This window comes from Streptomyces sp. NPDC017520, assembly GCF_044329855.1.
Lineage (GTDB): Bacteria > Actinomycetota > Actinomycetes > Streptomycetales > Streptomycetaceae > Streptomyces.
Window position 1 is genome coordinate 607,836 of sequence record NZ_JBIRKB010000001.1, and the last position, 57,081, is coordinate 664,916.

The following is a 57,081-nucleotide window of genomic DNA, read 5'->3' on the forward strand; positions in this document are numbered from 1 at the left end:
CGGGGGGCGGGGCCCCCCCCGGGGGGGGGGGCGCGGGGGCGGGGGGGGGGGGCGCGGGGGGGGGGGGGGGGGGCCGGCCCCCCCCCGCGGGGGGGCGCCACGGCGGTCACGCCCGCTCAGGCGGCGTCCTCGGCGGGCCGGGGCCAGGCGGCCTCCCGCAGGAGGCGGAGGCCGTTGAGGCCGACGATGACGGTGGAGCCCTCGTGCCCGGCGACGCCGAGCGGCAGGGGAAGGGTGCCGATCAGGTCCCAGGCGACCAGGGCGGCGATGAAGGTACCGGCGATGGCCAGGTTCTGGACGACCAGGCGGCGGGCGGCCCGGGAGAGGGCCACGACGGCGGGGACGGCGGCGAGTTCGTCGCGGACGACGACGGCGTCGGCGGTCTCCAGGGCCAGGTCGGATCCGGCCCCGCCCATCGCGATGCCGGTGTGCGCGGCGGCCAGCGCGGGCGCGTCGTTGACCCCGTCGCCGACGACCAGCACCCGCAGACCCTCGGCCTCCCACGCCCGCACGGCGGCGACCTTGTCCTGGGGGAGCAGCCCGGCACGGACGTCGCTGATCCCGACCTCGGCGGCCAGCCGGCGGGCGGCGCGTTCGTTGTCCCCGGTGAGCAACACCGGCGTGCGGCCGGTCAGTTCGGTGAGCGCGGCCACTGTGGCCCGCGCGTCCGGGCGCAGCCGGTCCGCGATCCCCAGCACGCCGACCGGGGCGCCGTCGCGGAGTACGAGGACCGCGGTGCGACCCCCGTCCTCCAGCGACCGGACCGCCTCGTCGAGGTCGGGGTCGGGGCCGGGTCCGGAGCCGGAGCCGGGGCCGTCGGCGGCGAGGCGGGCCGGGGACCCGACCCGGACGGTGCGGCCGTCGACGGTCGCGGTGACGCCGGCCCCGGGGAAGGAGGCGAAACCGGTCGCCTCCGCGAGGATGAGGCCCCTTTCGCGGGCGGCCCGGACCACGGCGCGGGCGAGAGGGTGCTCGCTCGGGTACTCGGCGGCCCCCGCCAGCGCCAGCAGCCGGTCCTCGTCCAGGCCCGACGAGGGCAGGGGGAGGACGTCGGTGACCCGGGGAGTGCCCTCGGTCAGGGTGCCGGTCTTGTCCAGCGCCACCGCGTCGACCTGGCCCAGCCGCTCCATCACGACCGCGGACTTCGCGAGCACGCCGTGGCGGCCCGCGTTGGCGATCGCGGACAGCAGCGGCGGCATGGTCGACAGGACCACCGCGCACGGCGAGGCGACGATCATGAACGTCATCGCGCGCAGCAGCGTCGACCGGAGATCGTCGCCGAGGACGAGCGGGACGCAGAAGACGGCCAGGGTGGCGATGACCATGCCGATCGAGTACCGCTGCTCGACCTTCTCGATGAACAACTGGGTCGGCGCCTTGGTCTCGGAGGCCTCCTCGACCATCCTCACGATCCGGGCGATCACCGAGTCCGCCGGATCCCGCTCGACGCGCACCCGCAGAGCACCGGTGCCGTTCACCGTGCCGGCGAACACCTCGTCCCCCGCCTGCTTGGCCACCGGCAGCGGCTCGCCGGTGATCGTGGCCTGATCGACGTCGCTCGCCCCGTCCAGGACCTGCCCGTCCGCGCCGACCCGCTCACCGGGGCGCACCAGGATGACGTCCCCCACCGCCAGCCGTTCGGCGTCCACCGTCTCCTCGACGCCGTCCGCACGGAGCCGGGTCGCCGTATCGGGGGCGAGATCGAGCAGGCCGCGCACGGAATCCGCGGTGCGGGCGGTCGCGACCGCCTCCAGGGCGCCGGAGGTGGCGAAGATGACGATCAGCAGAGCGCCGTCCAGGACCTGCCCGATCGCGGCGGCGCCGAGCGCGGCGACGACCATCAACAGGTCCACGTCCAGCGTCTTCTCCCGCAGGGCCTTGAGCCCCTCCCACCCCGGATCCCAGCCGCCGGTGACGTAACAGGCGGCGAACAACGGGCCCCACGCCCACGCCGGAGCACCCAGCAGATACACGGGGAGCGCCAGCAGGAACAGCACCAGGGAGGCCAGCGCCCACCTGGCTTCCGGCAGCGCCAGGAGTCGCGTACGCCGCCTCGGCGGCACCGCGCGCGGAGCCCCTGCGGCCGTCGGCTCGGACCGTTGATCCACGACAGAAGACATGACAAATCAACCCTTCACGGGTGGACGACGGGCAACACGCTCACCATACAGGAATATATGAACAGGTCTTCATGTGTCGCGCGTATGATGACGGTATGGGCCACGGAGCAGACGCCAGGAGCAGCGCCACCACGCGCGAACGCCTCGACGCGGTCGGCGCCGCCGACGTCGCCGCCACCCTCCAGGCCCTCGCCACACCCTCGCGGCTGCACATTCTCGCCCGCCTCCGGGAAGGCCCCTGCTCGGTGAGCGACCTCGCCGACGCCGTGGGGATGGAGGCCTCCGCCTGCTCCCACCAACTACGCCTGCTGCGCAACCTCGGCCTGGTCACCGGCGAACGTCATGGCCGTTCGATCATCTACGCCCTCTACGACAACCACGTCGCCGAACTCCTCGACCAGGCCCTCTACCACGTCGAACACCTGCGCCTGGGCATCCGCGACCTCCCGGCGGAGGCCTCCGAGCCCGCCGTGGCCGGCTGATCCCTGCGAGGGGCGGCCTCCCGCAGGCGGAAACCCGCTTCCGGCAGAGGCAAACCCGTCCGCCTTCCCGCAGGCGCAAACCCGTCCGGCTTCCCGCAGGCGGAAACCCTGCCGTCGCCGCCGGCTGACCCCGAGTCTGCCGCCGCCGTCGGCTGACCGTAAAGCGCTCCGATCCGCGCCCGGGGTGGGTCGGAGCGGGGTCTCGCGTCAGACCTGGACGAGGCCCCGCCGAGGCCGAGTACCTCGCGGTCGGAGTCGTTCCGCCGGGACGCTCAGACGGCTGCCGGCGTCTTCTCGGGCTCCGCGACCGCCCCGCCGTCGGTGAGAGCCGCGAGGTAGCGCTCGGCGTCCAGGGCCGCCGCGCAGCCGGAACCGGCAGCGGTGATCGCCTGGCGGTAGGTGTGGTCGACCACGTCTCCCGCGCCGAAGACGCCGGCGAGGTTCGTGCGGGTCGAGGGGGATTCGACCTTCAGGTATCCCTCGTCGTCCAGGTCCAGCTGACCGGCGAAGAGCTCCGTGCGCGGGTCGTGGCCGATCGCGACGAAGAGGCCGGTGGCGTCGAGGTCGCGCGTCCGGCCGCTGAACGTGTCGCGCAGGACGAGGCCGGACAGTGCGCCGCCCTCCTCCTTGATCTCCGCGATCTCACTGTCGAAAGCGAAGGAGATCTTGTCGTCGGCGAACGCGCGGCTCCGCATGACCTGGGAGGCTCGTAGCGCGCTCCGGCGGTGGACGACCGTCACGGATCGGGCGAACCGGGTGAGGAAGGTGGCCTCCTCCATCGCGGTGTCGCCACCGCCGACGACCACGATGTCGCGGTCCCGGAAGAAGAACCCGTCACAGGTCGCGCAGTACGAGACCCCGCGGCCCGACAGTTCGTCCTCGCGCTCCAGGTTCAGCTTGCGATGCTGCGATCCGGTGGTCACGATCACGGCGCGGGCCTTGTGGACCCCGCCGCTGCTGTCGGTGACCGTCTTGATGTCGCCAGTCAGATCGACGGCGACGATGTCGTCCGGGACCAGCTCGGCGCCGAACCGTGTCGCCTGGGCCCGCATGCGGTCCATGAGCTCCGGACCGACGATGCCCTCGGGGAAGCCGGGGAAGTTCTCGACCTCCGTGGTGTTCATGAGCGCGCCGCCCGCGGTCACCGAGCCTTCGAAGACCAGCGGCTGGAGGTCGGCACGCGCGGTGTAGAGGGCGGCGGTGTATCCGGCGGGGCCGGAGCCGATGACGATGACGTTCCGGACGTCCGTGTCGGCACTCACTTGGATGCCTCCGGCGCGATCTCCTCGATCAGGCCCTCGACCATGACCTTGATCTCGTCGCGGATCGGGCGCACCGCCGCCACGCCCTGGCCCGCCGGGTCTTCGAGCTTCCAGTCGAGGTAGCGCTTGCCGGGGAAGACGGGGCAGGTGTCGCCGCAGCCCATGGTGATGCAGACGTCCGACTCCTTGACCGCGTCGACCGTGAGGATCTTCGGCTGCTCGGCGGAGATGTCGATGCCGACCTCGGCCATCGCCTCGACGGCGGCCGGGTTCACCGCGTCGCCGGGGTTGGACCCGGCGGAGCGGACCTCGACGCGGTCCCCGGCGAGGTGGGCGAGCCAGGCGGCGGCCATCTGGGAGCGGCCGGCGTTGTGGACACAGACGAACAGAACAGAGGGCTTCTCGGACATCAGGAGGTCTCTCTCGTCACACGGTCGAATCAGGCACACATGACATCAGCACCCGGTGGCGTCAGTGGCCACTGATGTGAGAGTATCAGTCCATGATGACGTCAGTCGACACTGAACTGATCCGGGTGCTGGGCGATCCGCTCCGGCTCCGGATCGTGACCCTGCTCGCCCGCGAGACGCTGTGCACCACCCACCTGGTGGAGGAGACCGGTGCGAAGCAGACCAACCTCTCCAACCACTTGAAGGTCCTGCGCGAGGCCGGGGTCGTGGAGACGGAACCGTGCGGCCGCTTCACGTACTACAAGCTCCGCCCGGACGTCATCGCCCAGCTCGCCGGCCAGTTCGCCGACCTCGCCGAGTCCGCCCGTACCGCTGCCGAGAACAAGAGGGCCTGTCCGTGACCCCCACGCAAGCACCCGCGACGGCCGAGGAGGCCTCGGTCGTGCAGAAGCTGTCCACTCTGGACCGCTTCCTCGCCGTCTGGATCCTGCTGGCCATGGCCCTCGGCCTCGGCCTCGGCCGGCTGATCCCGGGCCTGAACGACGCACTGGCGAAGGTGGAGGTCGGCGGCATCTCGCTGCCCATCGCCGTGGGCCTGCTGATCATGATGTACCCGGTCCTCGCCAAGGTCCGCTACGACAAGCTCGACGCCGTCACCGGCGACCGCAAGCTGATGATCTCCTCGCTGGTCATCAACTGGATCCTCGGCCCGGCCGTCATGTTCGCGCTGGCCTGGATCTTCCTGCCGGATCTGCCCGAGTACCGCACCGGCCTGATCATCGTGGGCCTGGCCCGCTGCATCGCCATGGTCATCATCTGGAACGACCTCGCCTGCGGCGACCGCGAAGCCGCAGCCGTCCTGGTGGCCCTCAACTCCGTCTTCCAGGTCATCGCGTTCGGCCTGCTCGGCTGGCTCTACCTCGACCTGCTGCCCGGATGGCTCGGTCTGGGTGAAGGCGAGACGCTCGACATCTCCATGTGGAAGATCGCCCTCAACGTCGTCATCTTCCTCGGCGTGCCCCTCCTCGCCGGCTTCCTCACCCGCCGCCTGGGCGAGAAGAAGATGGGCCGCGAGTCCTACGAGGCGAAGTTCCTGCCGAAGATCGGCCCCTGGGCCCTCTACGGCCTGCTCTTCACGATCATCATCCTCTTCGCCCTCCAGGGGAAGACGATCACGTCGCAACCGCTGGACGTCGTCCGGATCGCGCTCCCGCTCCTCGTGTACTTCGCGATCATGTTCTTCGGCAGCTTCCTGATCGGCAAGGCCATCGGTCTGGCCTACGACCGCACCACGACGCTGGCCTTCACCGCCGCCGGGAACAACTTCGAGCTGGCCATCGCCGTGGCCATCGCCACCTTCGGCGTCACCTCGGGCCAGGCCCTCTCCGGAGTCGTCGGACCGCTCATCGAGGTCCCCGTCCTGATCGCCCTCGTCTACGTGGCCCTCGCCTGGCGCAAGAAGTTCGCCCCGTCCGCGATCACCACCAGCACCAAGCAGCACTGATGCACCACCTCGGCTTCCGCCTGCCGCATCCCGCCCTCCGCGCCCCGGCCCGCCTCACCGTCCGCCCGACGGCGGAAGCGGTGCCGCGCAGGGGCGGGGCGGGAGCCGAGGCGCCGGACTCCGCTACGGAGATGGCCTGGTGACACGCGCGGTGGATGTGGATGTGGATGTGGATGTGGTGGTGATCGGTGGCGGCCAAGCGGGCCTCGCCACCGGCTACTACCTGCGTCGCCAGAACCTCGACTTCGTCATCCTCGACGCCCAGCCCTCGCCGGGCGGCGCGTGGCAGCACACATGGGACTCGCTCCACCTGTTCTCGCCGGCCGCCTACTCATCTCTTCCGGGTTGGCTGATGCCTGCCCAGGACGGGGCGGAGTACCCGGACGCGCACCACGTCGTCCAGTACCTGACCGCGTACGAGGAGCGCTACGCCCTGCCAGTCCAGCGGCCGGTCCAGGTAGAGGCTGTCCGTCGTGACGGTGAGCGGCTGCGGGTGGAGACGGACGCGGGTGCCTGGTCCGCCCGTGCGGTCGTCTCGGCGACCGGGACCTGGTGGCGGCCCTTTCTCCCCGCCGTGCCCGGCCGGGAGACTTTCACCGGTCGTCAGCTGCACACCGTGCAGTACCGCAACCCTCCCGAGTTCGCGGGCCGACGGGTCATCGTGGTCGGCGGCGGCAACTCCGGAGCGCAGATCGCCGCCGACCTCGCGCCGCACACCGACCTGACCTGGGTCACCCAACGGCCCGCACGCTTCCTGGCCGACGACATCGACGGCCGCGCCCTCTTCGACGCCGCCACCGCCCGCCGCAGAGCGCTGGACACTGGGAACACCGACACGGGAGGCGTCGCCTCCCTCGGTGACATCGTCGCCGTCGCACCGGTCCGTGCCACCCGGGATGCCGGCCTCCTCAAAGCCCAGCCGATGTTCGCCCGCCTCACCGAGAACGGTGCGGAGTGGGCGGACGGAACCAGAGCGGAAGCCGCGGCAGTCATCTGGTGCACCGGCTTTCGCCCCGCCCTCTCCCATCTCGCCCCGCTGGGCCTGCGCGGCGAGCACGGCCGCATCCCCACCCACGGCACCCGGGCCGTCGCGGAACCACGCCTGCACCTCCTCGGCTACGGCGACTGGACGGGACCCGCCTCAGCCACCCTGATCGGCGTCGGCCGCCCCGCCCGGGACGCCGTCCGCGAGATCGCCGCCCTGCTGCGCTGACGCCTCCCCGGCCGGGCCCTGGGTGCGTCGAGGGCCGCGCTGTCCACCCAGCGCGCCAAGACGCCGAAGGCCGCGAGTTGTTCCATCGCCCAGGTGCTGTTCCCAGCAAGGGTGACGACTGCTGGGGGTGTGTCAGGCCGCAGCGGACAGCAGCTGGCCCATGGCCGCGAGGACGGAGGGCTCCACGCGGTAGTAGACCCACGTCCCGCGCCGCTCGGAGGTGAGCAGGCCCGCTTCCCGCAGCTTCTTGAGGTGGTGGGAGACGGTCGGCTGGGAGACGCCCACGTCGGAGATGTCGCAGACGCACGCCTCCCCGCCCTCGTGCGAAGCGACGGCGGAGAAAAGACGCAGCCGGACAGGGTCACCGAGCGCCTTGAACATCTTCGCCGTCCGCTCGGCCTCCTCCGCGCTCAAGGGCCGTTCGGTCAGCGGCGGGCAGCACGGCACGACGCCCGGCTCCAGCACGGGCAACGACCTGGTATTCGACATACGCCTATGTTTACACACATCGAATCAGCGAGTGACTGGCGAGCGTTACCCGGGCTGCCTCCGCGAGTTCGTAGCCGACCTGGACAGCCGTGTTGCCGCCTCCCACGACAACGACCCGCTTGCCCGTGTACGGCCGGGGGCCGCGGTAGTGCGCGGCATGCGCCACCTCACCGGCAAAGCCGTCCTGGCCAGGCAGGACCGGCCGCAGCGGATTCCCGAAGGCCCCCGTGGCCGCCACGATTCCGGCCGCGCCTATGCACCGGCCGTCACCGGTGGTCACCCTGAACCCGCCTCCGTCGCGCTCGACGCCGACGACGCGGGTGCGCGTGCGGACTTCCGCTCCCAAGCGGTCCGCATAGCGGCGCAGGTAATCGGCCACCTCGTCCCGATGGGGGTAGCGGTCTCCGTCCCCGCCGAACGGCAGACCGGGCAGGGCGCTGAACCGGGCAGGAGAGAACAGCGTGAGGCTGTCGTAGTACTGAGGCCACGAGCCCTCCGTGCGATCGGAGGCTTCCAGGACCACCGGTCGGAGGCCCTCCCGCATCAGAGCTTCGGCGGCGGTGAGACCGGACTGGCCACCACCGATCACCACGACGTCGAGTTGCTCCATCGCTCACTCGCACCCACTACAGGTTCGACGAATGTCTAAGTTGACGACTATCGATACAGGTGTCATTCTGGCTGTGCAAGCCATCGACAACTGTCGAAACAATCTGGGGAGTCACCGTGAACGCGCCCACCGCCGTCCTGCCCACCGTGGTGATCGGAGCCGGCCCCGCCGGCCTTGCTGCCGCCGCTCACCTCGCCGGACGCGGCATGGAAACCCTGGTCCTGGAGGCCGGCCCCGCAGCGGGCAGCGCGGTACGCGAGTGGGGGCACGTACGGCTGTTCTCGACGTGGTCCGAGCTCGTGGACCCGGCCGCCGAGAAGCTCCTGTCCCCGACCGGCTGGACCGCGCCCGACGGCGGCACCTACCCCTCCGGCGCGGACTGGGCGGAAAAGTACCTCCAGCCGCTCGCGGACGTCCTTGGTGACAAGGTCCGCTACGGCACCACCGTCACCGGCGTCTCCCGCCTCGGCCGCGACCGCATCGTCGACGCGGACCGTGAGCAGCAGCCCTTCACCGTCCGCGTGGAGACTGCGGACGGTACCGAGGAGCGCATCCTCGCCCGGGCCGTGATCGACGCCTCCGGCACCTGGTCCACCCCCAGCCCCATCGGCGCCGACGGACTCCCCGCCCTTGGCGAGCACGCCGCCTCGACCCGTATCTCCTACCGCATCCCCGACCTCAAGGACCCGGCCGTGCGGGCCCGGTATACCGGCAAGCGCACCGCCGTCATCGGCTCCGGCGCCTCCGCCTTCACCGCTCTCGCCGCGCTCGCCGACGTCGCGAAGGACGAGCCCGGCACGCACTCCGTCTGGATCCTGCGACGCGGAATCAGTGGCTCCACCTTCGGCGGAGGCACCGCGGACCAGCTCCCCGCGCGCGGCGCCCTGGGCCTGGCGGCCAAGGCCGCCGTCGACGCCGGACACGCCGATGCCGTCACCGGCTTCCGCACGGAAGCCATCGAACGAGGCGACGGCGACCGTCTGATCCTGGTGGGTGAGGACGGACGCCGCCTCGACCCGGTGGACGAGATCATCGTCCTGACCGGCCTGCGCCCCGATCTGTCCTTCCTGTCCGAGCTCCGCCTCGGCCTGGACGAGCGCCTTCAGGCACCCACCGAACTGGCCCCGCTCATCGACCCGAACCAGCACTCCTGCGGCACGGTCTACCCGCACGGCCACCGAGAGCTCTCCCACCCCGAGACCGGTGTCTACCTGGTGGGCATGAAGTCCTACGGTCGCGCCCCGACCTTCCTCGCCATGACCGGCTACGAGCAGGTCCGCTCCGTTGCCGCCGCCCTCGCCGGAGATCTCGAAGCCGCCGACCGTGTCGAGCTCACCCTCCCCGAGACCGGAGTCTGCGGCGGGGCCGGTCTGTTCGACGACCCGGCCGCGGCCCGGACCGATGCCGGAGGTTGCTGCGCCACGCCGGAACCGGCCCTCGTGCAGCTCGGCGTCGGCACGCCGGGCCCGACGGCGTCTGCCGATGAAGCGCCGGCGGGCGGCTGCTGCGGCTCGTGACCGACGTCGACACCCCTGAGCGCGGGGCCGCGACCGGAACAGGGGACCGGTCGCGGCCCCGCGCCGCGCTGCCCGCGCTGTGCGTCACACAGATCGCCAGCTGGGGCATCGTCTACTACGCGTTCCCCGTCCTGAACCCGCAGATCACCACCGCTACCGGCTGGCCCGCCGGGGCGACCACGGCGGCGTTCTCCGCAGCCCTGCTGGTTTCCGCCGTCGCCGGGATACGCGTCGGCCGGATCATCGACCGTCACGGCCCGCGCACTGTCATGACCATGGGCTCGGTCGTCGGTGTCCTGAGCATCCTCATCGTGGCCTCGGCGCCCAACCTGCCGGTCTTCATCGCCGGCTGGCTGCTTGCCGGACTCGCGATGGCGGGCACCTTCTATCAGCCGGCCTTTGCCGCCCTGACCCGGTGGTGGGCACCCGATCATGTCCGCGCGCTGACCATCGTCACCCTCGCGGGCGGCCTTGCCTCCACCGTCTTCGCCCCGCTCACTGCCGCACTCGCCGGCCACCTCTCCTGGCGCACCACCTACGCGGTCCTCGCGCTCGTCCTGGCCGGCGTGACCATTCCCGTCCACGCTTTCGCGCTCAAGGCGCCCTGGCCCCAGCCGCAGATCTCCACCGCGCCCGCCACCGCCGGCTGTACGGATCAGGTCGCCCGCACCCGGCCCTTCTGGATGCTCGCCGCTACCCTGACGCTGTCCGCGTTCACCGTCTCCGCCGCCGTCATCGCCCTCGTCCCCCTCATGGCAGAACGCGGCTACACCAGCACCCAAGCGGCCTGGGCCCTCGGACTCGGCGGTGCCGGACAGACTCTCGGCCGCACCCTTTACGCCACCCTCGCTCGCCACACCAGCCCCACCAGCCGCACCGTCACGCTCGTGGCGCTCGGCGCACTGACCACTGCGGCTCTTGCCCTCACCCCAGGCCCGTACGCGCTGCTCGTCGCTCTCTCTGTCGCAGCGGGCACGGTCCGTGGCAACCTCACCCTTCTCCAAGCCACCGCCGTCACCGATCGCTGGGGCACCACCCACTACGGCCGCCTCTCAGGACTCCTCGCCGCACCCACCACCACGGCCGCCGCCATCGCCCCGTTCGCCGGAGCCGTCCTCGCCGCACCGCTCGGAGGCTATCCCCAGCTCTTCATCGCGCTCGCAGCCGTCTCGACAGCCGCCTGCATCACCGCCCTCAAGAGTGCTCGGGCGGGCGGCCAGGTCGCTGCCTGCAGGGGGGCGCCGCGCAAGCAGGAAAGGGAAAGGCCCTGACAGCGCTGAAAGCCGGCGACGGGATGGCCCAGGCGCCGCCAGCGCCGGGAGATGGCAGCCGTGGTTCTCGGTGCGTTTCGCGAGCGTGTGACGTCTGGGGCGATGAGGAGCTGGCGCACCAGCTGCCCATGGAGGGCGTCCTCAGCCGTGACGCGTGCTTCTGGCACCCGTGCCACCGGTTCTGCGATGAGCGGCAGCGCGGTCGAGCCAGCGTCTGGTCGGCTGAGGAGGGCTACTGCCCGAGGCCTTCCGCGCAGCGCTCTGATGCGCACAAGAGGTGGGTCGAGTCGCGGCCTCGCGGTCAGACCTTGATGACGCGGATACGGGGGCCGCAGAGCATCAGGAGGGCGTCGGGGTCCGATGTCAGGACGGTCGCTGGGGCTGGCGAGGTGAGTGCGGTGGCGGCCACGATGGCGTCAAGCGCGTACTTGTGGCCGTGCAGTCCGGCCGCGGCCAGGAGCTTGCTCGCATGGCGGGCTATGGCTTCGGTGGGCGGGATGATGTTCACGCGGGAGACTGCGTAGTCGAAGCGGGCCTGGTTGACCCTGGGGTCGCGTGCTTCGACGAGGGTGACGGAGCTGGTGACGACGCGGAGGTCTTCGGCTTCGGCCGCGACCAGCCACTCGGTGATCTCGGGCGTGCGTCGCACCAGTTTGGACAGGCCTTCGCAGTCCAGGGCGAGCGTGCCGCTCACGCGGCGTCCGACGAGCCCGCGGCGTCGCCGCGGAGAATGGCGCGTTTGGCGTCGACCGCCGCCTGATCGACCGGGCCGTGTTCGGTTTCCGCGTCTTCGATGAGCTCGCGCAGCCGGTCCCGTTCCAGTTGGCGCTGGATGAGGGTCTCGACGTAGGCGGACATGCCTCGTTTGCCCGTACGTGCCTTGAGGGCAGCGATGGTGCCTTCGTGGAGGGAGACCGATACGGGCCGGACGGGTCCTTCGCCGGGCGCCTGGGAGGTAGCCATGGGGCCGAGTTTAACAAAACTCTTGTTATTGGATCAGGGTGATTCTCCGAGTGGGTGTGTCGGAGGGACATCCATCGATCGCTGCGCGGGTGTCGCGAACTTCCAGGTCAAGCGCCCATCGGCGAGGGATCCGTCAGGGACTTTGCGGGGACTTTCACGTCTGTCTCAGGGAGATTCCAGGGACTTTCCGCCGCGTAAGCGGGGAAGGCCCTGACAGCGCTGAAAGACGTAAACGCGCTGGTCAGGGCCCAGGGGCCTAACACTCGATGATGTTCACCGCGAGCCCGCCCCGCGCCGTCTCCTTGTACTTCACGCTCATGTCGGCCCCGGTCTCCTTCATGGTCTTGATGACCTTGTCGAGGGAGACCTTGTGGCTGCCGTCGCCCCGCAGCGCCATCCGTGCCGCGGTGACCGCCTTCACCGCCGCCATGCCGTTGCGCTCGATGCAGGGGATCTGGACGAGGCCGCCGACCGGGTCGCAGGTCAGGCCCAGGTTGTGCTCCATGCCGATCTCGGCGGCGTTCTCCACCTGCTCGGGGGAGGCGCCGAGGACCTCGGCCAGGGCTCCGGCCGCCATCGAGCAGGCGGAGCCGACCTCGCCCTGGCAGCCGACCTCGGCGCCGGAGATCGAGGCGTTCTCCTTGAACAGCATGCCGATCGCACCGGCCGCGAGGAGGAAGCGCACGACGCTGTCCTCCTTCTCGCTCTCGGTGCAGCCGCCGGCCGCGAAGTTCATGTAGTAGTGCAGAACGGCGGGGATGATGCCCGCCGCGCCGTTGGTCGGGGCGGTGACCACGCGGCCGCCCGCCGCGTTCTCCTCGTTGACCGCCATCGCGTACAGAGTGATCCACTCCATCGCGTGGGCCTGCGGGTCGCCCTCGGCGCGCAGCTGGCGGGCCGAGTTCGCGGCGCGGCGGCGGACCTTGAGGCCGCCGGGGAGGATGCCCTCGCGGGACATGCCGCGCGAGACGCAGGCCTGCATGACGCGCCAGATGTCCAGCAGCCCGGAGCGGATCTCCGCCTCGGTGCGCCAGGCCAGCTCGTTCTCCAGCATCATCTGGGAGATGGACAGGCCGGTCTCGCGGGACAGGCGCAGCAGTTCGTCGCCGGTGCGGAAGGGGTGCTTGAGGACCGTGTCGTCCGGGACGATCGGGTTCTCCCCGGCCACCGCGTCCTCGTCGACGACGAAGCCGCCGCCGACCGAGTAGTACGTCTTCTCCAGGACCGGGGCGCCCTCGGTGTCGTACGCGAGGATCGTCATGCCGTTGGCGTGGTACGGGAGTGCCTTGCGGCGGTGCAGGACCAGGTCCTCGTCGAAGTCGAACGGGATCTCGTGCATGCCCAGCAGGTTGATCCTGCCGCTGCCGCGGATCTCCTCGACCCGGCCGTCGGCGGACTCCACGTCCACGGTCTGGGGCGACTCGCCCTCCAGGCCGAGCAGGACCGCCTTGGGCGTGCCGTGCCCGTGGCCGGTCGCGCCGAGGGAACCGTACAGCTCGGCCCGTATCGAGGCGGTGTGTGCGAGCAGGCCCTCGTTCTTGAGACGGCGCGCGAACATCCGGGCGGCGCGCATCGGGCCCACCGTGTGGGAGCTGGACGGGCCGATGCCGACCGAGAAGAGGTCGAAGACCGAGATGGCCACGGGAGTACTCCTTGGGGTTGGTAGACGCCGTTGTCTGCCTGGGTGGTGCGGGAACGGGCCGGGTGGTGCGGAACGGGCCGGGGTGGGGCCCGCGGGTCAGCAGGTGAAACGGGCTAGCGGGTCGAGCGGGGCAAAGCGGGTCGAGCAGGTCGAGCAGGGCAAGCGGGGCAAAAGGTGGAGCGGGGGACACGGGTCGGGGCACCGCGCTCACTCTCCCAGTGTGCGCGGTGCCCCGTCCGAACGTGCGGAACCGCAGGCCAGGTGCTACTTGAGGCCGGGGTACAGCGGGAACTTCTCGGCCAGCGCGACCACGCGGGCCTTGAGGTCGTCCGCGTCGTAGGACGGCTTCAGGGCTGCGGCGATGATCTCCGCGACCTCCGTGAAGTCCTCGACGCCGAAGCCGCGGGTGGCCAGCGCCGGGGTGCCGATCCGCAGGCCGGAGGTGACCATCGGGGGGCGCGGGTCGTTCGGGATGGCGTTCCGGTTGACCGTGATGCCCAGCTCGTGGAGCCGGTCCTCGGCCTGCTGGCCGTCCAGCTCCGAGTTGCGCAGGTCGACCAGGACCAGGTGCACGTCGGTGCCGCCGGAGAGGACGGATACGCCCACCTCGGTGACGTCCGGCTGGATCAGGCGCTCGGCCAGGATGCGCGCGCCGTCCAGGGTGCGCTGCTGGCGCTCCTTGAACTCCTCGCCCGCCGCGATCTTGAACGAGACCGCCTTGGCCGCGATCACGTGCTCCAGCGGGCCGCCCTGCTGACCAGGGAAGACCGCGGAGTTGATCTTCTTGGCGAGCTCCTGGGTGGAGAGGATCACGCCCCCGCGCGGACCGCCGAGGGTCTTGTGCGTGGTGGTGGTCACGACATGGGCGTGCGGCACCGGGTTGGGGTGCAGACCTGCCGCGACCAGGCCCGCGAAGTGTGCCATGTCGACCATCAGGTACGCGCCGACCTCGTCCGCGATGCGACGGAAGGCGGCGAAGTCCAGCTGGCGCGGGTAGGCGGACCAGCCGGCCACGATCAGCTTCGGCTGGGACTCCTTGGCGAGGCGCTCGACCTCCTCCATGTCCACGATGCCGCTCTCGTCGACGTGGTACGGGACCACGTTGTAGAGCTTGCCGGAGAAGTTGATCTTCATGCCGTGGGTCAGGTGACCGCCGTGGGCCAGGTTCAGGCCCATGATCGTGTCGCCCGGCTTCAGCAGCGCGAACATCGCGGCGGCGTTCGCCTGGGCGCCGGAGTGCGGCTGCACGTTCGCGGCCTCGGCGCCGAACAGGGCCTTGATCCGGTCGATCGCGATCTGCTCGACGACGTCGACGTGCTCACAGCCGCCGTAGTAGCGGCGGCCAGGGTAGCCCTCGGCGTACTTGTTGGTGAGGACGGAGCCCTGTGCCTCCATGACGGCGACCGGAGCGAAGTTCTCCGAGGCGATCATTTCGAGGGTGGACTGCTGACGGTGGAGCTCGGCGTCGACAGCGGCGGCGACGTCCGGGTCCAGCTCGTGGAGGGAGGAGTTCAGAAGCGACATCAGGGGGTCCCTTAAGGTCTCAGTTGCCGGAGAACGCGGTGTACTCGTCGGCGGAGAGCAGGTCGGCCGGCTCCTCCGCGACGCGCACCTTGAACAGCCAGCCGCCCTCGAAGGGAGCGGAGTTCACCAGCGAGGGGTCGTCCACGACGTCCTGGTTGGCCGCCGTCACCTCACCGGTCACCGGCGAGTACAGATCGCTGACGGACTTGGTCGACTCCAGTTCGCCGCAGGTCTCGCCCGCGGTCACCGTGTCGCCGACCTCCGGGAGCTGGGCGTAGACGACGTCACCGAGCGCGTTGGCCGCGTACTCCGTGATGCCGATGGTGGCCACGCCGTCCTCGAGGGCCGACAGCCACTCGTGCTCCTTGCTGTACCGCAGCTGCTGGGGGTTGCTCATGACCTGAATTCTCCTGTACGCGGGGGAGTGCTGATGAACGGTGGTCTTACGGTGTGAGACGGAGGTACGTCACTTCTGTGACGTCTGCTCCGTGACGTCTGCTCCGTGCGTCTGCTCCGTGCGTCTGCTCTGTGACGTCCGCGCGCGTCGCTTCGGAACGCCTGCGCGCGGTCGGGAAGATCCGGTTACCGCCGGTCCTTCCGGAATATCACTTCTGGCGCTTGTAGAACGGCAGCGCGACGACCTCGTACGGCTCGTGTGTGCCGCGGATGTCCACGCCCACGCCCTGGGTGCCCGGGGCGGCGAAGGCCGCGTCCACGTAGGCCATGGCGATCGGCTTGCCCAGCGTCGGGGACGGGGCGCCGGAGGTGACCTCGCCGATCACCTTGCCGTCCGCGACGACCGGGAAACCGGCGCGCGGGACCCGGCGGCCCTCGGCGATCAGCCCGACCAGCTTGCGCGGCGGGGCGGTCTCGGCGCGCTCGGCGGCGGCGGTCAGGGCCTCGCGCCCGACGAAGTCGCCCTCCTTCTCGAACTTCACGACCCGGCCCAGGCCCGCGTCGAACGGGGTGAGCGCGGTCGTCAGCTCGTGCCCGTACAGCGGCATGCCCGCCTCCAGGCGCAGCGTGTCCCGGCAGGAGAGCCCGCAGGGGATCAGGCCGTGCGGGGATCCGGCCTCGGTCAGCGCCCGCCACAGCTGCTCGGCGTGGTCGGGCGCGACGAACAGCTCGAAGCCGTCCTCGCCGGTGTAGCCGGTACGGGCGATGAGCGCCGGGACCCCGGCGACCGTGCCCGGCAGGCCCGCGTAGTACTTCAGCCCGTCCAGGTCGGCGTCGGTGACGGCCTTCATGATGGCGGGCGACTCGGGTCCCTGGACCGCGAGCAGCGCGTACGCGTCCCGGTCGTCGCGCACCTCGGCGTCGAAGCCCCCGACCCGGGCGGTCAGCGCGTCGAGCACGACCTGCGCGTTGCCCGCGTTGGCGACCACCATGTATTCGGGGGCCTCCGTCTCGCCCAGGCGGTAGACGATCAGGTCGTCCACGATCCCGCCGTCCTCCTGGACGATCATCGTGTAGCGGGCCCGGCCGTTGCCGATGGTGGCGATGTTGCCCACCAGCGCGTAGCTCAGGAAGGCGGCGGCCCCGGGCCCGGTGACGGTGATCTCGCCCATGTGCGACAGGTCGAAGAGACCGGCCCGGGTGCGTACGGCGTTGTGCTCGTCGCGCTCACTGGCGTACCGCAGGGGCATGTCCCAGCCCGCGAAGTCGGTCATGGTGGCGCCGAGCGAGCGGTGCAGCGCGTCGAGGGCGGTGAGACGGGGGGCAGTGCTCATGGATACGGCTCCAGGGCATGACGACGTCAGGACGAATCCTCCCCATCTGTCATCGGAACCTGAGAGGTTCGCCGATAGCCCCCGACGGGGTATGCCCTTGGAGGGCGCCCCGGATCAGGGGGCTCGGCTTGCACCTTGGGTGGAGCCGCGGAACGGCTCGCTTTTCAGATCTGCCTCATCCACGCGGTACGGGGCCTGAGAGATTCAAGGGAGGATCTTGCTCCTTCGGCGCCCGGCTCACACTGTGGCCGGAACTCTCCCGCGCGGATTCGAACGGCCGGTATGCAGTTGGCGGGGTCATCATCGCACGCATGGGGGGAGAGTGGGGGGTCCGGCCCCCACGCAGGTGAAGACGGCGACGACAGGCCCTGTGCCGCTTGTGCCCCATTGCCTTTTCTTTACACTTCAGGGGCAGGCGTGGGGGACACGACGGCAGGGGGATGGGCGATGACGTTGCAGCGGTCGGCACCGACCGCGGGGGTCGCGCACGGCGCGATGCCCGCACAGCCCGGCGCTCCCGCGCGGGAGCTGCTGACGGAGGGCGCGCCGGTGGTACGCGACCTGCGCGGGCGCACCGCCTGCGGTCCGTACAGCCTCGATCTCACCGCCGGTGACGTCGTCGTGGTCTCGGGCCTTCCGGGCAGCGGGAAGTCGACCCTCATCCGGCGGGCCGCGCAGGGCCGCGCCATCGACTCCCAGAACACCCGCGACAGCTGGGCCGCCGCCCTGCCCCGCTTACTGCCCTACGCCCTCTACCGGCCCCTGGTCCGCGCCGCGCACTACCTCGGCCTCTGGAACGCCCTGCGCTCCGGTGAATCCGTCGTCGTGCACGACTGCGGCACCCAGACCTGGGTGCGCCGCTGGCTCGCCCGGCACGCCGTGAACCGGGGCCGCACCCTCCATCTGATCCTGCTCGACGTGACGCCCGAGGTGGCGCGGCAGGGGCAGCGCGAGCGGGGGCGCGGCGTCTCCGGCTACGCCTTCGCCCGTCACCGGCACGCGGTCGCCCGGCTGCTCCGCGACACCGAGCAGGGGCTGCTGCCCGCCGGCTGCACCTCCGCGGTGCTGCTGGACCGCACGGCGGCGGGAGCGCTCGACCGGATCTCCTTCACGGCCGCCGAGACCTCCACCCCCCGCTGACGGTTAAGGTGCTGGCCGGAGCAGAGGCCGCCGCGCGCGGCCGAGGCGGTGGAGAGAGGGCACAGAGGCAGTGGACATTCCGGCACCCGCACCGGCACACCCCCAGCAGGGGTGGCCCGCCAACGAGCTCGAAGAGGTGCTGACGGCCTCGCTCGGCGTCCCCGACGCGGGCGGCCGCCTCGTCGAGGTGCTCGGCCGCAGCTCCGTCTGGGTGCCGCTGCCGAACGGCGGCACCCCCGCCAGCGCGGACCTCGACCTGCCGATGATGGAGATCGACGGCGCGGCCTTCGTCCCCGTCTTCAGCTCCGAGGCCCAGTTCCTCAGCTGCGTCGGCGGCCACATGTCCTTCACCGTCGCGCCCGCCCGCGACTTCGCCCGGGGGCTGCCCCCGCAGGTCGGCATCGCCGTGAATCCGGGCGGGGCGGTCGGCATACCGCTTCCGCCGCCCGCCGTCGCCGAGCTCTGCCGGGCCGGCCGCACCGCCCTGGACGGGTCCGCCACCGGCGGCCGGGTCCGGCTGTTCGAGCCGGACTGGCAGCACGACCCGGTCGACTTCCTCACCGCGGTCTCCGAGGAGTTCGAGGCCTCCGCAGTGGTGAGCACCGCACGCCGGGCGCTGGCCAGCATCGAGGGCGGCGACCCGGTCCTCTTCGTCGGCGTCGAGTTCGCCACCTGGGACGGCGCGGGACAGAGCGCGCCCATGGACGCCATCGGCCGCGCGCTCGGCCGGGTCCAGGTGCCCTGGCCGGTCAACCTGGTCCTGCTGGATGTGGCGGAGGACCTCGTCGGCGACTGGATGCGGGAGAAGGTGCGCCCGTTCTACCGACGCGAGGGCCACTGATCTGCCGACGCGAGGGCCACTGACCCATGGGTACGACGCCCACGGGTACGACGCCCACGGGCGACCACGGTAGGCGGCCGGGGGACGGCGCCGCCGGACCGTGGCGTCAAGTCGGTGTCAGAAGTGGCGCATAAGCTGGTTTGATGGCGGGGTCGCTCCCGTGCGCCCGGGAGCGGTGGCGCGAACGCGACGGATCGACACGCGACGGATCGACGAGGGGCGGAACCCAGGGTGAGTGCGTCAGGCACTGCGGCGGCCGGGAAGGTCGAGCACATGCTGCGCCAGGTGACCCCCGGGCGTTACGACGCCTACGAGGCGCTGCTCGCCGCGGTCGCCGAGGGCCGGATCTGGATGCTGCTCTGGCACGGCACGGCCGGCTCACCGGACGCCCAGTACGGGAACATGGAGATCGACGGCCTGGGCTACGCCCCCTGCGTCACCTCCGCCCAGGAGCTCTCCGCCAGTGGGTGGAACCGGGCCCACGAGCTGGTCACCGGACGCGACATCGCCCGCGCCCTGTTCCCCGACCGCTGGGGCATCTGGCTCAATCCGCACGCCCCCGGCGGCGGCGTCGGCATCCCCTGGCTCGACCTGCGGCGCATCGCCACCGGCCTGGACCGGCTGCCCGCCGGACCGCTCCGGCTCTCCGATCCCGCCATCGAACTCCCCCAGTTCTACGCCCTGCTCACCCAGAACGCCCACCGCACCCCCGCGATCCGCTCCCTGCGCCGCGCCTGGGTGCACCCCGCTGTCGGCGTCCCGTATCTCGCGATCGGCCTCGACCTCTATGACACGGGCCGCGCCTCCGTCGAATCGGTGCGGGAGATGATGCGGCAGTCGGTCGGCGTGGTCCCCGAGGGGCTGCCCGTCTCCACCGTCGCCCTGTCCGACGAGTACGACCCGGTCGGCATGTGGCTGCGCGCGAACGCCCGTCCGTTCTACGACCGCGAGTCCCACGCACCCGCCGGCCCGCCGCCCCTCGCCGCCCCCGGATACGGCTACCCGCCCCAGCCCCGCTGACCGCTCCGGGCAGGACCCCGGCCTGTCGTCCGGAACATGCCGGGCTCGCGGGTCCTGGTCACCCTCCGTCGAACTCCCCTCGATGTCCGGCTTGTTAACTTCCCCCGGGAGGATGTCCCGGAACTGGACGGTTTGTTAACTGTCCGGGTCTCGACTAGGTCTCACCGCTATCCGGACTGTTCTCTTGCGGCGGGCACCGTCTGTAGTGTGCGGCCATCAAACCTCACCACATGGCGAACCAGGGGTGGACCCATGCGAATATTCAAGTCCCGGGCTGTCCGGGCGGTCACGACAGCGGTCGCTGTCGGTCTGATCGCCACGGGCTGTTCCAGCGAGCGGGACGCGGGCGGCTCCAAGGGGGGCGACAAGGACACCTTCGTCTTCGCCGGAGCCGGTGACCCCGGTTCCCTCGACCCGGCCCTCGCGAGCGACGGCGAGACGTTCCGCGTCACCCGTCAGGCCTTCGAGGCGCTCCTGGAGCACGAGCCCGGTGGCAGCAAGCTCGTCGGCGGCCTCGCCGAGAAGTGGTCGAGCGACCCGGCCGGCAAGGTCTGGACGTTCAACCTGCGCCAGGGCGTGAAGTTCCACGACGGCGAGGCGCTCAACGCCGCCGCGGTCTGCGCGAACTACGACCACTGGTTCAACTGGAAGGGCACGTACCAGTCCAGCGCGGTCTCCTACTACTGGCAGACCATCATGGGCGGGTTCGCGAAGAACGAGGACGCCGAGGCGCCCAAGCCCAACTACAAGTCCTGCACCGCCAAGGACGACAACACGGCCGTCATCGAGGTGAACGAGCCCTCGGCGAACCTGCCGGGCGGGTTCTCCCTCCAGGCGCTGGCGATCCACTCGCCGAAGGCCATCAAGGAGTACGAGAAGCAGGACGCGACCGCCAAGGGCGACGCGATCACGTACCCCAAGTACAGCCAGGAGGCCGGCACGGTCGCCGGCACCGGCCCGTACAAGATCACGAAGTGGAACAAGGGGAACAAGGAAGTCTCCCTCACGCGCTTCGACGGCTACTGGGGCGACAAGGCCAAGGTGAAGAACCTGGTCTTCCGCACCATCTCCACCGAGGAGACCCGCCGCCAGGCGCTCCAGGCGGGTGACATCGACGGCTACGACCTGGTCGCGCCGGCCGATGTGACGACGCTGGAGAAGGAGGGTTACGAGGTCCCGACCCGTGACGTCTTCAACATCTTCTACCTCGGCATGAGCCAGTCGGCGAACCCGGCGCTGAAGAAGCCCGAGGTCCGTCAGGCGATCACGCACGCCATCGACCGCGAGAACCTCGTCAACACCCAGCTGCCCGAGGGCGGCAAGGTCGCGACCCAGTTCATGCCCGACACGGTCGCCGGCTACTCGGACAAGGTGAAGACGTACCCGTTCGACACCGCCAAGGCGAAGGACCTCCTCAAGCAGGCCGGTGCGGAGAAGCTCACCATCGACTTCTGCTACCCGACCGAGGTCACCCGCCCGTACATGCCCGCCCCGCAGGACATGTTCGAGCTGATGAAGGCCGACCTGGAGAAGGCCGGCATCACCGTCAAGCCGAAGGCCATGAAGTGGGCCCCGGACTACCTGGACGCCACCGAGGCGGGCTCCTGCGCCCTGCACATGCTCGGCTGGACCGGTGACTTCAACGACGGCTACAACTTCATCGGCACCTGGTTCGCCGGGCCCGACAAGCAGTGGGGCTTCAAGGACCAGAAGGTCTTCGACGCCGTGAACGCCGCTTCCAAGGTCACCGACCCGGCCGCCCGCACCGCGGCGTACCAGAAGGCCAACGAGGCGATCGCTGAGTACGCCCCGGGCGTGCCGATCTCGTCGTCGCCGCCGGCCATCGCGTTCGCCAAGAACGTCAACCCGCCGAAGGTCTCCCCGCTGACGCAGGAGAACTTCGCCGAGGTCTCCTTCAAGTAATCGCACACCAGCGGGTCCGCCCGGCCACAGCAACCAGGTGGCCGGGCGGACCCGCATCGACGCACGTGAGAAAGGGGCATGCGGGGTGCTGCGACTCGTCGTCAGAAGACTTCTCCAGCTCATTCCCACCCTGCTCGGCCTGTCGGTCCTGCTGTTCCTCTGGCTGAACCGACTGCCCGGCGGACCCGCCACAGCGATCCTGGGCGAGCGGGCCACCGAAGCCGAAGTAGCGAGAATCAACAGGGCACTCGGGCTCGACGAGCCGGTCCACGTCCAGTACTGGCGGTTCCTCAAGCGCATCTTCGAGCTCGACCTCGGAACCTCCACCCAGACCGGCCAGCCGGTGTGGGACGAATTCACCCGCGCCTTCCCCGCCACGGTGGAGCTGAGCCTCGCGGCGATCCTGATCGCCGTCGTCGTCGGCATCCCGATGGGCTACCTGGCGGCCAAGCACCGCGGCGGCTGGCTGGACGTCGCCTCCGTCTCCGGATCGCTGCTCGGCATCTGCATCCCGGTCTTCTTCCTGGCCGTGCTGCTGCGCGGGATCTTCTCCGTACAGCTCCAGTGGTTCCCGAGCCAGGGCCGGCTCGGCTCCAAGATCAACGCCACCGACGTCACCGGATTCGCCGTCCTGGACGGCCTGCTGACCGGTGAGTTCGACGCGAGCTTGAACGCGATCTGGCACTTGACCCTGCCCGCCGTCGCACTGGCCTCGATCCCGCTCGCCGTCATCGTCCGGATGACCCGCGCCAGCGTCCTGGAAGTGCTCGGCGAGGACTACATCCGCACCGCCGAGTCCAAGGGCCTCGACAAGCGGACCGTGCGCGGGCGCCACGTCCTGCGCAACGCCCTGCTGCCCGTGATCACCGCGGTCGGCCTGCTGACCGGCAGCCTGCTCTCCGGTGCGGTGCTCACCGAGTCCGTCTTCGACTTCGGCGGGCTGGGATCCTTCATCCGTACCGCGATCGACGGCCGCGACTACCCGGTCCTCGTCGGGTTCATTCTCTTCATCGCGATGGTGTACGTGCTGATCAACCTGCTGGTCGACCTCGCGTACAGCATCATCGACCCGAGAGTGCGGGTGCACTGACGTGACGATCCTGACCAACAAAGCGGACAAGATCGACCGCCTCGCCGAGCTGACCCAGAGCTCGGAGACGGTCACCGGCAACAGCCTGTGGCTCGAGGCGTTCCGCCGGATGCGCTCCAGCAAGATGGCGATCATCGGCGCGGTCATCATCGGCGCGTTCATCGTCCTCGCCGTCGTCGGGCCGCTGGTGGCCCCGCACGGAGCCACTGCGCAGAACTGGCGCAGCGAGGTCTTCCCCAACCAGGGCAAGTTCATCGGCATGCGCGGCGAGAACTGGTTCGGCCTGGACCACCTGGGCCGCGACATGTTCTCCCGCTGGCTCGTCGGTGCCCGGCAGACGCTGCTCGTCGGTGTCGTCTCCATGCTCATCGGATTGATCGTCGGCGCGCTGGTCGGTGTGGGCTCCGGAGCCGCCGCCACCCTCGGCGGCAAGGTCGGCCAGCGCGTCGACACCGTGATCATGCGTTTCACCGACATCATGCTGTCGCTGCCCTCGCTGCTGCTCGCGGTCTCCATCGCCGCGGTCCTCGGCCAGTCGCTGACCACCGTGATGATCGCCGTGGGTGTCGTCCAGATCCCCATCTTCGCCCGCCTGCTGCGCGGTTCGATGCTGGTCCAGGGCGGTGCGGACTACGTGCTCGCCGCGAAGGCGGTCGGCATCCGGCGCAAGCGGATCGTGCTCACGCAGATCCTGCCGAACTCGCTGAGCCCGGTGATCGTCCAGGCCACGCTGAGCCTGGCCACCGCGATCATCGAGGCCGCGGCCCTCTCCTACCTGGGCCTCGGCAACCCCGACCCGGCCGTTCCCGAGTGGGGCGTGATGCTCTCCCAGGCGCAGCGCTTCTTCGACAACGAGCCGATGATGGCCGCCTACCCGGCCGTCGGGATCATCATCACCGCCCTCGGCTTCACCCTGCTCGGCGAGGCCATGCGCGAAGCCCTCGACCCGAAGTTGCGAGGCTGAAGTCCCATGTCACTGCTCTCCGTTGAGGAACTCAGCGTCACCTTCACCGCCCGTGGCCGCAAGGACGCCACGGCCGTGGACGGTGTCTCCTTCGAGGTCGACCAGGGCCAGGTCGTGGGCCTGGTCGGCGAGTCGGGCTGCGGCAAGTCCGTCACCTCGCTCGCCCTGATGGGGCTGCTGCCCCGCAAGGGCGTGCGTGTCGGCGGCCGTGCCGAGTTCGACGGCCAGAACCTGCTGACCATGAACGAGCGCAAGCTCCGCGACCTGCGCGGCAGCCAGCTCGCGATGATCTTCCAGGACCCGCTCTCCTCGCTGAACCCGGTCGTCCCCATCGGGATCCAGGTCACCGAGATGCTCCAGCGCCACCGCGGGCTGAAGGGCGAGAAGGCCCGCAAGGAAGCCGCGTCGCTGCTCGACCGGGTCGGCATCCCCGACCCGGACCGGCGGCTCAAGGAGTACCCGCACCAGCTCTCCGGCGGTATGCGCCAGCGGGCGCTGATCGCCATGGCGGTGGCCTGCGCGCCCCGTCTGCTGATCGCCGACGAGCCGACGACGGCACTCGATGTGACCATCCAGGCGCAGATCCTGGAGCTCCTGAAGGAGCTGGTCGACCAGGAGGGCACCGCCCTGCTGATGATCACGCACGACCTCGGCGTCGTCGCCGGCCTCTGCGACGAGGTCAACGTCCTGTACGCGGGGCGGGCGGTGGAATCGGCGGGCCGTCGCGAGCTGTTCGCCCACCCCACCCACCCGTACGCGCACGGGCTGCTCGGCTCCATCCCGCGGCTGGACGCGCCGCGCGGTGAGCCGTTGCACCCGATCCGCGGGTCCATCAACGACAAGATCGCCTGGGCCGACGGCTGCGCGTTCGCACCCCGGTGCGACCACTACACGATGGAGTGCCTCACCGGCACTCCCGAACTGACCGAACCACGCACGGCCGGACACCAGGTGCGCTGCGTCAACCCGGTCCTGCCCAAGGCGGAGGTCCCGGCATGAGCCTTCTCGAACTGGACGGCGTCAAAGTCCACTTCCCGGTCAAGAAGGGCCTCCTCTTCGACCGTACGGTGGGCCACGTCTACGCCGTCGACGGCGTCTCGCTGAGCGTCGAGGCCGGACAGACGTACGGGCTGGTCGGCGAGTCGGGCTGCGGCAAGACGACGCTCGGCCGCGCGGTCCTGCGGCTGAACGACATCACCGAGGGCGCCGTCGTCTTCGACGGCACCGACCTGGCGAAGCTGCCCTCCGAGGAGATGCGGGTCTTCCGCCGCCGCCTCCAGATGGTCTTCCAGGACCCGCTGGGCAGCCTCAACCCCCGGCAGAACATCGAGTCCATCCTCGCCGAGGGCATGGCCGCCCACGGCATAGGGAAGGACGCGGCGGAGCGCCGGAAGAAGATCGAGTCCATCCTCGCCAAGGTCGGCCTGCCGTCCAACGCGATGTCCCGCTACCCGCACGAGTTCTCCGGCGGCCAGCGCCAGCGCATCGGCATCGCCCGCGCGCTGGTGCTGGAGCCGGACGTGATCATCTGCGACGAGCCGGTCTCCGCGCTCGACGTCTCGGTCCAGGCGCAGGTGATCAACCTGCTGGAGGAGCTCCAGGAGTCCCTCGGCCTGACCTACCTGGTCATCGCGCACGACCTCGCCGTGGTCCGGCACATCTCGGACGTCATCGGGGTGATGTACCTCGGCGGGCTCGTCGAGGAGGCCCCGAGCGACGCGCTGTACGCGGGGCCCCGGCACCCGTACACCAAGGCGCTGATGTCGGCGGTCCCGGTGCCCGACCCCGAGGTCGAGGACCGCCGCGAGCGCATCCTCCTCCACGGCGACCTGCCCTCCCCGGCGAACCCGCCGACCGGCTGCCGGTTCCACACCCGCTGCCCGTGGGTGCAGGAGACCAAGTGCGCCACGGAGCGCCCGCCGCTGCTGGACACCGGGGACGGGCACAAGGTGGCCTGCCACTTCACGGCCGAGATCGAGGCCGGGACGGTGAAGCAGACCCTGGCCACCGGCATCGAGGCGGTCACCGGCACGGAAGAGGTGGCGGCCGAAGCGGTGGAGACCGCGGAGAACGAGGCCGAGGTCCCCGCGAAGGAGCCCGCGACCGTACCGGCCCAGGCCGACGCGGCCGCCGCGGAGAAGGCGGCAGAGGCCACGGAGAAGGCGTCGGGCGTCCAGGAGAAGGCGACGGGCGCCACGGGGAAGACCGCGGACGCCACGGAGAAGGCCCCGAAGCCCGCGGACGCCACGGGGAAGGCCCCGAAGCCCGCGGACGCCACGGGGAAGGCCCCGGACGCCGCAGGGAAGCCCGCGGACGCCACGGAACGGACGGAGGGCAGCCCGAAGGCTTAGGGAGCGCCCGACACCGGCACAATTGCCCGGTGCTCACCGAACTGTTCACGCCCTCCGTCCAGCATGCGCTCGATCTCGTCGGGATCTTCGTCTTCGCGATCTCGGGCGCCCTGCTCGCCGTCCGCAAGAACTTCGACGTCTTCGGCATCGCGGTTCTCGCGGAGGTGACAGCGCTGGGCGGAGGGCTGTTCCGTGACGTGATGATCGGCGCGATCCCGCCCGCCGCCTTCACCGACCTCGGCTACTTCACCACCCCGCTGTTCGCCGCTGTCCTGGTCTTCTTCCTCCACCCGCACGTGGAGCGCATCCAGGTCGGCGTCAACGTGTTCGACGCGGCGGGGCTCGGCCTGTTCTGCGTGACCGGCACGATGAAGGCGTACGAGTACGGCCTCGGGCTCACCGCGTCGGCGGCGCTGGGCCTGGCCACCGCGGTGGGCGGCGGTGTGCTGCGCGATGTGCTGGCCAACGAGGTGCCCTCCCTGCTGCGCTGGGACCGCGACCTGTACGCGGTGCCCGCGATCGTCGGCGCGACCATGGTGGCCCTGTGCATCCGCTTCGACACCCTCAACGCCCTGACCAGCGGGATGGCGGTGATCGCCGCGTTCGTCCTGCGGCTGCTGGCGCTGCGCTTCCACTGGCGGGCGCCCCGCGCGTACAACCGCTCCTCCGCCCGCGCCGAGAAGGGCTCGGCGGCCACCTGAAATCTTCCGTGTGACGATCCGACCAACAAAAAGCTACCGCTCAGTAGTGAGGTCCATGTACCGTGCATGCCATGGCACAGGCAGCGACTGAGGCGGCGCAGACCGCACGGGCAACCATCGGCGACAGCGAGTTCGACCGGGACACCGCCGTCACCCTGCGCGAGGACGGGGTCTACGACGCCGAGCTCTCCGCGGGCTGGACCATCATCCACGCCGTCAACGGCGGCTATCTGCTGGCCCTGCTCGGGCGGGCCCTGGGCGAGGCGCTGCCCCACGCCGACCCGTTCTCCGTCTCGGCGCACTACCTCACCGCCTCCGTGCCCGGCCCGGCCGTGATCCGCACCCAGGTCGTCCGCACCGGCCGCACCCTCTCCACGGGCCAGGCCTCCCTCTTCCAGTACGCCGAGGACGGCAGCGAGATCGAGCGCATCCGGGTCCTGGCCACCTACGGCGACCTGGACGCGCTCCCCGACGACGTCCGCACGACGGCCCTGCCGCCGGCCATGCCCGACCGGGACCACTGCCTCGGCCCGAGCGACGGCGCGCCGAAGATTCCCGGCAGCTCCGCCATCACCGACCGCCTGGACATCAAGCTCGACCCGGCGACCGTCGGCTGGGCCGTCGGGGCCCCGTCCGGCAAGGGGGAGATGCGTGGCTGGTTCGGCCTGGCCGACGGCCGCGACCCGGATCCGCTGTCGCTGCTGCTGACCGTGGACGCCCTGCCGCCGACCTCGTTCGAGCTGGGCCTGGCCGGCTGGACCCCCACCGTCGAGCTGACTGCCCACATCCGCTGCCGCCCCGCCCCGGGCCCGCTGCGCGTCTCCATCACCACCCGCAACCTCGCGGGCGGCTTCCTGGAGGAGGACGCGGAGGTCTGGGACAGCGCCGACCGCCTCGTCGCCCAGTCCCGCCAGCTGGCCAAGGCCCCGCGCACGGCCTGAGGGAGCGCTTCACTCCCAGACCGCGGACTCCGGATCGACGCCGTGGGCCCCGGCGTTCGCGGCGATCACCTCGCACAGCCAGCCGCCGAGCCCCGGCGCGATCGCGTCGTAGTGCGCGACGTAGCCGGGGTCGGTGGCATACGTCCGGCCGATGCAGACCTGCAGGGCGTACGTGCAGTCGAAGTACGTCGAGATCTGCGCGCGGTGCCGCTCCGCGAGGGCGTCCGCGACCTTCGACCCGGGGGCGACGCCCGTACGGTACGCGGTGGCGAGGTCGGCGTTCAGGGCCTCGACGGACGCCGCCACGTCCTTCCAGTCCTCGCGGCTCATCCGGGCCGCCCGCTCCGCGTACTGCGCCCACTGCTCCGTGGCGCCCCAGCGCTCCTCGGCCTCCTCGGTCCGGGCGGGCTCCCAGTCGGCCCCGAAGATCTCCACCTGTTCCTCGGGCGTCAGCCGGATCCCCGGCTTCGACTCCAGCAGCATGCGGTCCACCGCGCCCACCATCCGCTCCAGCCGGGAGATCCGCTCCGCGAGCTGCCCCCGCTGCCGCCGCAGATGCTCGCGCGCGTCGACCTCCGGGTCGTCCAGGAGGCGCCCGATCGCGGCGAGCGGGATGCCGATCTCCCGGTAGACGAGGACCCGGTGGAGCCGGGCGACGTCATCGTCCCCGTACACCCGGTACCCCGCCCTCGTGCGGCCCCCCGGCCGCACCAGGCCGATCGCGTCCCAATGGTGCAGCGTCTTCACACTGACCCCGACGAGCCCGGCCGTCCGGCCGACGGTCAGGCCGTCGGCGGGCGGTTCCTCGGGGCCCCGGTCCTCGCTCCTCATCGGTCCAGTCTCCCGGAACTGAAGGCGGAGGCCCCGGCCGGGTCACGCGGTGGTCGGCACGCCCGCGTGTCCGAGAACCTCACGCGCGGGCACGGCGACGCTCGCGGCGGCGGTCAGCCCGGAGGCCGCTAGGTGGGCGTCGGCGAAGCGCAGCCCGGCCGCGTAGCCGGCGAAGTCCGGCAGGCCGACCGGCTCCTGCCCCAGCTGGAGGGCGGTGCGGTCGCCGAACACGTACGGGGACAGGTTCTGCATGCCCGCGACGTCGATCCCGGCCGCCACCTTCGCGCAGGCGTCGTCCAGCTCCGCGCCGGACAACGAGGTCGCCCAGGGGCCCATGGCGTCCTCACCCGCCAGCTCCCGTACGAAGGCCTCGGCCAGCCCCTCGGCCACGACCTGCTCGCCGACGGTGACCGTCATCGGGTCCCAGTCCACGTTGGCGTAGCGGACGTTGTGGTGCAGCTCGTGGGCGGCGGCGTGCTCGATCTTGGCGAGGCCGGTCGCGGTGGGCCACATCATCAGCAGGATCGCGCCCGGGATGCCGCCGAGGCCGAAGTAGCCCTGGTTGAGGCGCATCATCGGGTCGTCCGGGTCGCCGAGCACCAGAACCACGTGCACGGTGCCGGCGGTCAGCGCATCGGGCGCCGCCGAACCCAGCCGTTCCCGCGCGGCGGCCAGGGAGTCCTCGATCCGCTGCCACACCCGGGCCTCCCGCATCCGCTCCAGGGCCTCCCGGTGGCGGGAGTCGTCCCGGCCGAGCGGGAACCCGCTGCCCGCGCGGTGCCGCTCGACGAGGTCCCCGACCCCCACCCGGGACATCACCTCCTGCAACGGGGCGAGCATCTCCCGCAGGGCGTCGGGTCGTTGGGCCGCGGGGCGGCGCAGGAGGTCGAGGTGGGCGGAGGCGGTGTCATGGACGACGATCTTCATACCCAGGGACCGTAGGGCCTCCTGTTACGGGAGGGTCAAGGGCGGTCGGGGGCGGCCGAGTTACGGGAGGGTCAAGGGCGGTCGGGGGCGGTCGAGGCTGGTGCGGTCACCTCTCGTCCAGCCAGTGCTCGCGGCCGATCGAGACCAGCCGCAGCCGGCGCCGGGCCACCCGGACGACCTCCCGCTCACCCGCCGGACCCGCATCCAGCAGGGCCGACGCGGTGATCACCATGTGGTCCACATAGAGGCCGCCCAGCATCAGCAGGTCCTCCGTGCTCCACCCGGCCGACCCCGGCTCCTCGCGCAGCGCGAGCGCCACCTCCTGTGCGAACCCCAGCAGTTGGGCGGCGATGGCCACGCGCACCGGCCCCACGCCGCCGTGCTGCTCACGGGCGATGAACCGGAAGTGCGCGGGCTGCGCGCCGACATGACGGGCTATCACCTCCACGCTGCGGTCCAGCCGTTCCTCGCTGTCACCCGTCTCCGCGAGCACCGCGCCGATGAGCCCGTGCAGGCTGCCCAGCGTCTCCTCGACCAGCGCGACGCCGAGCGCGGCGGTGTCCTCGAAGTGCCGGTAGAAGGCCGTCGGGGTGACCCCGGCGGCCCGGGTGACCTCCCGCAGTCCCAGGCTGCTCAGGCTCTGGTGCTCCAGCAGGGCGAGGGCCGCGTCCAGGAGGGACTGGCGCGTCCTGAGCTTCTGGGCCTGGCGGGCTCCGGTGGGGGTGTGACTCATGCCATTCAGTAAACAACCGTTCGCCGGGTCGAGGAAGAGAGCTCGGGGTTTAGGCTGATGAGTCAGTGAACACTCGTACTCCGAATGCTTCCCCGGCAACTGCCGAACGGTCTTCGTCGTCGCAGAGAGAGGTTCCGCCGTGCTCGTCCTCGTCGCCGCGCTGCTTCTGCTGGGCATCGTCCTCGGGACGGTCGCCCATATCCCGCTGCCGCTCGCCCTGGCCGTCGCGACCGTGATCGGCTGCTGGCTGCTGATCTTCGCCGTACGCGAGCGCGCGTCGCGCCGCCCCCGCTGACCCGGCCGCCGTACCCAGAACCCGCACCAGAACCTGCACCTGCCCCCGCCCCCGCTGACCCGACCGCCGTACCCAGAACCCGAACCTGCCCCCGTCCCCGCCGAGCCTGCCGTGTCCCGGACCGATCCGAAGGAGCTCGCATCATGACCCTCACCGACTCCGCCCGCCGCGCGGCCGACGCCGATTCCGAGGCCGGTACCGGTACCGGTACCGGTGCCACGACCGATACCGGTGCCGATACCGGTACCGGTGCTACGACCGATACCGGTACCGGTGCTACGACCGATACCGGTGCCGAGGCCGGCCTCGTTTCCGCCCCCGCCCCCGCCCCCGCCCCCGCACCCGCCTCCGTCGCGGACGCGGACGACGCGGCCTCCCGGGCCATGGGCCGGGAGGCGGACGGGCTGGCCGTCGCGTCGTTCGTCCTCGGCCTCGTCGGGCTGCTGGTCTTCAACGTCCTGCTCGGGCCCACCGCGATCGTGATGGCCCTGCTGGCCCTGGCCCGCCGCACCCGCCGCCCAGGGCGCGCCCTGCTGGGCCTCTCCCTGGGCGTCGCCGACCTCGCCGTGCTCGCCGTCCTGGTCACCGTCGACGGCACGGTCTCCTGGAGTCTCGGCGGCTGACGCACCCCCCGCCACACAGCCCCACGATCCGCCCTCGCGAGCGTGCGCGGGGACCCGGTCGTGACGCGCCCGCCATGAGCCCCACCCCGGGCTCGTAGAATCGGCTCCACCATGGCTTACCTCGACCACGCTGCGACCACCCCGATGCTTCCCGAAGCGATCGAGGCGATGACCGCCCAGCTCTCCGCCACCGGCAACGCGTCCTCACTGCACGCCGCCGGACGCCGGGCCCGCCGTACCGTCGAGGAGGCCAGAGAGGCCCTCGCTGACGCCCTCGGCGCACGCCCCAGCGAGGTGGTCCTCACCTCCGGCGGCACGGAGGCCGACAACCTCGCGGTGAAGGGCCTCTACTGGTCCCGGCGCGACGCCGACCCCCGCCGCACCCGGGTCCTCGCCGGCCCCGTCGAACACCACGCCGTCCTGGACGCCGTCGACTGGCTCGCGGACCACGAGGGCGCGACCGTCGACTACCTCCCGGTCGACCGCCACGGCCGCGTCCACCCGGAAGACCTGCGCGAGGCGATCCTCCGCGACCCCGACGACGTCGCGATGATCACCGTGATGTGGGCCAACAACGAGATCGGCACCATCATGCCGGTCCGTGAACTGGCGGCGGTGGCGGCGGAATTCTCCATCCCCATGCACGCCGACGCGGTCCAGGCCTTCGGTCAGCTGGAGGTCGACTTCGCCCGCTCCGGACTGGCCGCGATGACGGTCAGCGGGCACAAGATCGGCGGTCCGTTCGGCATCGGCGCGCTGCTGCTGGGCCGCGATCACACCCCCGTACCCGTTCTGCACGGCGGCGGCCAGGAGCGGCACGTGCGCTCCGGCACCCTGGACGTGCCCGCCGTCGCCTCCTTCGCGGTCGCCGGACGGCTGGCGGCCGAGCGGCGCGAGCAGTTCGCCCGGCGCGTGGGCTCCCTGCGCGACGACCTCGTGGCCGCCGTGCGCCGGGCCGTGCCGGACGCCGTGCTCGGCGGCGACCCGGATCAGGCCGGACGCCTCCCGGCCAACGCCCACTTCAGCTTCCCGGGCTGCGAGGGCGACTCCCTCCTCCTGCTGCTGGACGCCCAGGGCATCGCATGCTCCACCGGCTCCGCCTGCACCGCCGGGATCGCCCAGCCCAGCCACGTACTCCTGGCCACCGGGACCGATCCGGACCTGGCCCGGGGCACCCTGCGCTTCTCGCTCGGTCACACCTCGACCGAGGACGACGTGAAGGCGCTGGCCGAGGCGATCGGCCCGGCGGTGGAGCGGGCGAGGACGGCCGGGCTCAGCTGACGGCGGGGGGCCGCTCGCTGGGGAAGCGGCCGCTACGCCTTCGCCGACGGCGTGGGGGAAGGGCTGGGCGGCGCCGTCGCGGCCCGGCGCACCAGCTCCAGGTAGCGGTCCCAGTCCCAGTGCGGGCCCGGGTCCGTGTGGTCGGTGCCCGGCACCTCCACGTGCCCGATGATGTGCTCCCGGTCGACGGGTATGTCGTGCCGCGCGCAGATCGACGCCGTGAGCCGCGCCGAGGACTCGTACATCGCCTTCGTGAGGTCCTTCGGCCGGTCCACGAACCCCTCGTGCTCGATGCCGACGCCGCGCTCGTTGTACGCGCGGTTGCCCGCCTGGTACGCCACGTCGAGCTCGCGGATCATCTGCACCACCCGCCCGTCCTGCCCCACGATGTAGTGCGTCGCGGCCTGGTGGGCAGGGTCCTGGAACACCCTCACCGCACTGGCGAAGCTGCCCTGGGTGACATGGATGATCACGCGGTCGATCGTGAAGTCGTCCGGCCGGTCCGCCCGCCGCCAGTTCGCCTCCGACGCGGCCACCCAGGTCGCCCCCGCGTAGTCCAGCTCGCCCGGCTTCCGGGGCTTCTCGACCCCGGGCACCTGCCACCACAGGCGCTTGACCTGGTCGCGCGCGAGCACGGCGGCGGTACCGGCGGCCGCCACCGCGCCGCCGCCGATCAGCAGCGCGCGCCGGCTGACGCCGTCCGCGGGCTTCTTCCGCGAAGACGAGCCCGAAGACTTTCCCGAAGGCTTTCGCGCACCCCGGGTGCTTCCGTTGTTCCCCATGTGATCGTCAACGCATATCCGCGAGCGTTCGGTTCCCGACGACCCGTACCCTGGAGGAGCTATGACTCAGACTTCCCAGCGCCCCCTGCGTGTCCTTGCCGCGATGTCGGGCGGCGTGGACTCCGCCGTCGCCGCGGCCCGCGCCGTCGAGGCGGGCCACGACGTGACCGGTGTCCACCTCGCCCTGTCCGCGAATCCCCAGTCCTTCCGGACCGGGGCGCGCGGGTGTTGCACCATCGAGGACTCCCGGGACGCCCGCCGCGCGGCCGACGTCATCGGTATCCCGTTCTACGTCTGGGACCTGGCGGAACGCTTCCGCGAGGACGTCGTCGAGGACTTCGTCGCGGAGTACGAGGCCGGACGCACCCCCAACCCCTGCCTGCGCTGCAACGAGAAGATCAAGTTCGCCGCGCTGCTCGACAAGGCCCTCGCCCTCGGCTTCGACGCGGTGTGCACCGGCCACTACGCCACCGTCGTACTCACCGAGGACGGCAGCCGCGAGCTGCACCGCGCCTCCGACATGGCCAAGGACCAGAGCTATGTGCTCGGCGTCCTGGACGAGAAGCAGCTCGCCCACGCCATGTTCCCGCTCGGCGACACCCTCACCACCAAGGACGAGATCCGCGCCGAGGCCGAGCGCCGGGGCCTGGCGGTCGCCAAGAAGCCCGACAGCCACGACATCTGCTTCATCGCCGACGGCGACACCCAGGGCTTCCTGGCGAACCGCCTCGGCGGCCCGGCCGAGGGCGACATCCTCGACGAGTCCGGTACGAAGCTGGGCACCCACGAGGGCGCTTTCGGCTTCACCATCGGTCAGCGCAAGGGCCTGAAGATCGGCCACCCGGCCCCCGACGGCAAGCCGCGCTACGTCCTCGACATCTCCCCGGTGAACAACACCGTCACCGTCGGCCCCGTCGAGGCCCTCGACGTGACCGCGCTGACCGCCATCAAGCCCCGCTGGTGCGGAACGCCCCCGTCCGGCCCCGGCACGTACACCGCCCAGCTCCGCGCCCACGGCGGCGAGACCGAGGTCACGGCCGAGCTGGTGGACGGCTCCGAGCTGAACGTCACCTTCACCGAGCCGGTCCGGGGCGTGGCCCCCGGCCAGGCGGTCGTCCTGTACGACGGCACGCGCGTGGTCGGCTCGGCCACCATCGCCACGACGTCCCGTCGCGAGCGGGCGGCGACGGGCGGCTGAGGCGGGGGCCCGTCCGGACCCCGCCGGGGACGGCCACGGTCAGCGGCTCGCGACGCGCGACGTGCGTGACCGCCTCACCGGCTCGCGACGCGCGACGTGCGTGCCCGCCCACCGGCTCACGACGCCCGACGTGTGTCGTGACCGCCCCACGCCTCACGACGCCTGCCGGTACGCGTACACGTCCTTCGCGAAGAACTCCGCCAGCACCGGCGCGAGCACCTGGGGCGCCACCTCGCGCATCTGGCCGGTCAGCGTGCGGTGCCGGCCGCGCGGCAGCGCCTCGGCCAGGGTCCGGGTCGCCGCACGCGCCGGGGGGCTGCTGAAGCCGCCGCAGATCACCAGCGTCCGGGCCGCGACGGCCGCGAACCGCTCGACCGGGACCGCGCCGTCGCCCAGCAGGGCGTCGTCGTACGCCAGGGTGTGCGCCATCGCCTCCAGCTCCGCCCAGAGCGGGGTGCGCCGCATCCGGGCGGCCGTCTCCTCCGCGACACCCGTCATCGACAGGAACAGCTCCACCGCCCCGCCCCGGTCCCCGGCCGCCAGCAGCCGGTGCAGCCGGGCCGTGCAGCGGGCCTTGAACAGCAGCCCCGACGCGCCGGGCGTATAAGGCGGCTCGTACACGGCGAGCAGCTCCACCGGCAGCCCGGCGGCGACCGCCTCCAGGGCCAGCGCCCCGCCCGACGACATGCCGAAGACCGACGCGCCGGGTCCGGCCGCCGCGACCACGGCGGCCAGATCCTCGACCTCCCGCGCCACGGTGCAGTGCCCGGCGTCACCGCTGGCGCCCCGGCCCCGGCGGTCGTAGGTGAGCACCGTGAAGCGTGGCGCGAGCAGGGCGGCCAGCGGCGCGTCGGTGGCCGAGGCGCTCAGCGCCCCGCCGACGAGCACCAGTGGCGGGCCGTCACCCTGGCGTCGGTAGGCGATCGGCGTGCCGTCGGCGGAGAGAATCCTGTCCATGGGAGAGGAGACCGGGGCGGTCCGGAAAACTCATCGTTCCGGCGGAGAAATTCTCACGGAGCCCGTAGCGAGGGTCAGTCGGCCACCGTCTCCGTGGCGTAGAAGCAGAAGTGGTCCTTGATCGCGGCGACTTCGGGCTTCGGGTCCGGGTAGGCCCAGACGAGGTCGTCGGCACCGGGTCGGGACCAGTAGGAGGCGTCCCCCTTGAACGGGCAGTGGGTGGAGGTGTCCGACGGGGAGAGCAGGTCGGTGCGGACGTCCTCGGGCGGCAGGTAGTAGCGGACCGGGCAGCCGGTCTCACGGAGCACGAGCGGGCGGCGGCTCTCGGCCAGCAGCTGTCCGTCGTGCACCACCCGGACGTGCTCGGTGCCCGGCTCGACGGTGATGCGGTGTCCTCGCGTGGCAGTCATGCCTGCTTCAGCGACGTACGAGGCCGTGTTCTTCCCCGTACGCCGAACCTTCCCGCGACGGGTGGCCTAGGAAGTGTCCGAGGCGGGTCGTACGGTTGGCCCATGAACATCTGCGTCTTCCTCTCCGCCGCCGACCTCGACGACCGCTACACCGTGCCCGCCCGGGAGTTCGCCGAGCTGCTCGGCAGGGGCGGGCACACCCTCGTCTGGGGCGGATCGGAGAGCGGGCTGATGAAGGTCGTCGCGGACGGCGTGCAGGCGGCGGGCGGACGGCTCGTGGGGGTCTCGGTCGACTTCCTCGCCGCGAAGGCCCGCACGAACGCCGACGAGATGGTGATCGCCCGCGACCTCGCCGAGCGCAAGGCGCTTCTCCTGGCGAAGGCCGACGCGGTCGTGATCATGGTCGGTGGGACCGGGACACTCGACGAGGCCACCGAGATCCTGGAGCTGAAGAAGCACGGCAAGCACACCAAGCCGGTCGTCCTGCTGAACACCGCGGGCTTCTACGACGGGCTGCGCCAGCAGTTCCAGCGCATGGAGGACGAGGGCTTCCTGCCCGTCCCCCTGACCGACCTGGTCTTCTTCGCCAAGGACGGCGTCGGCGCGCTCGCCTACCTGGAGGAGTCCGCCGGTCACCAGTGAGGAGCACCGGCGAGGCGTCCACCGGTCACCGGTAGGGAGCAGCGGTCCTAGGATCGCCCCATGTCTACCCACCTCATCACCGGCGCCGGTTCCGGCATCGGGGCCGCTGTCGCCCGCCGCCTCCAGGAGCGCGGCGACGACGTCGTCCTGCTCGCCCGCGACGCCGGCCGCGCCAAGGAGTTCGCCGACCGCTACCCGGGCGCGCGCACCCTCGTCGGCGACCTCGGCAACCCCGACCGGCTGTCCTGGGCGTTCGGCCAGCAGCCCATGCCCGAGCGGATCGACACCCTGCTGCACATCGCGGGCGTCGTCGAGCTCGGCGAAGTCGGCGAGCTCACCCCCAAGGCCTGGCACTTCCAGCTCAACGCCAACCTGATCGCCCCCGCCGAGATCACCCGCCTCCTGCTCCCGCAGCTCCGCGTCTCCCAGGGCCAGGTCCTGTTCGTGAACTCCGGGGCAGGGCTCGCCGCCCACGCCGGGTGGAGCGCGTACGCCGCGAGCAAGCACGGCCTCAAGGCGCTCGCCGACTCCCTGCGCCACGAGGAGCACGGCAACGGGGTGCGCGTCACCACCGTCTACCCGGGCCGCACCGCCAGCCCCATGCAGGCCAAGGTGCACCAGCAGGAGGGCAAGGAGTACGACGCGGCCCGCTGGATCGACCCCGAGTCGGTGGCCACCACGATCCTGATGGCGATCGACCTGCCGCGCGACGCCGAGGTCAACGACCTCACCGTCCGTCCCGGCCGCTGACGTTCCGGGGAGCCGCCGACGTCCCGGGGAGCAGGTTCCCCGCCCCGGACCGTAGGCTTCCCGCGTGAGCGAGAAGAGCAAGTTCAGCGGGTGTCCGGCTACCGGCATCGGGTCGATGCCCGGGGGAGACGCGAGGGAGGCGGCGAAGACCGTCACCGGTTCCTTCGCCGACGGCCAGGGCATGCCGTACCTGGCGGAACTGCCCGCACGCGGGCCGGGCGCCGACATGATCGGCCGGACCATCGGCATGCTCGTCGAGATGTACGGACACGTCGAGCCGAGCGGCTGGCGGATCAGCGACCGGCCCGGCCGCGACACCCGCCGCGCCCGCTCCTGGCTGGGGGAGGACCTGGACGCCCTGGAGGAGTTCACCCAGGGGTACGAGGGCCTGCTCAAGGTCCAGGCCGTCGGCCCCTGGACCCTGGCCGGAGCACTGGAGCTGCGCGGCGGCGAAGCCATGCTGGCCGACCCCGGCGCCTGCCGCGACCTGGCAGGGTCCCTGGCCGAAGGACTCCGCGCCCACCTCGCGGAGGTCCGCCGCCGCATGCCCGGGGCGCAGGTCGTCCTCCAGCTGGACGAGCCCTCCCTGACCGCCGTCCTGCTGGGCCGGGTCCGCTCCGCCAGCGGCTATCGCACCTACCGGGCCGTGGACCGCCAGGTCGTCGAGGGGACCCTGCGCGACGTCCTCGCCGCGGCGGGCGAGGACGGCACGACGCTCGTCCACTCCTGCGCCCCCGAGGTGCCGTTCGCCCTGCTGCGCCGGGCCGGAACCGACGGCATCTCGTTCGACTTCTCCTTGCTCACCGAGCGTGAGGAGGAGGCGATCGGGGAAGCCGTCGAGGGCGGCACCCAGCTCTTCCTCGGCGTGGTGCCCTCCACCGACGCGGCCTCGGAGGGATTGTCGGACCCGGGCGGTAGCGTCATGGGAGTCAGGACGTTGTGGAGCAGGCTGGGGCTGAATCCGGGGACTCTCGCCGAGTCCGTCACGATCACCCCGTCGTGCGGTCTCGCGGGTGCGTCGCCCGCGCACGCCCGCACCGCGCTCGCCCACAGCGCCCGGGCGGCGAGGTCGCTCGCGGACAACCCTGAGTGACGGGGACGACGGGTACACAGGAGGACGGGACGATGGCGGGCGAAGAGCGGGTGGAGCAGGAGAGCTCGGTTCCGGCGGACGTGCGGGAGAAGCACGCGCTGCTGGCCGAGCAGATCGAGGAGCACCGCTTCCGCTACTACGTGAAGGACCAGCCGGTCGTCAGCGACGGCGAGTTCGACCGGCAGCTGCGCTCCCTGGAGGCCCTGGAGGAGGAGCACCCGTCGCTGCGTACCCCGGACTCCCCGACCCAGAAGGTCGCCGGGCCCTACCGCACGGAGTTCACCTCCGTCGAGCACCGCGAGCGGATGCTCTCCCTGGACAACGCCTTCGACGACGAGGAGCTGGCCGCCTGGGCGGACCGGGTCGCCAAGGACGTCGGCACCCCCGACCACCACTTCCTGTGCGAGCTCAAGGTCGACGGCCTCGCTGTCAACCTCACCTACGAGCAGGGCCGCCTGACCCGGGCGGCGACCCGCGGCGACGGCCGCACCGGCGAGGACATCACCCCCAACGTCCGGACGATCGCCGAGATCCCGCACCGCCTCAAGGGCGAGAACATCCCCGCGCTCGTGGAGATCCGCGGCGAGGTCTTCTTCCCCATGGAGGACTTCGAGGAGCTGAACGCCCGGCTGGTCGCCGCCGACGACAAGCCCTTCGCCAACCCGCGCAACGCGGCGGCCGGATCGCTGCGCCAGAAGGACCCCAAGGTCACCGCCGCCCGCCCGCTGCACATGGTGGTGCACGGAATCGGCGCCCACGAGGGTCTGAGCATCGACCGCCTCTCCGCGGCCTATGAGCTGCTCCACGCCTGGGGCCTGCCCACCGCCCAGCACAACAAGGTCGTCGACTCCCTCGCCGGCGTACGGGAGTTCATCGCGTACTACGGCGAGCACCGGCACTCCGTCGAGCACGAGATCGACGGCGTCGTCGTCAAGCTCGACGAGATCCCGCTCCAGGGACGCCTCGGCTCCACCTCGCGCGCCCCGCGCTGGGCCATCGCCTGGAAGTACGCCCCCGAAGAGGTCAACACCAAGCTGGTCAACATCCGCGTCGGCGTCGGACGCACCGGCCGCGTCACCCCGTACGCCCAGGTCGAACCGGTCGAAGTAGCCGGTTCCGAGGTCGAGTTCGCCACCCTGCACAACCAGAACGTGGTGAAGGCCAAGGGCGTCCTCATCGGCGACACCGTCGTCATCCGCAAGGCGGGCGAGGTCATCCCCGAGATCCTCGGCCCCGTCGTCGACCTGCGCGACGGCACCGAGAAGGCCTTCGAGATGCCGACCCACTGCCCCGAGTGCGGGACCGAGCTGCGGCCGATGAAGGAGGCCGACATCGACCTCCGCTGCCCCAACGCCCGCGCCTGTCCCGCCCAGTTGCGTGAACGCGTCTTCTACCTCGCCGGACGCAAGAGCCTGGACATCGACCACTTCGGCTATGTGGCCGCCGCCGCCCTGACCCGGCCCCTGGAGCCCGCCGAGCCCGTCCTGCGCGACGAGAGCGATCTGTTCTCCCTCACCGTCGACCAGCTGCTGCCGATCCGGGCGTACGTCCTGGACCAGGACAGCGGGCTGCCCAAGCGCGACTCGAAGACCGGCGAGGAGAAGATCGCCACGGTCTTCGCCAACCAGCAGGGCGAGCCGAAGAAGAACGCGGTGGCCATGCTGGAAGGCATCGCCGCCGCAAAGGAAGCTCCGCTCGCCCGGATCCTCACCGGGCTCTCCATCCGGCACGTGGGGCCGGTCGCCGCCCAGGAGCTGGCCCGTCAGTTCCGTTCCATCGACCGGATCGACGAGGCGAGCGAGGAGGAGCTGGCCGCCGCCGACGGCGTCGGGCCGACCATCGCGGCCTCGGTCAAGCAGTGGTTCGCCGAGGACTGGCACCGCGAGATCGTGCGCAAGTGGCGCGAGGCCGGAGTGCGCATGGCGGACGAGGACTCCGGGACGGACGAGGGCCCCCGCCCCCTCGAAGGACTCACCGTCGTCGTCACCGGCACCCTCGCGGGCCACACCCGCGACGGTGCCAAGGAGGCGCTTCAGGCGCTGGGCGCGAAGGTCGCCGGATCGGTGTCGAAGAAGACCGCGTTCGTGGTCGTCGGCGACAACCCCGGCTCCAAGTACGACAAGGCGATGCAGCTGAAGGTGCCCGTGCTGGACGAGGACGGATTCGCGATCCTGCTCGAACAGGGGCCCGAACGTGCGAAGGAGGCGGCCCTGCCCGCCCCGGAAGCCGCGCCCGGCACCGACCCGGAGGACAGCGGGGAGTGACCACCCGCCGGACCCTCGTTCGCCCACTGTTCTCCGGATCGAGACGCCTTCGAGACGCTGCCCCGGCGTGGCGCGGCCCGTACGGGGAAGGAAACGGGGCAGAGGGGTGAAGAAGGGGCCGCCGTTCCCCGAATGGCCCTGCCGCGCCACCCGTTCGGGTCAATAGCAGATGGTGACGGGTGGTCGGTTCGCATTCGGGCAAGAGCTGTAGAGCGCTGCCCCTGGAAGCCTTTCGCGGCCTACTGTTGAGAGGTGCGCCCGCCGTGCACGGCCGCTCGACCGGGCCGTGGTGCCACGGGAGCGGGCGCCCCGAGGGACATCGGCACCGCCGGCTGTGAGAGGGACGGAATGAAACCGACCGAGAGCGCCGCCCCGGTGTCGCGGCTGCAAGGTTTCGTCGGCCTCACGCCCCCCGTGGGCGCCGTCGTCGTGGGGATCGCCGCGGTGCTGCTGGCGGTCGGGTCCTACCGGACCGTCCAGCAGGGGCACGCGCTCTTCCCGGACGGTGCGGTGGGCTGGTCCCTCGCCGTGCTCACCGGGATCATCGTCGGCCATCTGGTGGCGCTCGGCCGCGACCGGTGGTGGGGCGGCACCGGCTCGGGGGCCGCCCTCACCCTCGCCGTGCTGCTGCTGTTCGGCTGGCTCCCGGCCGTGCTGGTCAGCCTCGCCGTCGTGGTGCTCGTCGGGACCGCCCGCAGACACCGCTGGTGGCAGGGGCTCCTGCACGGCGGGGTGGACATGCTGGGCATCGGCGCCGCGGCCCTCGTGCTGGCCGCCTTCGGCGAGGTCCCCACCGTCGAGGAACCCTGGCGGCCACTCGACTGGGGCATCGCGGCCGTCCCGGAACTGCTCCTGACGGCATCGACGTATCTGCTCGTCACCCGGGTACTGCTGTGGTACGCCCAGGCCCCGCACAACGGCGGGCTGCCCACCATCGCCCGTACCGCGATGCTGCGGCAGGGACTCGTCGCCGTCGCGCTCCTCGGGCTCGCCCCGCTGATCTGCGCCGTCGCGATGTCCATGCCCGTCCTGCTGCCGCTCTTCGCGGTGCCGCTGATCGCCCTCGACTCCACCCTCTGGATAGCCCGCGCCCGCGCCGAGGAGCAGTTGCGCGACCCGCTGACCGGGCTGCCCAACCGTCAGTGGCTGCTGGAGCGGACCTGGTCGGCGCTGGAGGACGCGGAGTCCATCGGCACCCGCTCCGCCCTGGTCCTCATCGATCTGGACCGCTTCCGCGCGGTCAACGACACCCTGGGCCACCTGGCAGGCGACCGGCTCCTGCTCCAGATAGCGGAGCGCCTGCGGCTCGCTCTGCCGCGCGGCGCGGAGGCCGCCCGGCTCGGCGGCGACGAGTTCGCCGTCCTGCTGCCGCACACCGACTCGACCACCAGCGCCCAGCAGGTCGCCCGCCACCTGGTCGCCGAGCTGTCCTCCCCGCTCGACCTCGACGGACTGACCCTCGTCCTGGAGGCCAGCGCCGGGGTCGCCGTCTACCCCGACCACGCCCTGGACGCCGAAGGCCTGCTGCGGCGGGCGGACGTCGCGATGTACCAGGCCAAGCGGGACCGCACGGGCGTGGAGGTCTACGAGTCCAAGCGGGACAGCAACACCCCCGACCGGCTCGGGCTCCTCGGCGACCTGCGCCGGGCGCTGGACGCGAGCGAGGTCGAGCTGCACTACCAGCCCAAGGTCCGCTTCGACGGGCAGGTCGCCGGCCTGGAGGCGCTGGTGCGCTGGGTGCACCCGGAGCGCGGCCGGGTCCCCCCGGACGAGTTCATCGCGATCGCCGAGTCCTCCGGTCTGATGCCGCACCTCACGGAGTACGTCCTGGAGACGGCGCTCGCCCAGGTCGCCCGCTGGCGGTCCCAGGGCCTGTTCGTGCCCGTCGCGGTCAACGTCTCCCCGCGCGACGTCCACACCCCCGGCTTCGCTGGGGGCGTCGCGGCCCGGCTCGCCCGTCACGGTGTGCCCGCGGGAGCGCTCCAACTGGAGATCACCGAGCATGTGCTGCTGGAGGACCCGCAGCGCGCCGCCGACACCCTGGCCGGGCTCACCGCGCACGGCGTGAAGATGTCCCTCGACGACTTCGGCACCGGCTACTCCTCCCTGGTCCACCTGCGCAGACTGCCGGTCAGCGAGCTGAAGATCGACCGGTCCTTCGTGGCCCGGCTGGCGGTCGACCACGAGGACGCGGAGATCGTCCGCTGCACCATCGACCTGGCCCACTCACTCGGCCTGGTCGTCGTCGCCGAGGGCGTCGAGGACGACGAGACGTGGGAGCGGTTGCGGGACCTCAGGTGCGACGCGGTGCAGGGCTGGCTGGTGGCGGCCGCGATGCCGCCGCAGGAGACGACGGCCTGGCTGCGGGCGCGCGGCGAGCACGGCTGGCGCAGGCCCGCCGAGCTGAAGGCCCAGGCGGCGGCCGCCACCGCCACCGGGTCGGCCTCCGGCTCGATGAACGCGTCGCTGAACGGGGCGGTGAACGGCGCGGTGAACGGCGCGGTGAACGGCGTGATGAAGGGCGCGGTGAACGGGACGGCGGAGACCGAGAGCTCCTGAGGGACTCTCCTCCGGGGCAGGCCGGGCCGCCGGAGTGGCGTGGCCCGATCGGGGCGGGGTATCCGGCCTCGGGGGACCCCATAGGATTGGGGGCCGGTGGCATACCGGCCCCCAGCCAAACCACACACCAACCCCTGAGGATCGCTGCATGCCTGGCATCACGCGCGAGGAGGTCGCCCACCTCGCCCGGCTGGCGCGTCTGGAGCTGAAGGGCGAAGAGCTCGATCACTTCGCCGGTCAGCTCGACGACATCATCGGCGCGGTCGCCCGCGTCTCCGAGGTCGCCGACCAAGACGTACCGCCGACCTCCCACCCGCTGCCGCTGACCAACGTCATGCGCGCGGACGAGGTCCGTCCGTCGCTCACCCCCGCGCAGGCGCTCTCCGGCGCCCCGGCCCAGGAGCAGCAGCGTTTCAAGGTGCCGCAGATCCTGGGGGAGGACTAATCGCCATGACGGACATCAGTAGCATCATCAAGCTCACCGCTGCCGAGATCGCCGGGAAGATCGCCTCCGGCGAGCTGACCGCCGTCGAGGTCACCGAGGCCCACCTGGCCCGGATCGACGCGGTCGACGAGAAGGTCCACGCCTTCCTGCACATCGACCGCGAGGGCGCCCTCGCCCAGGCCCGTGCCGTGGACGCGAAGCGGGAGGCGGGCGAGAAGCTCGGCCCGCTCGCCGGCGTCCCGCTCGCGCTGAAGGACATCTTCACCACCAAGGACATGCCGACCACCGTCGGTTCCAAGATCCTTGAGGGCTGGGTCCCGCCGTACGACGCCACGCTCACGCAGAAGCTGCGCGCCGCCGACGTCGTCATCCTCGGCAAGACCAACATGGACGAGTTCGCCATGGGGTCCTCCACCGAGAACAGCGCCTACGGCCCCACCGGCAACCCCTGGGACCTCACCCGCATCCCCGGCGGCTCCGGCGGCGGCTCCTCCGCCGCCCTCGCCTCCTACGAGGCCCCGCTCGCCATCGGCACGGACACCGGCGGCTCGATCCGCCAGCCCGCCGCCGTCACCGGCACGGTCGGCGTCAAGCCCACCTACGGCGGCGTCTCCCGCTACGGCATGGTCGCCTTCTCGTCCTCCCTCGACCAGGGCGGGCCCTGCGCCCGTACGGTCCTGGACGCGGCGCTGCTCCACGAGGCCATCGCCGGGCACGACCCGCTGGACTCGACGTCCATCGACGCCCCGGTCCCGCCGGTCGTCGAGGCCGCCCGCAACGGCTCCGTACAGGGCATGCGCGTCGGCGTCGTCAAGCAGTTCCGCGGCGAGGGCTACCAGGCCGGTGTCCTCCAGCGGTTCGACGAGTCGGTCGAGCTGCTGAAGTCGCTGGGCGCGGACGTCGTCGAGCTGGACTGCCCGTCCTTCGACCTGGCGCTCTCCGCGTACTACCTGATCGCCCCGTCCGAGTGCTCCTCCAACCTGGCCCGCTTCGACGCCATGCGCTACGGCCTGCGGGTCGGCGACGACGGCACGAGGTCGGCCGAGGACGTCACCGCGCTCACCCGTGAGGCCGGCTTCGGCGACGAGGTCAAGCGCCGCATCATCCTGGGGACGTACGCGCTCAGCTCCGGCTACTACGACGCGTACTACGGCTCGGCCCAGAAGGTCCGCACCCTCATCACCCAGGACTTCGAGAAGGCCTTCGAACAGGTCGACGTGATCGTCTCCCCGACGACGCCGACCACCGCCTTCCCGATCGGCGAGCGCGCCGACGACCCGATGGCCATGTACCTCGCGGACCTGTGCACCATCCCCACCAACCTGGCCGGCAACTCCGCCATGTCGCTGCCCTGCGGCCTGGCCCCGGAGGACGGTCTGCCGGTCGGACTGCAGATCATCGCCCCCGCCATGAAGGACGACCGGCTCTACAAGGTCGGAGCCGCCGTCGAGGCCGCCTTCGTGGAAAGGTGGGGACACCCGCTGCTTGAGGAGGCTCCGTCGCTATGAGTGCCATGGCAAAGAAGGCCAGTAACTTCAAGAAGTCCAAGACCGGGCTGTACGTCTCGCTCGGCAGTACCGCGTTCGGCGCGATCAGCATCGCCAAGCAGGCGAAGCTCGCCCGCCAGGACAACGACGTGCTGCGGCTCGTCGACGCTGCCGTCTCCGCGGCCGCCATCGTCACCGGACTCGCGATCCTCTATCGCGAACTGAAGCGTCTCGGCGACGACGACGTTCTGCTGGGCTGAGAGGGATAAGTTTCACCGTGACTGTCACTGACCTGGTGTCGTACGAGGACGCGCTCGCGTCCTACGACCCCGTCATGGGCCTCGAAGTCCATGTCGAGCTTGGCACCAAGACGAAGATGTTCTGCGGCTGCTCCACGGAGCTGAAGCAGGACGCCAACTCCCAGACCTGCCCGGTCTGTCTCGGGCTGCCCGGCGCGCTGCCGGTCGTCAACGAGATCGGCGTGGAGTCGGCCATCAAGATCGGTCTCGCGCTCAACTGCGAGATCGCCGAGTGGTGCCGCTTCGCCCGGAAGAACTACTTCTATCCGGACATGCCGAAGAACTTCCAGACCTCGCAGTACGACGAGCCGATCGCCTTCGACGGCTATCTGGACGTCCAGCTGGAGGACGGTGAGATCTTCCGGGTGCAGATCGAGCGCGCCCACATGGAGGAGGACACCGGCAAGTCGACGCACGTCGGCGGCGCCACCGGCCGAATCCACGGAGCGTCCCACTCCCTGCTCGACTACAACCGGGCCGGCATCCCGCTCATCGAGATCGTCACCAAGCCGATCGAGGGAGCCGGCGCCCGCGCGCCCGAGGTCGCCAAGGCGTACGTCGCCGAGCTCCGCGAGCTGATCAAGGCCCTCGGGGTCTCCGACGCCCGCATGGAGATGGGCCAGATGCGCTGCGACGTCAACCTGTCGCTGCGCCCGCACGGCCGCGAGGCGTTCGGTACCCGCTCCGAGACGAAGAACGTGAACTCGCTGCGTTCCGTCGAGCGGGCCGCGCGCTTCGAGATCCAGCGGCACGCCGCCGTGCTGTCCTCGGGCGGCACCATTGTGCAGGAGACCCGGCACTTCCACGAGGAGGACGGCTCCACCACGGCCGGCCGCATCAAGGACAACGCCGAGGACTACCGCTACTTCCCCGAGCCGGACCTGGTGCCCGTCGCGCCCGCGCGCGACTGGGTCGAGGAGCTGCGCAAGGGCCTCCCCGAGCTTCCCCGGCTGCGCCGGGCGCGGCTCAAGGAGGAGTGGGGCGTCACCGAGCACGACATGCAGTCCATCCTCAACGCGGGCGCGGTCGACCTGATCGTCGCCACGACCGAGGCGGGCGCACCCTCGGACCAGGCCCGCAAGTGGTGGATGGGCGAGCTGGCCCGTAACGCCAACGAGACCGCCCGCGGTCTGGACGAGCTGCCGATCACCCCGGCGCAGGTCGCCCGGGTGGCCGCGCTCGTCGCCGCGGGCGACCTCAACGACAAGCTGGCCCGCCAGGTCATCGAGGGCGTCCTCGCGGGCGAGGGCGACCCGGACACCGTCGTTGAGAAGCGCGGCCTGAAGGTCGTCTCCGACGAGGGCGCGCTGTCCACGGCCGTGGACGAGGCCATCGCGGGCAACGCGGCCATCGCGGACAAGATCCGCGGCGGCAAGGTCGCGGCGGCGGGCGCGCTCGTCGGCGCGGTCATGAAGGCCACCCGCGGCCAGGCGGACGCGGCACGTGTGCGCGAGCTGATCCTGGAGAAGCTCGGCGTCGAGGGCTGATCGCGGAATCGTCCCCGAAGGGGCGGTGCACCCGTACGGACTCATGTACGTGCGGGCGCACCGCCCCTTCGGTCGTCCTCCGCCCAGCCCCGAGCGCCCCCGAACAGCTGTTGGACTTCTCGTCCGACCTCTTGGACGTTCACCACCGGTCCGTGCGCAGTCCTTCCCGATGCCACCCGGGCTGACTAGCTTCCCGGCTGTAACCCCCGGAACCAGGAGGCTCTTTTGACCACGGACATGTCACGGCGACGGCTCTTCGCGCTGGGCGGCGGCGCGCTCGGCGCCGCTGCGGCCGGATCGTTCCTGCCGCCGTCGCTCCAGGCCGCCATCGCCGCGCAGCCCGCCCACGCGGGGTCCGGCGGGAGAGGCCTCGGCGCCATCAAGCATGTGGTGATCCTGATGCAGGAGAACCGTTCCTTCGACCACTACTTCGGCACCCTGCGCGGCGTACGAGGCTTCGGCGACCGTAACGCCATCGAGCTGCCCACCGGCGGAACGGTGTTCGAACAGCCCGCCGCGGCCGGCTCCACCGTGCTGCCCTTCCCGGTGCGCGGGGCGGCCGAGGCGCAGCAGAAGGACCTCCAGTACATCGGCGCCCTCGACCACTCCTGGAACGGCGGCGCCAAGGCCTGGGGCGGCGGCTGGATGAACGGCTGGATCAGCGCGAAGACCGCGGCGACGATGGCGTACTACGACCGCCGCGACATCCCGCTCCACTACGAGCTGGCCGACACCTTCACCGTCTGCGACGCCTACCACTCCTCGATCCACACCTCCACCAGCCCCAACCGCAACCACCTGTGGAGCGGGAAGACCGGCTTCGAGGCCAACGGGAAGCGGGCCGTCGGCAACGACGCGTACAACGAGGGGACCCACCCCGGCTACGACTGGTCCACCTACGCCGAGCGGCTGGAGAAGGCCGGGCGCAGCTGGCGCACGTACACCGAGTGGGAGAACTTCACCGACAACCAGATCGAGTTCTACGCCACCTTCAAGGCGATCGCCCGCAAGGCGCTGGCCAGGACCGGCGGGCACACCTACATGGAAGCCTTCTACGCCAAGGTCCGGGGCGCGTCCGAGACCGAGCGCACCCGCCTCCTCGGGCTGCTGGAGGAGGGCGTCGCCACCCTCGACCGGCGCGAGCGCAGCCTGTTCGAGCGGGGGCTGCGACGGGTTCCGACCGGGACGCTGGCGGACGAGTTCGCCAGGGACGTGGCGGCCGGGACGCTCCCCGCGGTCTCCTACCTGGTCCCCTCGGCGATCGACTCCGAGCACCCGAGCACCTCGTCCCCGGTGCACAGCGCCACCATCGTCTACAAGATCCTCGATGCGCTCGGCAACCACCCCGACGTGTGGCGGCACACCGCCGTGCTGATCAACTACGACGAGAACGACGGCTTCTTCGACCACGTCCCGCCCCCCGTCGCACCCCCCGAGGTCACCGAGGAGCAGTGGGAGGGCCGGCCCACCGGCCTCGGCATCCGGGTGCCGATGCTGGTCGTCTCGCCGTGGACCGTCGGCGGGTACGTCTGCTCCGAGGTCTTCGACCACACCTCCGTCATCCGCTTCCTGGAGCGCTGGACCGGCGTGAAGGAACCCAACATCGGCGACTGGCGGCGGCGCGTCACCGGCGACCTGACGTCCGCCTTCGACTTCACCCGGGCCCGCCGGCAGCCCGCCGTCGAGCAGCCGGGGGCGATCCCGCCGCTCAGCGGCCGCTGGCAGCCGAAGCCGCCCGCCGTCCAGCACCTCCCCGAGCAGGAGCCCGGCGCACGCCCGGCGCGCCCCCTGCCGTACCAGCCGGACGCCCGGGCGAGGCGGTCGGGCGACACCCTGCGCGTGGAGCTCGTCAACACCGGCCGGTCCTCGGCGCACTTCACGCTGTACCCGTACGCGGGCGAATTCCCGGCCCCGCAGCACAAGGACGTCCCCGACACCGCGCACTGGACCGTCCCGCTGACCGGGGAGGCGTACCGCTTCACGGTCACCGGACCGAACGGCTTCCGGCGCGAGTTCGCCGGACCCGCCGACGGGGGAGCGGAGGTCGCCTCCCGCATCGACCACCGCGACCGCGACCTCCACCTCACCCTGCGCAACACCGGCCGCCGGACCCTGACCTTCCTGGTGCGGCCGCTCGGCTACGTCGACGAGGACGACGTAGCGGACTGGACCCGCCGCGTCACGGTCAAGCCGGGCCGCAGCCGGACGCTCGTGCACTCGGCGGCCGACGCCCACGGCTGGTACGACCTCGCCGTCACCGTCGACGGGGAGGACGGCTTCCGGCGGCGGCTCATGGGCCACATCGAGAACGGCCGCGCCAGCGTCTCCGGCTGACCCGGCCGGACCCAGGGGAACACGGCCTGGTCTGTCGCGTGCGGGGAACAGACCAGGCCCTGTGACCATGGCCACGAAACGGACAAAGGATCATCTTCTGCTGTCAGAGTGGCGGTCGCAAGGTCTTGAGACGTTTACGGGCAGATAACGTCATCTGTGGGTAAATGTTCACGAACCCACAGGGAGCTCATCCGTTGGCTGCCATCGCTCGCTGGTGCATAAGACACCGCCTCGTCGCCGTCCTCATCTGGCTCGCCGCCCTCGGCGGGACGGCCGCCGCGGCGGGCTTCGCGGGCTCCGCCTACTCCAACGACTACGAGGTCCCCGGCACCGAGTCCGGCCGCGCCACCGACCTCCTCTCCAGCGGCTTCACCGACCTCGGCGGCGACACCGACACCGTCGTCTGGCACACCACCGGCTCCACGGTCCGGGCCGCCGACGTCGAGCAGACCATGACCCGGACGCTCCACGCGATCGAGGAACTGCCGGGCGTCGGCGCGGTCACGGGCCCCTACGGAGGCACCGGCCCCGGCCAGATCAGCGAGGACGGCCACACCGCGTACGCCACGGTCACCTTCGACCACCCCGCCGACGAGATCCCCGCCTCCCAGGCCCGCGCCCTCGTCGACACCGCGAAGGGAGCCGAGGCCGACGGGCTCCAGGTCGAACTGGGCGGCACCGCCGTCGCCCTCACCGAAGCACCCTCCGTCCACCTCGCCGAGGGCGTCGGCGTCGTCGTCGCGGCCGTCGTGCTCTTCCTCGCCTTCGGCTCGCTCGCCGCCAGCCTGCTGCCCATCGCCACCGCCCTGGTCTCCGTGGGGACCGCCTACGCGGGCATCGTGCTGCTCGGCCATGCGATGACCGTGGCTGACTTCGCCCCGATGCTCGGCATGCTCATCGGCCTCGGCGTGGGCATCGACTACGCCCTCTTCATCGTCACCCGGCACCGCAGAGGCCTCCGGCGCGGGATGTCCGTCGACGAAGCGGCGCGGAACGCCGTCACGACCACCGGGCGGGCCGTCGTCTTCGCCGGGGCCACCGTCTGCATCGCCCTGCTCGGCATGCTGATCCTGCGGCTCGGCTTCCTCAACGGCGTCGCCATCGCCGCCTCGCTCACCGTCGTCCTCACCGTGATGGCCTCGGTCACCCTGCTGCCCGCACTGCTCTCCCTCATCGGGATGCGCGCGCTCAGCCGCCGCGAGCGGCGACAGCTCGCCGAACACGGACCGCGGCCCGAACTGCCCACCGGCTTCGCCGCCCGCTGGTCCGCCTTCGTGGAGCGGCACCCCAAGCTCCTCGGCTCCATCGCGGCCGTCGTCATGCTGGTGCTCGCCCTGCCCGCCCTCGGCCTCCACCTGGGCACCTCCGACCAGGGCAACAACCCGGCCACGGCCACCACCCGGCAGGCCTACGACCTGATCGCCGACGGCTTCGGGCCCGGCGTCAACGGACCTCTCACCATCGCCGCCCAGCTCGACGGCGCGGACGACCGGCTCGCGCTGGACTCGCTGCCCGAGAGACTGCGCACCACCGAGGGCGTCGCGTCCGTCAGCCCGGTCACCTACAACAGCGCCGGCGACACCGCCTTCCTCACCGTCGTCCCGGACTCGTCGCCCCAGTCGGAGGACACCAGCGAGCTGGTCGACCGGATCCGGGACGACGTGCTGCCGCCGGTCCGGGACAACACCTCGCTGGAGGCCCACGTCGGCGGGGTGACGGCGAGCTACGACGACTTCGCCGAGATCATCGTCGGGAAGCTGCCGCTCTTCGTCGGGGTCGTCATCGGGCTGGGCTGTCTGCTCCTCCTCCTGGCGTTCCGCTCCATCGGCATCCCGCTCAAGGCCGCCGTGATGAACGTGGCCGCCGTCGCCTCCTCCTTCGGCGTCGTCGTGGCCGTCTTCCAGTGGGGCTGGGGGAGCGAGCTGCTCGGCCTCGGCAGCGCCGGGCCCATCGAGCCCTTCCTCCCCGTGATCATGGTCTCGGTCCTCTTCGGCCTCTCCATGGACTACCAGGTCTTCCTGGTCGGCCGGATGTACGAGGAGTGGCTGGAGACCGGCGACAACCGGCGGGCCGTACGCGTCGGCCTCGCCGAGACCGGCCGGGTCATCAACTCCGCCGCCGTGATCATGATCTCCGTCTTCCTCGCCTTCGTGCTCAGCGGCGACCGGGTCATCGCCATGTTCGGCATCGCGCTGGCCACCGCCGTCGCCCTGGACGCCTTCGTCCTGCGCACCCTGCTGGTGCCCGCCCTGATGCACATGCTCGGCGGGGCGAACTGGTGGCTGCCGGGCTGGCTGGAGAAGCGGCTGCCCAGGATCAGCATCGAGCCGCCCGACTGCGTACCGCTCCGTGCGAAGATCCCGGAGACACGCGGTACGGGAACGGCAGAGGGCCCCCGACCGGTGACGGGCCGCCCCGCCGATGAGGAGCACGATGTTCGCCGTATCCCTGGGTGACGACAGGGCGGAGCTGCGCCCTCTGGAGGTCTGGCAGGCCGAGGAGCTCCTGGCCCACATGGACCGGGCCCGGGAGCTGGTCGACGCCTGGATCCCGCTCGCCGCGTCCGTCAACGGCCTGGACTCGGCGCGTGCCCTGCTCCAGCGGTACGCGGAGAAGCAGGCGGCGGACACCGGGCGGCTGTACGGCATCCGGCTCGACGGCGTCCTCGTCGGCGGCGTCCTCTTCCGGACCTTCGACGCGCAGTCGGGCAACTGCGAGATCGGCGTGTGGCTGGAGCCCGCAGCGCAGGGTCGCGGCCTGATCACCCGCGCCGCCGAGCGCCTGATCGACTGGGCGGTGCACGAACGCGGCATGCACCGTGTGGAGTGGGTCGCCTCCGCCGCGAACACCAGGTCGATCGCGGTGGCGAAGCGGCTGGGCATGACCCGGGACGGGGTGATGCGGCAGAGCCACGTCCACCGGGGCGTACGCCACGACTCCGAGGTCTGGTCGGTCCTCGCCCCGGAATGGCGGGCCCGCACCGGGCGCTGAGCCCCGTCCCACGCCCGCGCGGCCCCGGCGTTAAGCGGGCTCTCATCCGGGCCCCCTAGGTCCTGTCGTCGAACTCCCGCCGTCGCCCGAAGGGCGGCCCTGCGGGGTCAGGTGCGTGCTCTCGGTGTGCCGGGCGCAGGTCTGCGTACTGGACGTACTCGGGCGTGTGCCCGGTGCGGCGAGAGTGCGTGCATGGCGCCGCGGGGCAGGCGGGAGTTCGACGACGGGACCTAGTCTTCTGAGTCAGGAATCCTATCCAGATGTGTAGGGTTGCCTGGTGGCGCGTACTGGGCGGCCGAAGGCCGAGTTGGTCCTGTCGGATGCGGAGCGGGCTGCGCTGGAGGGATGGGTGCGGCGCCGCTCCACTCCGCAGGCGTGGGCTTTGCGGTGCCGGATCATTCTGGCCTGCGCGACCGGCGCGTCGAACAAGGACGTGGCCGCCCAACTCGGTTCGACACCGCATGCGGTGGGCCGCTGGCGGAAGCGGTTCGTCGAGCACCGGATCGCCGGACTGGGTGACATGCCGCGCCCGGGCGGCCCGAGGACGGTCACCGACGAGCAGGTCGCCGCGGTGGTGAAGCGGACGCTGGAGTCGACGCCGAAGAACGCCACGCACTGGTCGACGCGGGCCATGGCCCAGCAGATGGGCCTGTCGCAGTCGACCGTGTCGCGGATCTGGCGGGCTTTCGGCCTGCAGCCGCACCGCACCGAGACGTTCAAGCTGTCCACGGACCCGTACTTCATCGACAAGGTCCACGACGTCGTCGGCCTCTATCTGGACCCACCCGAACGGGCTCTGGTGTTCTGTGTCGACGAGAAGTCGCAGATCCAGGCCCTGGACCGGTCCCAGCCGGTTCTGCCGATGATGCCCGGGGTCCCGCAGCGGATCACCCACGACTACGTGCGCGCCGGCACCACCACCCTGTTCGCCGCCCTGGAGGTCACCACGGGGAAGGTGATCGGCTCCCTGCACCGCCGACACCGGGCCGAGGAGTTCAAGAAGTTCCTGATCAAACTCGACCAGGAGATACCGGCGGGCCTGGACGTGCACCTGGTGCTGGACAACTACTCCACCCACAAAACCCCGGCGATCAAGACCTGGCTTGTGGCCCATCCCCGCTTCCACCTGCACTTCACGCCCACCGGCTCGTCCTGGCTCAACCTGGTCGAGCGGTGGTTCGCCGAGCTGACCAACAAGCAGATACGGCGAGGCGTCCACAAGAGCGTCCAGGCCCTGGAGAAGGACATCCGTACCTGGATCGCCGCGTGGAACACCGACCCCAAGCCCTACGTCTGGACCAAGCCCGCGGACGAGATCCTCGAACGCCTCGCCAGTTATCTGAACAGAATTCCCGACTCGGAAGACTAGCGTGCGGCGCATGAACACCACCCCCTCCAGGACGACGACCCCGACCACCCCGACCGCCCCGCCCGCCGGCACGACCGACGACCCCGCCGTCGGCACCGGCGACACCGTCACGGAGGAGGCGACCGCCAAGGACTCCCTGGTGAAGGACCCCGCGAAGGGCCCCGCGAAGGACTCCGCCACGGAGGGCGCCACCGGTACGCCGTCCGACGCCGCGGACTCCGGGACGGCGGCCCCCGACGACCTCGCCGGGCAGTCGGTCGACGAGGACGATGACGACGCCCTGGAGCCCGACCCCTTCGACGAGGCCCGGCACGGTGTCGGCGCGGGCGCGGCGGCGGTCGTCTCCGCCGCCCTCGGTATCGTCGCCCTGACCCGGCGCGTGGACGGGCAGGGTCGCCGCCGAGCGCGAGACGCTCATCGGCCAGATCCAGACCTCCGGCGGCGGCAGCGCGGCCCAGCAGATCTCCGAGATCTACGGGGACGCCTGGCACACCACCGCCCTGGTCAACGGCGTCTTCGCCGTCCTGGCCCTGCTCGTCGGCGTCTTCGTCCTGGTCCGACCCGCCTTCGGCACCCCCTCCGAGCGTCCGCAGCCCGCCTGGATCCGCGCGGTCGCCCTGGCCGGTGTCGCCCTCGGCGCCCTCGGCGTGCTGATCTCCGCGGGCATGTACTTCGACCTCTTCGGCGCCCTGCCCACCGCGGGCGCCCCGGCCGGCGGCTGACCCCGGTCCGGGGCCTACCGCGGCACGGGGCCGGGGCGTGTCCGGCAAACCGGTCATCCGCCGGACACTCCCTAAGGCCCCCCGCCCACCCCTCGGACACCCGGGGGCCGGCCCTGAGGACGGGCCCCGCCCCGGGGGGCGGACGACGATGCCTCGCGGACACGCCCTAAGGCCCCCACCGCCGCGAAGATGCGGAACTCGCCCGATGCGCCGCCCCCTCCTGGCCGACGACAGTGGACACACAGCGAACACAGGGCCCCGGCCGACCGGCCGGGCACACCCCGCCGGTCCGCTGCCACGACCAGGAACCAGAGGCACACCATGTACGAGTACGAGCTCTACCGCTCCACCTCCGCCGAGCTGATCCGCCGGGCCGAAGCCGAGCGCGAGCTCGGCCGGGCCCGCCTCGTCCGCCGGGCCGCCCGCCGCTCCGGACGCGGTGATCCCGAAGGGAAGGTGGTGGAGGGCGACCGCACCCGCTTCGCCCCCGCCGCCTGACGGTGCCCGGGACCGGGACCACCGCCGCACCGGTCACCGGCCCCGCCGACGCCCCCTCCGGATCGGGCGCGGCGGGCCCGGACCGCGCCGGGAGCATGATCACCGTCCGCGAAAAGCCGCCCGCCGCCTCGTACGCGTATGCGATGCTCGGCGACGTGGAGACCAGGTCAGTCAGCCCCGTGTTCATCGGGCGCGCCGAGGAGTTCGCCGCGCTCACCGAGGCGCTCGCGCGGGCCGCGTCCGGCGACCCGCAGGCACTGCTGATCGGCGGCGAGGCCGGCGTCGGCAAGACCCGCCTGGTCGAGCGGTTCGTCACGGCGGCCGAACGGCGCGACGCCGTCGTCGCCGTCGGGTCCTGCGTCGAGATCGGGGCCGACGGACTGCCGTTCGCCCCCTTCCCCACCGCCCTGCGCGCCCTGCGCCGGGCCCTGCCCGAGGAGATGGCCGCCGCCTGCGCCGGCCAGGAGGGCGAGCTGGCCCGGCTCCTGCCCGAACTGGGCGAGGCCCACCGGGACGCGACCGACGAGCACAGCATCGCCCGCCTCTTCGAACTCACCGTACGGTTGCTGGAGCGGATCTCCGCCGAACGCGTGGTCGTCCTCGTCCTGGAGGACCTGCACTGGGCGGACGCCTCCACCCGGCACCTGCTCGCGTACCTCTTCCGCACCCTCGGCAGCGGACGCCTCATGGTCGTCGGCACCTACCGCGCCGACGACATCCACCGCCGCCACCCCCTGCGCCCGCTCCTCGCCGAGCTGGACCGGCTGCGCACCGTCACCCGTGTAGAACTCGACCGGTTCAGCCACGACGAGGTCGGCCGGCAGCTCGCCGGCATCCTCGCCGAGACCCCCGCGGCCGCGCTCGTCGACGAGATCTTCGACCGCTCCGACGGCAACGCCTTCTTCGTCGAGGAGCTGGCCCGCTCCCTGGAGTGCTGCGGCGACAGCTCCGGCCTGACCGAATCGCTCCGCGACCTCCTGCTCGTCCGCGTGGAGGCGCTTCCCGAGCATGCCCAGCGGATCGCCAGGCTGGTCGCCGAGGGCGGCTCCTTCGTCGAACACGAACTGCTGGCCACCGTCGCCGGACTCGCCGAGGCCGACCTCGACGCGGCCCTGCGCGCCGCCGTCGGCGCCAACCTGCTGCGACCCTCGCCCGACAACGACGGCTACCGCTTCCGGCACTCCCTGGTCCGCGAGGCCGTCAGCGACGACCTGCTGCCCGGCGAACGCACCCGCGTCAACCGCCGGTACGCCGAAGCCCTGGAGGCCGCCCCCTCCCTCGTGCGGGACGACGAACGCGCCACCCGCCTCGCCAGCTACTGGTACGCCGCGCACGACGCCGCCAAGGCCCTGCCCGCCGTGCTCCGGGCCGCCGTCGAGGCCCGCCGCCGCTACGCGTACTCCGAGCAACTGAAGTTGCTGGAGCGGGCGATGGAGCTCTGGGACGACGTCCCCGACGCGGTGCTCGCCACCCTGCGCCCCTTCGACTACGCCGAGGTCTACCCGGCCTCCGGCTGCGACCCGGAGAGCACCCCGCTGCGCTACCTGGACGTGATGGCCGAGGCCACCGTCGCCGCCCACTTCGGCGGCGACCGCAAACGCGCCCTGGCCATCTCCAAGAAGGCGATGCGGGTCCTGGCGTCCGAGGCCGACCCGCTGCGCGAGGCCTGGTTCTGGGTGCAGCGCAGCCGGTTGGTGCAGGGGCTCGACAAGGGGGACGGCTGGGAGGAGCTGGCCACCGCGCAGGAACTGGTGCGCGGGCTGCCGCCGTCCCCGGTGCAGGCCGACGTGCTGACCAACGTGGCCAGTTGGCGGGCGCTGCACCAGCCGGGCCCGCAGGCGCTCGCCGACAGCGACCGCGCGGTGGAGTACGCCCGGCTCGTCGGCGACGAGTACATCGAGCTGCACGCCCGCCTCACCCGGGGCTGGCTCACCGCGGACGCGGGCGGCGTCGATGACGGCCTCGCCGAGATGTACGCGGTCCGGGACCGCGCCGAGAAGCTGCACCTGATGAACCTGCTGGGCCGGGTCAGCGTCAACCTGCCCTCCTCGCTCGAAGCGATGGGCCGCTCGCTGGAGGCCGTCGCCGCCGCCGACCACGGCATCGAGATCTGCCACAGCCACGGTCTGGCCGACTCCGGGGCCTGGGTGTACGCCAACCAGGCGCAGTCCCTGTTCTCCCTCGGGCACTGGCCCCAGAGCGAGGCCGCCGCCGCGTCCGCCGCCCGCCTGGCGCTGGGCCCCAGGGCGAAGGGCCTCGCCGCCCTCCGCCATACCGAACTGGCTGTCGCCCGTGGCGACTTCGCCGAGGCCGGGGAGCTGCTCGCCCTGACCCGCAAGCACTTCGGCCAGCGCGACCCGCAACCCCAGCACCTGATCACCCCCGTCCGGCACACC

At 71.6% G+C, this 57,081-nt stretch carries 53 protein-coding genes, 1 pseudogene and 1 riboswitch (1 of these 55 cut by a window edge); of the genes and pseudogenes, 37 read left to right on the top strand and 17 right to left on the bottom strand.

The features are described from left to right. Positions 1-116: 116 nt before the first annotated feature. The gene (locus ACH4KB_RS02690) at positions 117-2,120 is read right to left on the bottom strand and encodes a heavy metal translocating P-type ATPase (protein WP_398062868.1); all 2,004 of its coding nucleotides are present in this window, start codon (positions 2,118-2,120) and stop codon (positions 117-119) included. A 95-nt stretch (positions 2,121-2,215) separates the two neighbouring features. Here ACH4KB_RS02690 and ACH4KB_RS02695 point away from each other — a divergent pair, with 95 nt between their 5' ends. Further along, positions 2,216-2,602: an ArsR/SmtB family transcription factor gene (locus tag ACH4KB_RS02695; protein WP_398062870.1), complete on the top strand. Its 387-nt coding sequence runs from the start codon at positions 2,216-2,218 to the stop codon at positions 2,600-2,602. A gap of 272 nt (positions 2,603-2,874) precedes the next feature. Here ACH4KB_RS02695 and trxB read toward each other — a convergent pair whose 3' ends face one another. Both trxB and ACH4KB_RS02705 read right to left on the bottom strand, forming a co-directional pair. After that, entirely contained in the window at positions 2,875-3,864 is a 990-nt protein-coding gene (gene trxB, locus ACH4KB_RS02700; RefSeq protein WP_398062872.1) for a thioredoxin-disulfide reductase, read from the bottom strand. Then, positions 3,861-4,274 (bottom strand): arsenate reductase ArsC, encoded by a 414-nt coding sequence (locus tag ACH4KB_RS02705; protein ID WP_398062874.1) that lies wholly within the window; start codon positions 4,272-4,274, stop codon positions 3,861-3,863. The genes trxB and ACH4KB_RS02705 overlap by 4 nt, the downstream gene beginning before the upstream one ends. A 92-nt stretch (positions 4,275-4,366) precedes the next feature. On the opposite strand from ACH4KB_RS02705, the gene ACH4KB_RS02710 reads away from it, so the two are divergent. From ACH4KB_RS02710 to ACH4KB_RS02725, 4 genes are read left to right on the top strand one after another with little or no spacing between them, the layout of a single operon-like run. Continuing rightward, positions 4,367-4,675 carry an ArsR/SmtB family transcription factor gene (locus tag ACH4KB_RS02710; protein ID WP_398062876.1) on the top strand — a complete coding sequence of 103 codons (309 nt, stop codon included), beginning with the start codon at positions 4,367-4,369 and terminating at the stop codon, positions 4,673-4,675. Further along, positions 4,672-5,778, top strand: coding sequence for an ACR3 family arsenite efflux transporter (gene arsB / locus ACH4KB_RS02715; protein WP_398062878.1), 1,107 nt, complete (start codon positions 4,672-4,674; stop codon positions 5,776-5,778). The genes ACH4KB_RS02710 and arsB overlap by 4 nt, the downstream gene beginning before the upstream one ends. Beyond that, positions 5,778-5,921, top strand: a complete 144-nt coding sequence (locus tag ACH4KB_RS02720) for a hypothetical protein (protein WP_398062880.1) — start codon at positions 5,778-5,780, stop codon at positions 5,919-5,921. Before arsB ends, ACH4KB_RS02720 begins: the two co-directional genes overlap by 1 nt. After that, positions 5,918-6,991, top strand: a complete 1,074-nt coding sequence (locus ACH4KB_RS02725; RefSeq protein ID WP_398062882.1) for an ArsO family NAD(P)H-dependent flavin-containing monooxygenase — start codon at positions 5,918-5,920, stop codon at positions 6,989-6,991. Before ACH4KB_RS02720 ends, ACH4KB_RS02725 begins: the two co-directional genes overlap by 4 nt. A 132-nt stretch (positions 6,992-7,123) precedes the next feature. On the opposite strand, the gene ACH4KB_RS02730 is transcribed toward ACH4KB_RS02725, so the two are convergent. After that, a complete protein-coding gene (locus ACH4KB_RS02730; protein WP_398062884.1) occupies positions 7,124-7,480 on the bottom strand; it encodes an ArsR/SmtB family transcription factor in 357 nt (118 codons plus the stop codon). 10 nt (positions 7,481-7,490) lie between these two features. After that, positions 7,491-8,090 (bottom strand): flavin-containing monooxygenase, encoded by a 600-nt coding sequence (locus ACH4KB_RS02735; RefSeq protein ID WP_398062886.1) that lies wholly within the window; start codon positions 8,088-8,090, stop codon positions 7,491-7,493. A gap of 116 nt (positions 8,091-8,206) precedes the next feature. On the opposite strand from ACH4KB_RS02735, the gene ACH4KB_RS02740 reads away from it, so the two are divergent. After that, positions 8,207-9,607, top strand: a complete 1,401-nt coding sequence (locus tag ACH4KB_RS02740) for an FAD-dependent oxidoreductase (RefSeq protein ID WP_398062888.1) — start codon at positions 8,207-8,209, stop codon at positions 9,605-9,607. Then, a complete protein-coding gene (locus tag ACH4KB_RS02745) occupies positions 9,604-10,878 on the top strand; it encodes an MFS transporter (protein WP_398062890.1) in 1,275 nt (424 codons plus the stop codon). Before ACH4KB_RS02740 ends, ACH4KB_RS02745 begins: the two co-directional genes overlap by 4 nt. 301 nt (positions 10,879-11,179) lie before the next feature. On the opposite strand, the gene ACH4KB_RS02750 is transcribed toward ACH4KB_RS02745, so the two are convergent. The 6 genes from ACH4KB_RS02750 to gcvT all read right to left on the bottom strand — a co-directional run bounded on the left by ACH4KB_RS02750 (position 11,180) and on the right by gcvT (position 16,737). Next, entirely contained in the window at positions 11,180-11,572 is a 393-nt protein-coding gene (locus ACH4KB_RS02750) for a type II toxin-antitoxin system VapC family toxin (RefSeq protein WP_398062892.1), read from the bottom strand. Then, on the bottom strand, positions 11,569-11,841 hold the full coding sequence (locus tag ACH4KB_RS02755; RefSeq protein ID WP_398062894.1) for a hypothetical protein: 273 nt from the start codon (positions 11,839-11,841) through the stop codon (positions 11,569-11,571). Before ACH4KB_RS02755 ends, ACH4KB_RS02750 begins: the two co-directional genes overlap by 4 nt. A 256-nt stretch (positions 11,842-12,097) precedes the next feature. Continuing rightward, entirely contained in the window at positions 12,098-13,483 is a 1,386-nt protein-coding gene (locus ACH4KB_RS02760) for an L-serine ammonia-lyase (RefSeq protein WP_398062896.1), read from the bottom strand. Positions 13,484-13,747: 264 nt separating this feature from the next. Continuing rightward, positions 13,748-15,007, bottom strand: a complete 1,260-nt coding sequence (gene glyA / locus ACH4KB_RS02765) for a serine hydroxymethyltransferase (RefSeq protein WP_382150779.1) — start codon at positions 15,005-15,007, stop codon at positions 13,748-13,750. A 19-nt stretch (positions 15,008-15,026) separates the two neighbouring features. Further along, entirely contained in the window at positions 15,027-15,404 is a 378-nt protein-coding gene (gcvH, locus tag ACH4KB_RS02770; RefSeq protein ID WP_010060008.1) for a glycine cleavage system protein GcvH, read from the bottom strand. A 208-nt stretch (positions 15,405-15,612) separates the two neighbouring features. Beyond that, positions 15,613-16,737 (bottom strand): glycine cleavage system aminomethyltransferase GcvT, encoded by a 1,125-nt coding sequence (gcvT, locus tag ACH4KB_RS02775; protein ID WP_398062899.1) that lies wholly within the window; start codon positions 16,735-16,737, stop codon positions 15,613-15,615. A gap of 174 nt (positions 16,738-16,911) precedes the next feature. Beyond that, a riboswitch (glycine riboswitch) is annotated at positions 16,912-17,009 on the bottom strand. A 175-nt stretch (positions 17,010-17,184) separates the two neighbouring features. On the opposite strand from gcvT, the gene ACH4KB_RS02780 reads away from it, so the two are divergent. The 10 genes from ACH4KB_RS02780 (at position 17,185) to ACH4KB_RS02825 (ending at position 27,708) form a co-directional block, all read left to right on the top strand. Beyond that, entirely contained in the window at positions 17,185-17,877 is a 693-nt protein-coding gene (locus ACH4KB_RS02780) for an AAA family ATPase (RefSeq protein ID WP_398062901.1), read from the top strand. 70 nt (positions 17,878-17,947) lie between these two features. Next, complete coding sequence (locus ACH4KB_RS02785) at positions 17,948-18,718, top strand: enhanced serine sensitivity protein SseB (RefSeq protein WP_398062903.1); 771 nt, start codon at positions 17,948-17,950, stop codon at positions 18,716-18,718. 273 nt (positions 18,719-18,991) lie between these two features. Further along, positions 18,992-19,738, top strand: coding sequence for an enhanced serine sensitivity protein SseB C-terminal domain-containing protein (locus ACH4KB_RS02790; protein WP_398063340.1), 747 nt, complete (start codon positions 18,992-18,994; stop codon positions 19,736-19,738). A 252-nt stretch (positions 19,739-19,990) separates the two neighbouring features. Then, positions 19,991-21,661 carry an ABC transporter substrate-binding protein gene (locus ACH4KB_RS02795; RefSeq protein ID WP_398062905.1) on the top strand — a complete coding sequence of 557 codons (1,671 nt, stop codon included), beginning with the start codon at positions 19,991-19,993 and terminating at the stop codon, positions 21,659-21,661. An 85-nt stretch (positions 21,662-21,746) separates the two neighbouring features. Further along, entirely contained in the window at positions 21,747-22,751 is a 1,005-nt protein-coding gene (locus ACH4KB_RS02800; RefSeq protein ID WP_398062907.1) for an ABC transporter permease, read from the top strand. A 1-nt stretch (position 22,752) separates the two neighbouring features. After that, entirely contained in the window at positions 22,753-23,715 is a 963-nt protein-coding gene (locus ACH4KB_RS02805) for an ABC transporter permease (RefSeq protein ID WP_398062909.1), read from the top strand. Between the two features lie 6 nt (positions 23,716-23,721). Continuing rightward, positions 23,722-24,714, top strand: a complete 993-nt coding sequence (locus ACH4KB_RS02810; protein ID WP_398062911.1) for an ABC transporter ATP-binding protein — start codon at positions 23,722-23,724, stop codon at positions 24,712-24,714. Then, positions 24,711-26,066 (top strand): ABC transporter ATP-binding protein, encoded by a 1,356-nt coding sequence (locus ACH4KB_RS02815; RefSeq protein WP_398062913.1) that lies wholly within the window; start codon positions 24,711-24,713, stop codon positions 26,064-26,066. The genes ACH4KB_RS02810 and ACH4KB_RS02815 overlap by 4 nt, the downstream gene beginning before the upstream one ends. Positions 26,067-26,095: 29 nt before the next feature. Then, complete coding sequence (locus tag ACH4KB_RS02820) at positions 26,096-26,767, top strand: trimeric intracellular cation channel family protein (RefSeq protein ID WP_398062915.1); 672 nt, start codon at positions 26,096-26,098, stop codon at positions 26,765-26,767. Positions 26,768-26,838: 71 nt separating this feature from the next. Continuing rightward, positions 26,839-27,708, top strand: a complete 870-nt coding sequence (locus ACH4KB_RS02825) for a thioesterase family protein (RefSeq protein ID WP_179894395.1) — start codon at positions 26,839-26,841, stop codon at positions 27,706-27,708. A 9-nt stretch (positions 27,709-27,717) separates the two neighbouring features. On the opposite strand, the gene ACH4KB_RS02830 is transcribed toward ACH4KB_RS02825, so the two are convergent. The 3 genes from ACH4KB_RS02830 to ACH4KB_RS02840 all read right to left on the bottom strand — a co-directional run bounded on the left by ACH4KB_RS02830 (position 27,718) and on the right by ACH4KB_RS02840 (position 30,199). Next, complete coding sequence (locus ACH4KB_RS02830; RefSeq protein ID WP_398062917.1) at positions 27,718-28,539, bottom strand: MerR family transcriptional regulator; 822 nt, start codon at positions 28,537-28,539, stop codon at positions 27,718-27,720. 42 nt (positions 28,540-28,581) lie between these two features. Beyond that, a complete protein-coding gene (locus ACH4KB_RS02835; RefSeq protein ID WP_398062919.1) occupies positions 28,582-29,466 on the bottom strand; it encodes a DUF2268 domain-containing protein in 885 nt (294 codons plus the stop codon). A 106-nt stretch (positions 29,467-29,572) separates the two neighbouring features. Continuing rightward, positions 29,573-30,199, bottom strand: a complete 627-nt coding sequence (locus tag ACH4KB_RS02840; protein ID WP_398062921.1) for a TetR family transcriptional regulator — start codon at positions 30,197-30,199, stop codon at positions 29,573-29,575. A gap of 139 nt (positions 30,200-30,338) precedes the next feature. Here ACH4KB_RS02840 and ACH4KB_RS02845 point away from each other — a divergent pair, with 139 nt between their 5' ends. The 3 genes from ACH4KB_RS02845 to ACH4KB_RS02855 all read left to right on the top strand — a co-directional run bounded on the left by ACH4KB_RS02845 (position 30,339) and on the right by ACH4KB_RS02855 (position 32,398). Continuing rightward, entirely contained in the window at positions 30,339-30,494 is a 156-nt protein-coding gene (locus tag ACH4KB_RS02845) for a hypothetical protein (protein WP_398062923.1), read from the top strand. 143 nt (positions 30,495-30,637) lie between these two features. Then, positions 30,638-31,117, top strand: a complete 480-nt coding sequence (locus tag ACH4KB_RS02850) for a hypothetical protein (RefSeq protein WP_398062925.1) — start codon at positions 30,638-30,640, stop codon at positions 31,115-31,117. A gap of 111 nt (positions 31,118-31,228) precedes the next feature. Next, positions 31,229-32,398 (top strand): cysteine desulfurase family protein, encoded by a 1,170-nt coding sequence (locus ACH4KB_RS02855; protein ID WP_398062927.1) that lies wholly within the window; start codon positions 31,229-31,231, stop codon positions 32,396-32,398. A 32-nt stretch (positions 32,399-32,430) separates the two neighbouring features. Here ACH4KB_RS02855 and ACH4KB_RS02860 read toward each other — a convergent pair whose 3' ends face one another. After that, positions 32,431-33,180 (bottom strand): N-acetylmuramoyl-L-alanine amidase, encoded by a 750-nt coding sequence (locus tag ACH4KB_RS02860; protein ID WP_398062929.1) that lies wholly within the window; start codon positions 33,178-33,180, stop codon positions 32,431-32,433. Positions 33,181-33,241: 61 nt separating this feature from the next. Here ACH4KB_RS02860 and mnmA point away from each other — a divergent pair, with 61 nt between their 5' ends. Next, a complete protein-coding gene (mnmA, locus tag ACH4KB_RS02865) occupies positions 33,242-34,378 on the top strand; it encodes a tRNA 2-thiouridine(34) synthase MnmA (protein WP_398062931.1) in 1,137 nt (378 codons plus the stop codon). A gap of 153 nt (positions 34,379-34,531) precedes the next feature. Here mnmA and ACH4KB_RS02870 read toward each other — a convergent pair whose 3' ends face one another. Both ACH4KB_RS02870 and ACH4KB_RS02875 read right to left on the bottom strand, forming a co-directional pair. Next, positions 34,532-35,335, bottom strand: coding sequence for an alpha/beta fold hydrolase (locus ACH4KB_RS02870; RefSeq protein WP_398062933.1), 804 nt, complete (start codon positions 35,333-35,335; stop codon positions 34,532-34,534). Positions 35,336-35,409: 74 nt separating this feature from the next. Continuing rightward, complete coding sequence (locus tag ACH4KB_RS02875; protein WP_398062935.1) at positions 35,410-35,745, bottom strand: DUF427 domain-containing protein; 336 nt, start codon at positions 35,743-35,745, stop codon at positions 35,410-35,412. Between the two features lie 102 nt (positions 35,746-35,847). Between ACH4KB_RS02875 and ACH4KB_RS02880 the strand changes: the two genes are divergently transcribed. From ACH4KB_RS02880 to ACH4KB_RS02955, 16 genes and pseudogenes are all read left to right on the top strand, one after another. Further along, complete coding sequence (locus ACH4KB_RS02880; protein ID WP_361870613.1) at positions 35,848-36,387, top strand: TIGR00730 family Rossman fold protein; 540 nt, start codon at positions 35,848-35,850, stop codon at positions 36,385-36,387. A gap of 60 nt (positions 36,388-36,447) precedes the next feature. Then, positions 36,448-37,137, top strand: a complete 690-nt coding sequence (locus ACH4KB_RS02885; RefSeq protein ID WP_398062937.1) for an SDR family oxidoreductase — start codon at positions 36,448-36,450, stop codon at positions 37,135-37,137. A gap of 64 nt (positions 37,138-37,201) precedes the next feature. Continuing rightward, on the top strand, positions 37,202-38,230 hold the full coding sequence (locus ACH4KB_RS02890; RefSeq protein ID WP_398062939.1) for a methionine synthase: 1,029 nt from the start codon (positions 37,202-37,204) through the stop codon (positions 38,228-38,230). Positions 38,231-38,262: 32 nt separating this feature from the next. After that, positions 38,263-40,494, top strand: coding sequence for an NAD-dependent DNA ligase LigA (gene ligA, locus ACH4KB_RS02895; RefSeq protein WP_398062941.1), 2,232 nt, complete (start codon positions 38,263-38,265; stop codon positions 40,492-40,494). A gap of 348 nt (positions 40,495-40,842) precedes the next feature. Next, a complete protein-coding gene (locus tag ACH4KB_RS02900; RefSeq protein ID WP_398062943.1) occupies positions 40,843-43,053 on the top strand; it encodes a putative bifunctional diguanylate cyclase/phosphodiesterase in 2,211 nt (736 codons plus the stop codon). Positions 43,054-43,201: 148 nt separating this feature from the next. Continuing rightward, entirely contained in the window at positions 43,202-43,498 is a 297-nt protein-coding gene (gatC, locus tag ACH4KB_RS02905; RefSeq protein WP_003966094.1) for an Asp-tRNA(Asn)/Glu-tRNA(Gln) amidotransferase subunit GatC, read from the top strand. A gap of 5 nt (positions 43,499-43,503) precedes the next feature. Continuing rightward, positions 43,504-45,006, top strand: a complete 1,503-nt coding sequence (gene gatA, locus ACH4KB_RS02910) for an Asp-tRNA(Asn)/Glu-tRNA(Gln) amidotransferase subunit GatA (protein ID WP_398062945.1) — start codon at positions 43,504-43,506, stop codon at positions 45,004-45,006. After that, a complete protein-coding gene (locus ACH4KB_RS02915; protein ID WP_003966092.1) occupies positions 45,003-45,245 on the top strand; it encodes a membrane protein in 243 nt (80 codons plus the stop codon). The genes gatA and ACH4KB_RS02915 overlap by 4 nt, the downstream gene beginning before the upstream one ends. A 17-nt stretch (positions 45,246-45,262) precedes the next feature. Further along, entirely contained in the window at positions 45,263-46,771 is a 1,509-nt protein-coding gene (gene gatB / locus ACH4KB_RS02920; RefSeq protein WP_398062947.1) for an Asp-tRNA(Asn)/Glu-tRNA(Gln) amidotransferase subunit GatB, read from the top strand. A 225-nt stretch (positions 46,772-46,996) separates the two neighbouring features. Further along, positions 46,997-49,105, top strand: coding sequence for a phosphocholine-specific phospholipase C (locus ACH4KB_RS02925; protein WP_398062949.1), 2,109 nt, complete (start codon positions 46,997-46,999; stop codon positions 49,103-49,105). Positions 49,106-49,299: 194 nt separating this feature from the next. Further along, the gene (locus ACH4KB_RS02930; protein ID WP_398062951.1) at positions 49,300-51,561 is read left to right on the top strand and encodes an MMPL family transporter; all 2,262 of its coding nucleotides are present in this window, start codon (positions 49,300-49,302) and stop codon (positions 51,559-51,561) included. Further along, entirely contained in the window at positions 51,539-52,096 is a 558-nt protein-coding gene (locus ACH4KB_RS02935; RefSeq protein ID WP_398062953.1) for a GNAT family N-acetyltransferase, read from the top strand. Before ACH4KB_RS02930 ends, ACH4KB_RS02935 begins: the two co-directional genes overlap by 23 nt. Positions 52,097-52,373: 277 nt before the next feature. Next, entirely contained in the window at positions 52,374-53,465 is a 1,092-nt protein-coding gene (locus tag ACH4KB_RS02940) for an IS630 family transposase (protein WP_398062955.1), read from the top strand. A gap of 10 nt (positions 53,466-53,475) precedes the next feature. Continuing rightward, positions 53,476-54,187, top strand: a pseudogene (locus ACH4KB_RS02945) (hypothetical protein). A gap of 321 nt (positions 54,188-54,508) precedes the next feature. Continuing rightward, complete coding sequence (locus ACH4KB_RS02950) at positions 54,509-54,685, top strand: hypothetical protein (RefSeq protein ID WP_398062957.1); 177 nt, start codon at positions 54,509-54,511, stop codon at positions 54,683-54,685. A gap of 95 nt (positions 54,686-54,780) precedes the next feature. After that, positions 54,781-57,081, top strand: partial view of an AAA family ATPase gene (locus ACH4KB_RS02955; protein WP_398063342.1) — the 5' portion only. 849 nt of this gene lie beyond the right edge of the window; only the first 2,301 of its 3,150 coding nucleotides appear in the window; its start codon is at positions 54,781-54,783; its stop codon lies off the right edge, out of view.

Bases quoted from the DNA above. Each gene is read 5' to 3' on its own strand.
- ACH4KB_RS02690 (WP_398062868.1), bottom strand. From the start codon at position 2,120: ATGTCTTCTGTCGTGGATCAACGGTCCGAGCCGACGGCCGCAGGGGCT.
- ACH4KB_RS02695 (WP_398062870.1), top strand. From the start codon at position 2,216: ATGGGCCACGGAGCAGACGCCAGGAGCAGCGCCACCACGCGCGAACGC.
- ACH4KB_RS02705 (WP_398062874.1), bottom strand. From the start codon at position 4,274: ATGTCCGAGAAGCCCTCTGTTCTGTTCGTCTGTGTCCACAACGCCGGC.
- ACH4KB_RS02710 (WP_398062876.1), top strand. From the start codon at position 4,367: ATGATGACGTCAGTCGACACTGAACTGATCCGGGTGCTGGGCGATCCG.
- ACH4KB_RS02720 (WP_398062880.1), top strand. From the start codon at position 5,778: ATGCACCACCTCGGCTTCCGCCTGCCGCATCCCGCCCTCCGCGCCCCG.
- ACH4KB_RS02730 (WP_398062884.1), bottom strand. From the start codon at position 7,480: ATGTCGAATACCAGGTCGTTGCCCGTGCTGGAGCCGGGCGTCGTGCCG.
- ACH4KB_RS02735 (WP_398062886.1), bottom strand. From the start codon at position 8,090: ATGGAGCAACTCGACGTCGTGGTGATCGGTGGTGGCCAGTCCGGTCTC.
- ACH4KB_RS02755 (WP_398062894.1), bottom strand. From the start codon at position 11,841: ATGGCTACCTCCCAGGCGCCCGGCGAAGGACCCGTCCGGCCCGTATCG.
- glyA (WP_382150779.1), bottom strand. From the start codon at position 15,007: ATGTCGCTTCTGAACTCCTCCCTCCACGAGCTGGACCCGGACGTCGCC.
- gcvH (WP_010060008.1), bottom strand. From the start codon at position 15,404: ATGAGCAACCCCCAGCAGCTGCGGTACAGCAAGGAGCACGAGTGGCTG.
- gcvT (WP_398062899.1), bottom strand. From the start codon at position 16,737: ATGAGCACTGCCCCCCGTCTCACCGCCCTCGACGCGCTGCACCGCTCG.
- ACH4KB_RS02780 (WP_398062901.1), top strand. From the start codon at position 17,185: ATGACGTTGCAGCGGTCGGCACCGACCGCGGGGGTCGCGCACGGCGCG.
- ACH4KB_RS02790 (WP_398063340.1), top strand. From the start codon at position 18,992: ATGCTGCGCCAGGTGACCCCCGGGCGTTACGACGCCTACGAGGCGCTG.
- ACH4KB_RS02795 (WP_398062905.1), top strand. From the start codon at position 19,991: ATGCGAATATTCAAGTCCCGGGCTGTCCGGGCGGTCACGACAGCGGTC.
- ACH4KB_RS02810 (WP_398062911.1), top strand. From the start codon at position 23,722: ATGTCACTGCTCTCCGTTGAGGAACTCAGCGTCACCTTCACCGCCCGT.
- ACH4KB_RS02815 (WP_398062913.1), top strand. From the start codon at position 24,711: ATGAGCCTTCTCGAACTGGACGGCGTCAAAGTCCACTTCCCGGTCAAG.
- ACH4KB_RS02825 (WP_179894395.1), top strand. From the start codon at position 26,839: ATGGCACAGGCAGCGACTGAGGCGGCGCAGACCGCACGGGCAACCATC.
- ACH4KB_RS02830 (WP_398062917.1), bottom strand. From the start codon at position 28,539: ATGAGGAGCGAGGACCGGGGCCCCGAGGAACCGCCCGCCGACGGCCTG.
- ACH4KB_RS02835 (WP_398062919.1), bottom strand. From the start codon at position 29,466: ATGAAGATCGTCGTCCATGACACCGCCTCCGCCCACCTCGACCTCCTG.
- ACH4KB_RS02840 (WP_398062921.1), bottom strand. From the start codon at position 30,199: ATGAGTCACACCCCCACCGGAGCCCGCCAGGCCCAGAAGCTCAGGACG.
- ACH4KB_RS02850 (WP_398062925.1), top strand. From the start codon at position 30,638: ATGACCCTCACCGACTCCGCCCGCCGCGCGGCCGACGCCGATTCCGAG.
- ACH4KB_RS02855 (WP_398062927.1), top strand. From the start codon at position 31,229: ATGGCTTACCTCGACCACGCTGCGACCACCCCGATGCTTCCCGAAGCG.
- ACH4KB_RS02860 (WP_398062929.1), bottom strand. From the start codon at position 33,180: ATGGGGAACAACGGAAGCACCCGGGGTGCGCGAAAGCCTTCGGGAAAG.
- mnmA (WP_398062931.1), top strand. From the start codon at position 33,242: ATGACTCAGACTTCCCAGCGCCCCCTGCGTGTCCTTGCCGCGATGTCG.
- ACH4KB_RS02870 (WP_398062933.1), bottom strand. From the start codon at position 35,335: ATGGACAGGATTCTCTCCGCCGACGGCACGCCGATCGCCTACCGACGC.
- ACH4KB_RS02875 (WP_398062935.1), bottom strand. From the start codon at position 35,745: ATGACTGCCACGCGAGGACACCGCATCACCGTCGAGCCGGGCACCGAG.
- ACH4KB_RS02880 (WP_361870613.1), top strand. From the start codon at position 35,848: ATGAACATCTGCGTCTTCCTCTCCGCCGCCGACCTCGACGACCGCTAC.
- ACH4KB_RS02885 (WP_398062937.1), top strand. From the start codon at position 36,448: ATGTCTACCCACCTCATCACCGGCGCCGGTTCCGGCATCGGGGCCGCT.
- ligA (WP_398062941.1), top strand. From the start codon at position 38,263: ATGGCGGGCGAAGAGCGGGTGGAGCAGGAGAGCTCGGTTCCGGCGGAC.
- ACH4KB_RS02900 (WP_398062943.1), top strand. From the start codon at position 40,843: ATGAAACCGACCGAGAGCGCCGCCCCGGTGTCGCGGCTGCAAGGTTTC.
- gatC (WP_003966094.1), top strand. From the start codon at position 43,202: ATGCCTGGCATCACGCGCGAGGAGGTCGCCCACCTCGCCCGGCTGGCG.
- gatA (WP_398062945.1), top strand. From the start codon at position 43,504: ATGACGGACATCAGTAGCATCATCAAGCTCACCGCTGCCGAGATCGCC.
- ACH4KB_RS02915 (WP_003966092.1), top strand. From the start codon at position 45,003: ATGAGTGCCATGGCAAAGAAGGCCAGTAACTTCAAGAAGTCCAAGACC.
- ACH4KB_RS02935 (WP_398062953.1), top strand. From the start codon at position 51,539: ATGTTCGCCGTATCCCTGGGTGACGACAGGGCGGAGCTGCGCCCTCTG.
- ACH4KB_RS02950 (WP_398062957.1), top strand. From the start codon at position 54,509: ATGTACGAGTACGAGCTCTACCGCTCCACCTCCGCCGAGCTGATCCGC.